The following is a 56,798-nucleotide window of genomic DNA, read 5'->3' as shown; positions in this document are numbered from 1 at the left end:
CGCCGCCACCGAATCCGCCTCCAAAGCCACCACCTCCGTAATAGCCGCCGTAACGGCCGCGCCGGTAGGTACGGCTGTCGCTGGGCGTGCCGAGTACCGATGAGCCAAACAACTGCAGCATCACGAAAAGGAGAAAGATGGCGACCAGTAGTGCGAGCTGTCGGTCGCGATTGGTTTCCGTGGGTTCAGCGACGTATTCGTTTTTTATCGCGGCGATTATGGACTCGACACCAGCCAGCACGCCGCCGTCAAAGTCGCCATTGCGAAAGTGGGGCAGGATCTTGGTGTGCACGATATTGGAGGACAGGGCGTCGGTAAGCGGGCCCTCCAGTCCATAGCCGACTTCAATGCGCACCTGCCGCTCGGCGGGTGCGACGATCAATAACACGCCGTTGTCTTTGCCTTTTTGCCCGATTTTCCAATGTCGCCCCAGTTGGTAACCATATTCCTCGATGGTATAGCCCTGGAGATCCGGCAAGGTGACAACCACTATCTGGTTGCTGGTCTCTTTTTCGTGTTGCTGCAACAGGGCTGTCAGCTGGTAGCGGGTGCTCTGGCTAAGCAGGTTGGCGTTGTCGACAACACGGCCGGACAGTGGCGGGAACTTGATGTCCGCCACAGCCACTGCCGCGCCAATCAGCGCGACAAAGGAAACCAGCAGTGTAGTGGCCCATCGGGTCAGCATGAAATGCTCCGGCTAGGCGTTTACTGGAAGTCGACTTCCGGTGCTTTTTCTGCGCCTTCCGTGGTTGCCTCGAAGGTTTCGCGGATGGGCAGGTCGCTATACAGGATGCTGTGCCAGATGCGGCCTGGGAAGGTGCGGATTTCGCGGTTGTAGCGCTCGACCGCAGCGATATAATCCCGCCGGGCCACACTGATGCGGTTTTCGGTTCCCTCCAGCTGTGACTGAAGGGCGAGGAAATTCTGGTTGGCTTTCAGGTCGGGGTAGCGCTCTACCACTACCATCAGGCGTGACAGGGCGCTGCTCAGCTGGGCCTGGGCAGCTTCAAATTGCTGTAGTTTGGCTGGATCGTTGATGACATCGGCATCCACCTGCATCGAATTCACTTTGGCACGGGCCTCGGTGACCGCCTGAAGGGTCTCCTGTTCATGGGCGGCATACGCTTTGACCGTTTTTACCAGGTTGGGGATCAGGTCTGCGCGACGCTGATACTGGTTTTGAACCTGGGCCCAGGCCGCCTTGACGTTTTCGTCGTAGGTCGGGATGTTGTTGATGCCACAGCCGGTCAGACCCAGTGCGATAAGCGCCAGCAGTGATGTTTGCCAGATTCGGCGCAAGGTGGAATTCTGTTTGCCCGCGAGTGCAGAGTTCATACCGATCATCCATGTTGGTTCCGAACGAGACAATAATAGTCGTCAATAATCGGCTTCCGTGGAAAAGCCTCCGCAGGCCGGCATACTGAGAGTAGTAATGGCACTTAAAGCAACGATCTTCAAAGCCCGGATCCAGATTGCCGATATGGATCGGGAATACTACGGTGAACACCACCTGACCCTGGCGCGACACCCATCGGAAACGGATGAGCGCATGATGATCCGGCTGCTCGCTTTCGCCCACAATGCGCACGAGCAGCTCGAGTTCACCCGGGGTCTGTCCAGTGACGATGAGGCGGATCTGTGGCGTCACAGCCTGAGCGGGGAGATCGAGCAGTGGATTGAGGTGGGGGTGCCGGCCGATGACCGGGTGCGCAAGGCCTGTAACCGGGCTCGAGCTGTTCGCGTATATGCTTACGGGCAGCGCACCGCGCCTGTGTGGTGGCAGAAAATGGCTTCTGTATGCGAGCGTTTCGATAACCTGGAAGTGTGTTTTCTGCCAGCAGATGCCTGTGCGGCGCTGGCGCAACTGGCCGACCGCTCAATGGATCTCAGTGTGACAATTCAGGACGGACATATTTGGGTTTCCAGTGACAAGCACAATGTCGAGATTGTGCCGGAGACCTGGAAGTAACATTTGCATCTCAACTGCTCACGCACCGGTGGGTGGAACTTATGGGGAATTTATTCATGCCATCATTTGACATTGTATCTGAAGTAGACAAACACCAGCTGACCAACGCAGTGGATCAGGTCAACCGGACCATCACCAACCGCTTCGATTTCAAAGGGGTCGATGCGGAAGTTGAAATGGCGGAGTTCGCGCTGACCCTGCGCGCTGAGTCAGATATGCAGGTTGCACAGATGGAAGATATGCTGCGTGCGGCCCTGATCAAATGCAGTATCGACCCGCTGGCGATGGAAGTGGGAGACCCCGTACAGTCCGGTAAACAGGTCAAGGTGGCGGTCACCCTGAAAAATGGTCTCGACAAGGATTTGGCGAAGAAGATCGTCAAGATCATCAAAGACGAAAAGCTGAAGGTGCAAGCCGCGATTCAGGGGGATCAGGTGCGGGTTACCGGTAAGAAGCGCGACGATCTGCAACAGGTGATTGCCATGTTGCGGGGCAAAGAGCTGGAACAGCCTTTGCAATTTAATAACTTTCGCGATTAAGGCAGTTTCCAGACAGGCGCCAGGAAGTGATTACGCAGTTGAAAATTCGATGTTTGTTCACGGCGCTAATTGCTTGCCTGGCGTTGTCCTCCGTTGCCGCCATTGATTCAGCCGAGGTTGTACCGGCAGAGCTTTTGCAGGCGTGGTGGGTGGATGGGAGCGAAGGGCTGGATATTTCCGGTCTCAGCCTCTGCCGCGGAGAGCTGGTTGCGGTAGCCGACAAGGCCTCAGACCGCTTTTTCTCGCTGAATCCGCGTTTAGGCGAGCCCAGCGTGGCACTGGTGGCGCGGCCTGGGTTCGCGCCGCCGGGACTTCCTGCCGATCAACCTGTCTCTCTGAAAGCGCGAGCCCTGCATGTTGCCAGCGTTGACCTGAGTATGGACTTCGAGGGTGTGACATGTGACGACGACCAATTTTTCTTGCTGAGCGAAAGGCACAATCGCCTGGCGTCTCTCGAAGCGGGTGGGGGTGTTGCACAATGGACGCAACAAAAGTGGTTGGAGTCGGCGCAGGCTGCGGGTTACCTGCATCATTTCAATGGCGCCAGCGAGGGCGTGGCGAAAGTAGGTGACGATTTCTGGATTGCACTTGAGCGCAACCCGCGGGGCCTGCTCAGGCTGAAGCCGGGAGACCTTGAGGGGCAGGATTTTTTTCAGATTCCACCGGTTGCCGGGCTCAATTTTCGCGGCTACTCCGAAGATATCGCGGGTTTGGCATATTTCGCCGGTAGCCTGTATACCCTGGAGCGCAACGCCTACGCCGTGTGTCAGCGGTCACTTTCAGATTTGACGGCGAACTGGTGTGTCACTTACCGGCATATCGAGAGAAATCCTGAGTACCGCTACCGTACAGATCAGTACGGCAAAGGGGAGGGCCTGGCTGTCGACGAGCGGGGCATTTATGTGGTTCTGGATAACAATGGCGATGCCCGAGTAAAAGATAAATCGGACACCCGGGGGTTGCTACTGCTGCTTTCCCATCCAGGCGCATCCGAGAAGCGACAGCTGCCGTGACATCTGACCGGCTAAAAATTTTGCTGGAGGAAGTTCGCGGCTGCCGGTTGTGCGAGGCTAGCCTGCCGCGCGGGCCGCGGCCGGTGTTGGCTGCTGCAAGATCAGCCAGGTTGCTGATTGTTGGCCAGGCGCCGGGAACCCGTGTGCATGAGACCGGAATTCCCTGGAACGATCCTTCCGGTGATCGTCTGCGCAGCTGGCTGCAAGTTGATCGCGAGGTTTTTTACGATCAGTCTCGAATTGCCATTGTCCCGATGGGGTTTTGTTATCCGGGGCGCGGCAAGGGTGGTGACTTGCCTCCGCGTCCCGAGTGTGCCCCTGCATGGCATGCGCGTTTGCTGGCTGAGTTGCCGAATATTCAGCTGACTTTGCTCATTGGTCAGTACGCCCAGCGATATTACCTGCCGCACTGGTATGGCAGTATCAGCGAAAATGTCCGCCACTATGCCGACGCCTTGCCGTCAGGTTTTTTCCCCTTGCCCCATCCCAGCCCGCGAAATACCCTGTGGCTCAAGCAGCGCCCCTGGTTTGAGGAAACCGTGGTGCCGGCGCTGCGATCCCGGGTAAAAAAGATTTTATAGGTCAGTAATGCAGATTCCGGCAAATGTGAAGATTCACCCCTCGTGGTATGCAGTGTTGCAGCCAGAATTCAGTAAACCTTATATGGCGGAGTTGAGGGATTTTCTCCAGCAGGAAAAGCAGGCAGGTAAAACGATTTTTCCCCCGGGTGGGCAGATCTTCAATGCGTTTAACTCCACTCCGTTTGACCAGGTAAAGGTCGTGATACTCGGGCAGGATCCGTATCACGGTGCCGGCCAGGCGCACGGACTGTGTTTTTCGGTCATGCCGGGGGTGCGCATACCGCCGTCGCTGCAGAATATCTACAAGGAACTTGCTACTGACCTTGGTATTGAGCCGCCGCAGCACGGCTGCCTGCAGCCCTGGGCAGAGCAGGGGGTTTTGTTGCTGAATGCCACGCTGACAGTGGAAGAGAGTCGCGCGGGCGCGCATCAGGGGCGAGGCTGGGAGCAGTTTACCGATGCCGCCGTTCACGCCCTGGCCGAACAGCGCGATGGCCTGGTCTTCATCCTGTGGGGGAGTCACGCGCAGAAAAAGGGCGGGTTTATCGATCGCAACCGGCATTTGGTTTTGAGCGCGCCGCATCCCTCTCCGCTGTCCGCGCATCGGGGCTTTTTTGGCACCCGGCCGTTTTCCCAGGCCAACCAATGGTTACAGGAGCATGGTATGGCGCCGGTCAATTGGGCATTGCCGGCGGCCAGTGCATTGCGACGGGTTTCGGTGGAAATCTGACCTCAGGCGAGCGGGTCAGCATCCGCGTCATACGGCAGGTCTGCAAGCGTCAGCGGTCTGCCGTCCTGAAGCTGGATCACTGCATTTTCGGCGACTTTGGACTTCGTCAGTACCGCCAGTAATTCGATTCCGCTTTCCGCTGCGCAGGCGTACACGAGGTTGCCAATACTGGAACCGCCGTCAGCGCTGAAGATTTCTGCCCCGGGCTCTGGGATGTCCTGCCCCTCGGCTTTTGCCAGGAACATGCGGCGCTTGGCTGCGCCGAGGTACTGCATCCTTGCCACAACCTCCTGGCCCGTGTAACAGCCCTTCTTAAAGCTGACGCCGCCGAGAAGATGCAGGTTGAGCATTTGTGGAACAAACATTTCACTGGTCGAAGCGTGGAGTTCCGGCACACCTGCGGCAATCAGCTGCTGTTGCCATTTGCGGTAACTGGCGGGTTTTGCAGGCGTATTGGCCAGCTTTTGCCACAGATCCGCGGCCTGTTCCTCTGCGACAAGTAACGCGACGGTGCGCTCGTGCAGCATACAGGCCAGGGCCCGGGTGCCGTTGTGGTCGAAGGGAATCAACTGACCGGGAATCAGGTCGTTCTGGCTGTTGTGGGAAAGGCTCAGCAAGTGGCTGGCACGCGCTCCGGCATCGTGCCCGCATAGGCCCAGCCAGCGGAATTCTCCCTCAAGGGACTTGAGTTCGGTCTTGAAAAATACCGCGTACTTTTTCAATGCGGTCAATGCCAATGGGGCCAGATCCCGAGGCAGCAGTAGCAGGAATTCGCTTTGGTTAATTTTCAGCGCGTGAAATGCGCTGATCATGCGCCCCTTTGGGTTGCAGTGACTGCCAAGAGTGAGGTGCTCGTCGGGCAGGTTGATCAAATCACAGGTGAGCTGTCCCTGCAGGAATTTCTGGCTGTCCGGGCCGGTGACGGAAATCGCCCCCAGTGGGCTCAGGTCGATCAACTGGAGTTCAGGATGCGCACTGCTGTCTGGAAAATCGGCTGCACCCGCGTACCATTGGGCGCCTTGGCTGCTCAGGTACTCCTGCCACTGCTGTTGATCCATGTTGTACTCGCTGTATTGGATTTGCGGAAATTGGGTTGCAGTATCTGGGGGTTTGTCGCTGAATTTCAACCGGGGCGTGTTTGTGCCGGGTACGTTATACTGCGCAAATTCTAACTTGGTAACGTATGCGTTTGAGAGGGTAGTATGGATCGCAATCGCCTGTTTTGGGCTAGCCGACGGGGAATGCTGGAACTTGATCTGGTGTTGCTGCCGTTTCTGGATAACGTTTACGAAACCCTGGATCCTGAGGATCAGCAGCGCTATATCCGGCTTCTGGACGAGCAGGATCAGGATCTGTTTTCCTGGTTCCTGCGCCGTGAGGATCCGGAGGATCCGGATCTGAAACATATTGTGCAGATCATTCGTGACAATACCGGTTTGCAGGACTGAATCGCCTGCTTCTTCCCTATACCGGGCCGGGCTCGCCGCTGCCAACCCTGAGCGCAGCGCGAGACTGACCTGTGAGCTTCGGCCCTCGCGCTTCTTGCGGGGGCTTCTCGTTCTGGCGACATGCCAGTCACTTCTGTTGTTGTGGGGTTCCCCTCTTTACTGGATGTTCGCGGGCCTGGGCTCTTTGCTGGTGCTGGCTGTTGCGTATTTTGACGCCGGGCGCCTGCGGTATTCGTGCGGCCGCCTCTCAACCAGTGAGCGGCGCTGGTACTGGCATGCGGCGGGCGGGGTGCAGCGGGCGTTCTGTTTACGTGGGGAGCTGGTCGTGTGGCGCTGGCTTGTCGTGATCAATGGGTGCTATGTCGATGGCGGCCGGCTCAGGCTGGTGTTGGCACGAGACGCCATGTTGCCCGACGACTGGCGCCGCTTGCAGGTGGCGTTGCGCTATTCACGCACCACCTGAAGCGGTCATCCCTGTGCTGCTGTTATTCCGGGTTCAGCTGGCAGGGCCAATGAAATGGCGCTGGTCGGCGAAGTTTGCAGGCACCAGAATAGTGTCCATGGCCAATTCCCGCAGGCCCGGGTAGTCGAGCGAGTAATGCAGGCCCCGGCTTTCGCGCCGGTCCAGTGCGGACTGAATGATCAGATCCGACACCACCGCCAGGTTCCGCAGTTCAATCAGGTCGCTGGTGATGCGATAGTTGGCATAGAACTCGAGGATTTCCTTCTGCAGCAATTTCACCCGGTGCTCGGCCCGCAGCAGACGCTTGCGCGTGCGCACAATGCCCACGAAGTCCCACATAAAGCGCCGCAGCTCGTCCCAGTTGTGGGAAATCACGACATCTTCATCCGAGTCCGTCACCCGGGAGGCATCCCACGCGAGCGCGGGGCGGGGTGGGGAAACCTTGTCGATGGTGCTTTCGATATGCATGGCCGCGGAGCGCGCGTAGACCACGCACTCCAGCAGTGAATTGCTGGCCAGCCGGTTGGCTCCGTGGAGACCGGTAAACGTGGTTTCCCCTATGGCATACAGCTGATCCAGGTCGGTGCGACCGTGTTGGTCCACCATCACGCCGCCGCAGGTGTAATGCGCAGCCGGAACGACCGGGATCGGTTCCTTGGTGATATCGATCCCGTACTCAAGGCAATTGCTGTAGACCGTGGGAAAATGTTCCCGCACAAACTTCGGGTCTTTGTGGGATATGTCGAGGTAGACGCAGTCGGCGCCGAGGCGCTTCATTTCGTGGTCGATTGCGCGGGCGACAATATCCCGCGGAGCCAGCTCGCCGCGTTTGTCGAAGCGCTGCATAAAACGCTCGCCGTTCGGGAGCTTGAGCTGTGCGCCCTCGCCCCGCAGCGCCTCAGTGATCAGCATGGACTTGGCTTTGGGGTGGTACAGGCAAGTTGGGTGGAACTGGTTGAATTCCATATTCGCCACACGGCAGCCCGCCCGCCACGCCATGGCAATGCCATCACCACTGGCGCCATCCGGGTTGCTGGTATAAAGGTACGCTTTGCTGGCACCGCCTGTGGCCAGTACCACCGCCCGGCCCTGGAAGACCTCCACCTCTTCCGAGGCCTTGTTGTACACATAGCAGCCGGCACAGCGGAAACGGCCGGTAGTGGAGTCCGGCTGGCGGATCAGATCCAGGGCGATGTGATGTTCGAAGCAATCGATGTTGGGGGTGTTGCGAACCCGCTCAATCAGTGTGCTGTGCACGGCGCGGCCGGTAGCGTCGGCGCTGTGAATGATGCGCCGGTGACCGTGCCCACCTTCCTTTGTGAGATGGTATTCACCATCCTCTTCGCGGGTGAAGTCGACCCCCTGGTCGATCAGCCACTGAATGGCCTCGCGGCTGTTTTCCACCGTGAAGCGCACGGCATCCGGGTGGCAGAGGCCGGCTCCTGCATCTAATGTATCCGCTACATGGGCGTCTACTGAGTCAGATTCGTCCAGTACTGCGGCGATACCGCCCTGGGCAAACCAGGTGGAGCCGTCCCGCAGGCGCTGCTTGGAAAGCAGGGCGACACGATAGCTGCCTGCCAGGTGCAGGGCCAGGGTCAGCCCGGCTGCGCCGCTGCCGACCACCAGTACGTCGTAACTGTTCAACTGTGCGTTTGCTTGTTCGCTCATGGAGTTTTATTAGTCTTTAGGGGCGCGTAGTATACGACATCTTGAAAATTACTGATTTGTCAGGAACTTATGACCGATCAACAGTGTCTTGTACACAACAGAATAAACTCGCGCTCTCCGGCCACATCGCTGCGCCGTGAGGGGCAGGTTGGGAGTAGGGGATGACAGCGCAACAGGCGTCACCAAGTGACAGCCAGCTGGTAGAGCGGGTTCAAAAAGGGGACAAGCGCGCCTTTGACCTGCTGGTATTGAAGTACCAGCACAAGATCATGGCGGTAGTGAGTCGCTACATCAACGATCATTCCGAAGTAAATGACGTAACCCAGGAGGCTTTTATCAAGGCCTATCGGGCGCTCAAGAACTTTCGCGGTGAGAGCGCTTTCTACACCTGGATGTACCGCATTGCCATCAATACGGCCAAGAACCATCTCGTCTCCCGCAGTCGCCGCCCGCCTTCATCGGATGTTGATCTGGAAGATGCAGAGTACTACTCCGGCGCGGATGCCCTGAGAGATATCGATACCCCGGAAAACCAGCTGTTCCGCGACCAGTTGGCGGCCACCGTAAACCGGGCCATACGCGATCTGCCGGAAGATCTGCGCTCGGCAGTCACGCTGCGCGAGATGGAAGGTTTGAGCTACGAGGAAATCGCCGAGGTCATGGGCTGTCCTGTGGGAACCGTGAGATCGAGGATCTTCCGGGCCCGCGAGGCAATTGACCGTGCGGTGCAGCTGGTGATGGCCGGGGAGCCCGAGCCGGTAGACGGGCGCGGTTGAGCGTCTAATCTTTATGCAGCTTTGTTTCAATATAACCAAAGCCGGGTAGGCGAGATGTCTCTCATAGGTAAATGTTGAGTGAAATCACACAATTTTTGCCTGCCAGATAAAACTTTTGGCCACACGCCCGGTCTCAAGTACCAACAAGCAGGGTGCGATACAGCACCTATGGGATTGCACTGAAAGAGGGTTGACCCGTATGTCACACGGGAATCATCAGCAGCGTCTGAACGAGTCACTGTCTGCCTTGATGGACGGTGAGGCCAGTGAACTCGAAATCCAGCGTCTGCTCAAAGAAAGTTCGGCCGGTAGCGGCTCGGATGACCTCGGGCTGCGCTGGTCGCGTTATCAGCTCGCTGCGAGCGTGATGCGGGGCGAGCAGGTGGCGCCGGTTGACCTCGGGTTGGCCGCCAGGATCTCTGCCGCCATCGACGATGAGCCGCTGCACAATGTGCAGCCCGATGTGGCCGCCAATGATGTTGGTGCCCGCAGCCGCTGGTGGCGTCCGCTTTCCCGTGGTGCCGTGGCGGCAACGGTCGCTTTTGCGGCGGTTCTGGGTGTGCAGCAGATGCAGCAGCCGGCAACGACTGGCATCGGTGTCGAGTTGGCCGCTGAAGTTGAGCGGCCTGCCCAGCAGCCGGTGCAATCTGTGCCCAGGCCGAGTGGCTTTTATGTTCCTGCCCTGAATACCCGCTCTGTTTCCACCATGCCGCTGGTTACGCCAGAGCAGCGTGGTGTGGGCCAGCAGAGTGTCCCGGTGCAGTTGGTGCCTTCTGCAGATTTGATGCGGCATCTAAATCGGGTAATGGTCGAGCATTCGGAGCAGGCGGCCCAGATGGGTAGTCAGGGCATGGTGCCGTTTGCCCGTGCGACGTATGGTGAGCAGCCGCCTGAATAGCGGCCTGCTTGTCGGACTGCGGTATATTCTGTGGCCGGGTAAAGACCCGGTCGCCGGCAGAAAACCGGTGCATGTACGATATCCCGATAACCATTAATAGAGTTGTCATGCTGAAGCGAATCGAATTCATTCCGAACAAAGCCAACAGCTTGCTGTTGGCTTTGTTGTTAGTGGCGCCCGCCCTTAATGCCCAGCAGAGCGGGTCTGAAGGCGAGCGGCAGGGCGCCGGATCACTGGCCACGCAGTCTGGCTCGCCGGCTGGCGGAGAACTCCTACGGCCGCCGCTGCTGATCGCTGCGCAGGCCGAGGGCAGTGGTGAGCCCCAGGCTGAAGACCGGGCTCCGGCCTACTGGCTAAACAAAATGGCTGAAGCCGTAACCAGCCTTGAATATCGGGGGCTGGTCACGTTTGAGCATGTCGGAATGCTTGAAACGCTGGAAGTCGTGCGCGGAATTCGCGGTGGTGAACTGGTGGAGCGTGTGCGGTATCTCAGTGGAACCTCCCGGGAGCTGGTAAGTCGCGGTCACGATGCGCACTGCCGTCGCGAGGGTAGCCCTTTATCCCGTGCGGGCATCTGGAGTCGCAGCGGGCAAGAAAATGTACAGGCGCTCTACCATGTTTTACTGCGCGGCGATGAGCGGGTGGCTGATCGCGACGCGGTGGTGCTGGAGCTGCGGCCAAAGGATGTGCATCGCCTGGGTATGGTCGTCAGCGTTGACAGGCAAACCGGGTTGCCGCTCAAGTCGCTGCTCGTTAACGCCAATGGCCAGATCTTGGAGCGCTACCAGTTTGTACAGCTCGACCTGTCACCGGTCAGCGACAAGGATTTGGCGGCACATACGGATTCTGCGCGTGAAACCGATACCATGGCTGCCTGCGGCAGCATTGTGAGCCGTTGGCAGGTGCGCTGGATTCCTCCTGGGTTCAAGGCGGTGGCTGCCCGGGAAGTCGAGAATGGCGAAATGCTCGTTTACAGTGATGGGCTCAGCGTGTTCACGGTATTCATCCAGATGCTCGGCCCGGAAATGAATTTTAATGGGCGCGCGGTGCGGGGGGCGACAGTCGCATACATGGATCACGTGCTGGAGGGCGAGCAGCGCTATACCATTACTGTAGTGGGCGAAATCCCGGTGCAGACTGCGCAGCTGGTGGCCCGTGCGATTGCAGCCAAAAATTGATGGATATTGACGGCAGGGAAACCTGGCGAAGTTTGTTCAAATGCTCTCATGGGCAAACAGGTGGACTAACGAAATGATCGAAGAGCGGGGCAGAATTGTAGCCCTCGGCGGCGATGGGATTTGGGTTGAAACTGTGCAGCGCAGCAGCTGTCACGGCTGTGCGGCCAAGTCCGGTTGCGGAACTGGGCTGCTCAGCGATTTCTGGTCCAGCGCGTCGCGCGTTTACGTGCCTGTGCCGCAGCGGCAGCTGTCCAGTTTGGGGTTGCACGATGCAGTGGTCATCGGGATATCTGAAAATACGCTCGCGACCAGTGCCCTTGTTGTCTACCTTTTGCCTCTGGTTGGCCTGCTGGTCGGTGCGCAGGCCGGTAATGTGCTGGGTGCTGAACCCCTGGCGATTGCCGGGGCATTGTTCGGTTTGGTGGCTGGTGGAATCGGCGTACGCTGGTTTGGCCACCGCAATCGCAGCAATCCTTCAATGACCCCACAGTTCCTGCGGGCGGAGATAACCCAGCCCTGTGCTACGCCCGTCGACTGGAGCGAGCTTCCAAAGCCCTGACTGTTATTGGCTCTGGCTTACCTTTCTGTGAGTGGCACCTGCTTCGCCCGGAAGCAACCTTCTGGCCGAACCATGCAGATTCCGGGTGCCCCTCCTTGTCTTTTCCTACACTGAAAGCTGAGCTGTCCGGGCTCACAACCCTTCTATACGATCCTCAAGATTTCTCCCCGGAGGGGGGCTATGGTCGAAGTGCACAGCTACCCAGAGAGTTGGCCGCTGAAGACATCTTTCGTGATTTCCCGAGGTGCCCGCACTCAGGCGGATGTGGTGGTGGTGGAGTATTCCTCTGGCGGCATTACCGGGATCGGCGAGTGCACCCCCTACGCACGTTATGGCGAGAGCGTTGAGTCGGTTATGAGCGAGATCCGCGCGCTCGTGCCGGCACTGGAGCAGGGGCTTACACGGGCCGGGCTCCAGACTGCAGCGCCGGCCGGCGCTGCACGAAATGCGATTGACTGCGCGATGGCGGATTGGAACTCGAAGCAAAATGGTGCGGGTCCGCCGTTTTCTATGTCCCTGCCGACCGTGCAAACACTGGTAATCGGCTCGCCGGAAGCCATGGCAGAGGCGGCTGTGGTGGCGGTGGGGCGTGGGGTGACGGTGTTGAAGCTGAAACTCGACAGGGAGCTGGTGTTGCAGCGTGTGGAAGCGGTGCGGGCCGCAGCGCCCTCTGCGGAGCTGGTCATTGATGCGAATGAGGCCTGGCGCGGAGAGGGGTTGCCGAAGCTCTGTGATGCCCTGGCTGAACGCGGCGTGGCAATGCTGGAGCAGCCCTTGCCGGCGGCAGAGGATGAACTGCTGTCACGCTTTGCGCATCCGCTGCCTATCTGCGCCGACGAAAGCTGTCACACCCGCAAAGACTTGCCGCGATTGCGGGGGCGGTACGACATGTTGAACATCAAGCTGGATAAAACCGGTGGTCTCACTGAAGCCCTGGCGCTCGCCGAAGAAGGGCGACGCATGGGGTTTGAGCTTATGCTGGGGTGCATGCTGTGCACTTCGCGCGCGGTGCGCGCGGCCTGGCCGCTGGGCGATTGGGCGCGTTTCGTGGATCTGGATGGGCCTACCTGGCTGGCCCGCGACGTGGAGCCATTGAGGTTTGACGGCGGGCGTGTCTATTGGACTTGAATGTTTGGGGCGGTCGCCCAATTCATACCTCCGGTCTGATTGGTTGCTACTCGCTGTAGCACAACAGGCGGGTCATGACGTCGAGATAGGCTTCACTGGCGGCATCGGCCGAAATGGGGGGGTACTCGAGGGTGATGCAGTGGTGCTGCTGTTCTGCGCACCAGGTGCCAAATGATCCGGGGGTCTGGTAGCCCACATCGCTGACGAGGGGGAGTTCGATATTTTCCGCCAGCCAGTGTCCCAGGGGGCTCTGCTGCGGGTCTTCCACGCAGGCCAGCGGTTCGTGAATCGACACAATCCATGCTGGCGACAGTTCCTGAATCAGCCTGCAGAGTGCCTGGGTTTCGGGTTCTGAGCCAGGGTTGTCGCCGGTGGAAAGGTATACGTCGCGGGCTTCGGCCGCGCTGTTCCAGCGATATTCCGTGCCGCCCGGGCGCCAGTTTGAGGTGGCGAAGTTGCGGTTGAGGTCAACACCGTTGGCATTCGCGCGGATGCCCAGCTGGCAGCCGTCCGGGTTGACCGCCAGGATCACATGGTGGCGGAGCTGCCCGTTGGCGAGTGAGCGCAGGGCGCACGACAGCGCCACGACGGCGGCTACCTCGTCGCCATGGGTACCGGCCATTATGATACCGGAACTGTGTTCCACGATTTCCGCAGGGAAGTAAAACAGTGGCGCGCCCAGTACTGATTGGCCGTACGGGTAGCGCTGGTGGTGAAACTGTCCGCGTTGCTGTCGGGGGCGCAATTCTGGCATGGGCGTCTTAACACTGTTTTACACTGGATGATGCGAACTTTCTCCAAGAAAGCCCAACTAATAAGGTGCTAAACGCAGGAAAGTGTCTCCATCACTTCGCTGCTCAGCAATGAGGCTCCCCGGAATATTAGTGAATACCGGCGGCGGCAACATTGTTCGAAGGATAATTTGTCTGTTAACGCAATTCTGAAAATTAGAAGGGCTTATTAGGGGTAACAAAATATGGTTACACGCTGTACGCAGTTTCTCATTGCGCTTTGTTTCCTGGTTTCCACGGCTGTCGATGCGCGCGGGTTTCCCGAGCTCACGGGGCTGATCGAGCAGAACTCCCCGGCGGTAGTGAAAATCAACACTCTTGAGCGCGCCCGTACTTCCAGTAACCGGGTGCCGCCGCAATACCAGCAGGACATTCCGGATATCTTCCGCCACCTGCTGGAGCCCCCACAGCGGCAACAGCGTCCGGTAGCCAGCATGGGATCCGGTTTCATCATTTCCGAAGATGGATATGTGGTCACCAATAATCACGTCGTCGATGGCGCGGATCAGGTTCAGGTGACCCTGACGGATCGGCGTGAATTTGATGCCAAGGTTATCGGCACCGACCAGCGGTCAGATCTGGCGCTGCTGAAGATTGACGCCAGGGATTTGCCAACCGTGCGCTGGGGCGATTCGGAGAGGATCAAGGTTGGTGAATGGGTAGTGGCCATCGGCTCTCCATTCGGGCTCGATTACTCCGCCAGCGCGGGCATCGTGAGTGCGATGGGGCGCAGCATCCCCAACGAGAGTCGCGAAAACTATGTGCCGTTCATTCAGACGGACGTGGCCATCAACCCGGGTAATTCCGGCGGGCCTCTGTTCAACCTCGAAGGTGAGGTGATTGGCATCAATTCCCAGATCTATACCCGTAGCGGTGGGTCAATCGGCCTGTCATTCGCGATTCCCGCCAGTTTGGCTCAGGACGTCGTCGCGCAGCTGCGGGAGAAGGGGCGGGTTGACCGCGGTTGGCTTGGCGTGGGTATCCAGGATGTAGATCGCAAGCTGGCCACAGCTATGGGCCTGGGTAAGCCCACCGGTGCGCTGGTGGGGCAGCTGGAGGCCGGTTCCCCTGCGGACAAGGCTGGCATTCTGGTTGGTGACGTGATCACCCGCTTTGATGGTCACAAGATCCATATGTCCGGTGACCTGCCGCACGTGGTTGGCCAGACTCGCCCGGGCTCCGATGTGCCCGTGGTACTAATGCGGGAAGGCAAAGAGCGCAAGCTCAGTGTGCGGGTTGGTGCGCTGCCTGGTGAGGGCGAGGAGCAGCAGGCCAGTGTCCCGGCCACAACCGACGTCGGCGGGCGCCTTGGGCTTGTGGTTGACGATATCCCCGAGGGGCTCAAGCAGCGCCTGGGGGTAGAGAGTGGTGTGGTGGTCAAGCAGGTAGTACCCGGCAAAGCTGGCGCCAATGCGGGCCTGCGTAGTGGCGACATTATTGCCCAGCTTGGTTTTGAAGCGGTGGAAACCGTCAGCGACTACGAAAAAATCGTGAAAAAGCTGCCCTCAGGAGAATTGCTGCCTATTCGCTTTTTCCGGGGAGGCCAGCCGACTTTCCGCACCATCCAGATTGAAGAGGAGTGATCCTCTGGCAAAGTGAGTAAACGCGGGGCTTCGCGGGCTGGTTGCAGCCCCGAAGCCCTTTGCTTATCGGCACTCCCGACGCACTGGATGCACTTTTCGCGCAACCTGTTAGACTTGCGCCCACAGTGCGGCCTGGTCCGCTTATTAACTCACTGATTTTTAAAAGGTTTTACCCTCGCAGTGGCCACTGATCTCTCCCATATCCGCAATTTCTCCATCATCGCCCACATCGATCACGGGAAATCCACCCTCGCCGACCGGTTCATTCAGGTCTGTGGCGGACTTTCCGACCGTGAAATGGCCGCCCAGGTGCTCGATAGTATGGATATCGAGCGAGAGCGGGGTATTACCATCAAGGCCCAGAGCGTAACGCTCGACTACACCTCGCGGGATGGTAAAACCTACCAGCTGAACTTTATTGATACCCCCGGCCACGTGGATTTCTCCTATGAGGTATCCCGATCCCTGGCGGCCTGTGAAGGTGCGCTGCTGGTGGTGGACGCCGCCCAGGGTGTGGAAGCGCAGTCTGTGGCTAACTGCTACACGGCAATCGAGCAGGGGCTCGAAGTCATTCCTGTCCTGAACAAGATGGACCTGCCACAGGCCGAGCCGGAAAAAGTGGCTCAGGAAATCGAAGACATCATCGGGATCGATGCGACGGAAGCAACGCGCTGCAGTGCCAAATCGGGCCTCGGTGTGGAAGATGTCCTGGAAGATATCGTGCGCCTGGTGCCACCGCCGGAAGGTGATGTGGATGCGCCGCTGCAGGCGCTGATCATCGACTCCTGGTTCGACAGCTATCTGGGCGTTGTGTCTCTGGTGCGCGTGGTTCAGGGCACCCTGAGAACCAAGGACAAGATCGTTACCAAGTCTATTGGCCGGCCGCATGTGGTTGACAGCGTGGGTGTGTTTACCCCGAAACGCAAGGAAACCGGGGTGCTCAAAGCCGGTGAAGTGGGCTTCGTTGTGGCTGGTATCAAAGACATCCACGGCGCGCCCGTGGGCGATACCCTCACCCATGCCAAGGGTGCGGAAGAGGTGCAGATGCTGCCGGGATTCCAGCGCGTCAAGCCGCAGGTATATGCAGGCCTGTTCCCGGTCAGTTCCGATGACTACGAGACCTTCCGCGATGCGCTGGACAAGCTTTCCCTGAACGATGCCTCCCTGTTTTACGAGCCGGAGACTTCCGATGCGCTGGGCTTCGGCTTCCGCTGTGGTTTCCTCGGCATGCTGCATATGGAAATCATCCAGGAGCGCCTGGAGCGGGAGTACGATCTCGACCTGATTACCACGGCACCGACGGTAATCTACGAGGTGCTGTTGACCAACGGTGAACTGGTCAATATGGATAACCCGTCGCGCATGCCTGACCTGGGCATGATCCAGGAGATGCGCGAGCCGATCGTGGAGGCAAACATCCTGGTGCCGCAGGAGTATCTGGGCAACGTCATCACCTTGTGTGTTGAAAAGCGTGGTATCCAGAAAGATATGCAGTACGTGGGTGGCCAGGTATCACTGCGCTACGAGCTACCGATGAGTGAAGTGGTCATGGATTTCTTTGATCGCCTTAAGTCTGTCAGCCGCGGTTTTGCGTCGCTGGATTACAATTTTGTGCGTTTTGAACCGGCAAAACTGGTTCGTCTTGATATCCTGATCAACGGCGAGCGGGTGGACGCACTTGCGGTTATTTTGCATCGTGACAACGCTCAGACTCGCGGTCGCGCACTTGCCGAAAAAATGAAAGAGCTGATCCCGCGACAAATGTTTGACGTGGCGATCCAGGCAGCGATTGGTGGGCAGGTGATTGCGCGTACCACCGTCAAGGCGCTGCGCAAGAATGTCACTGCCAAGTGCTATGGTGGCGACGTGACGCGAAAGAAAAAGCTGCTCGAAAAGCAGAAAGCCGGTAAGCGACGCATGAAACAGTTGGGACGGGTAGAAGTGCCCCAGGACGCATTCCTCGCTGTACTGAAAGTGGATAGCTGACGGAAGCGCTGCGCCGGGTGAGGCTTGATGCACATCCGGCGCGACAGCCAGAATGTTAATAACAGCGGATAATTTAAGAACAAGAGACGTGTGAATGGATATCAACTTTCCCCTGATTTTGCTGCTTCTTGTGGCGGTCACCGGCGCAATCTGGTTGTTTGATGCGTTGTTTCTCGCTCGGGGGCGCCGGGCTGCTGCCGCCAAAGCCGCTGGAGAAGGTGTGCACGGCTCTGAAGCAGTGCGGGAACCGGTACTGGTTGAGTATGCGAAGTCCTTTTTCCCGGTGCTGGCGATTGTCTTTGTTCTGCGCTCATTCCTGGTCGAGCCGTTCCAGATCCCTTCGGCCTCAATGGATCCGACCCTCATCGAGGGGGATTTCATTCTGGTGAACAAGTTCGCCTACGGCCTTCGTCTCCCGGTGTCCCGTACCAAAGTGATGAATCTGGGAGAGCCGAAGCGCGGGGACGTCATGGTGTTTTTCCCTCCGCACATGAACGACACCTACTATATCAAGCGGGTGATCGGCCTTCCGGGGGATGAAATCCGGGTGGTCAATAACGTGCTGTATATCAACGGCAAGGTGGCGCCGCAGGAGCTGATTCAGGCCCTGCCGCCAGGCAACCCACAGAAGGAATTCCTGTGGGAGGAGATCGATGGCAAGCGCCACCTGATGGCGAAGCGCGTGACACCGAGTCGCTACGGCAATACCCGCACCATTGTGGTACCGGAAGGTCACTATTTCATGATGGGAGACAATCGAGACAACAGTCTGGATAGCCGCGAATGGGGTTTTGTGCCGGAGAAGGACATTGTCGGCAAGGCCTTTGCAATCTGGATGCATTGGGACAAACTATTGAGCCTGCCAAGCTTTGAGCGGGTAGGTGGTATCGAGTAAGGCTCGAGTTACTGAAACCGTAATAGAACACAACGATAAATCGGTGAAACAACATGACAGAGCAACGACGTTTTTCCCCGCGCCAGAATCTGATTCGTCAGCGTGGCATGAGTTACTGGGGGTGGCTGTTTGTTTTGGCGGTATTTGGCTTTGGCCTGACCATCGTCTCCAAATTGGGCCCTGGCTATATTGACGCATACTACGTTGAAGAAGGGCTGCAGACATTGTCAAAGATCGACAATGTTCGCGACCTCACCAATGCCGAGATCAAGCGTGAGTTGGGCCGTTACTTTACGATTAACAATGTGCGCGGGGAGCCTCTCAAAGCGGTGAAGGTGATCCGCGGTGCCGACAGTACTCTGGTCAGTATCAATTACGAGCTGCGTCAGCCTCTGTTCAAGAACGTGGACGTAGTGATGAAGTTCGACAAACAGCTGAATACAGTGAAGCCGGAACTCTGCTGCGAGCCTCTGGTTGACCTGGAACAGTTCCGAAGAGATGACATATAGACGGTGACAGACCTTCTGCTACAAAGGCTCAGCAAGCGGCTGGGCCATCAGTTTACGCGTGAGGACTTATTGAAGCTCGCGCTTACCCACCGTTCCCATGGCAGCCGCAATAACGAACGGCTTGAGTTTTTGGGGGACTCCATTCTCGGGTTCTCCATCAGTGCCGCCCTGTTTGAAAAGTTCCCGGAAGGCCGTGAGGGGCAGATGAGTCGTTTGCGGGCGCAGCTCGTGAGTGGTGAGACACTGGCCAAGCTGGCCAAGGAACTGGAGATCGGCGAGTGCCTGTTTCTGGGTGAGGGCGAGATGAAAAGCGGCGGTCACCGTCGCGCTTCAATCCTTGCCGATGCCGTCGAGGCCATCATCGGTGCCATTTATCTTGATGCCGGTTTCGAGGCTGCCCGCCAAAGAGTATTGGCCTGGTTTGCTCCGAGACTGGAAAACCTTTCACTGGAAACTGCCAAGGATCCGAAGACTCGCCTGCAGGAATGGTTGCAGGCGCGCCAGAAGCCGCTGCCGGAATATTCTGTATTGGAAGTCGGCGGTGAAGAACACTCCCAGGAATTTGTGGTGGAGTGTCGGGTCGCGGGTCTCAAGGAGCCAGTGAAAGGCATGGGTAGTAACCGGCGCGCGGCCGAGAAGGCGGCCGCGACGGCGGCATACGCCCGACTGTCCGGGCAGGACTGATCCTATAATCGGCCCCAGGTCACCAATTAATCGCGTTAACATTCATTGCGCCCTGAAGCGCGGAGATTTCTCTTGAGCGAACAACCTTCCCGTTGTGGGTACGTGGCCATTGTCGGTCGTCCGAACGTGGGTAAATCCACGTTGTTGAATCATATTCTCGGGCAGAAGATCTGCATCACGTCCCGCAAGCCCCAGACTACCCGGCACAATATGCTGGGGATCAAAACCGAAGGTCCGAACCAGATTATTTTCGTGGATACCCCGGGTCTGCACGCGGATCAGGAAAAGGCGATCAATCGTTATATGAATCGCGCCGCGGTAAGTTCCACCAGGGATGTGGACGTGGTGGTGTTCGTGGTCGAACGGGCGCGCTGGACAGAAGGTGACGAGCTGGTCGCGCAGAAGCTTCGCGGTTTGAAGTGCCCCCTGATTGTCGCGGTGAACAAAGTTGACCAGCTGGAGGACAAGGGCGACCTTTTGCCCCAGTTGCAGGCGCTTTCCGAGCGATTCCCACAAGCGGAAATCGTGCCTCTATCCGCGTTGCGCAACACGAATCTTGAGTCTCTCGAGAGCGTGATCATTGGTCACCTGCCCGAGAGTATTCATTTCTTTGAAGAAGACCAGATTACGGATCGCAGTTCCCGTTTTCTGGCCGCGGAAATTGTCCGTGAAAAAGTCATGCGTCAATTGGGGGCTGAAATCCCTTATGCAGTCACCGTTGAGGTTGAAGAGTTTGCTCAGGAAGGCAAGGTTCTGCATATCAGCGCGGCTATTTTGGTGGAGCGCGACGGCCAGAAGAGGATACTGATCGGCACCAAGGGTGAGCGGATCAAGCAGATAGGGCAGCAGGCGCGCCTGGATATGGAGCGGCTGTTTGACAGCAAAGTGATGCTGAACCTGTGGGTGAAGGTGAAGTCCGGCTGGTCCGACGACGAGCGAGCGCTGCGCAGTCTCGGCTACATCGACAAGCAATAGAGTGTAGGGGTGCGCCGTGCAGCAACTGCCGCCTCAACCTGCCTATATCCTCCACTCCCGCCCCTTTCGCGATACGAGTCTCATACTGGAACTGCTGACGCCGGATTACGGCCGCATTGCCTGTATTGCCAAAGGGGCGCGCCGTGACAAGCAGCGCCGGCAGCAGGCGCTGCAGCCATTTTCGCCGCTGCTGGTCACTCTGCTTGGGCGCCACGATCTCAAGACACTCGGGCCGGTTGAGGCGGCGGGGCAGTCTATTTGGCTGAAGGGGCGGGCAGTGTATGCCGGGCTCTATGTGAATGAGCTGCTTGTGCGTTTGTTGCCGGAGGGCGATGCCGTAGAGTCAGTGTTTGCGGCCTACCAGTCTTTGCTGCCGCAGCTGGCCGGGTTGGACCCGGATTCCAACAGGGCGTTGGAAGAGCCGCTGAGGCGATTCGAACTGTTGCTTTTGCAGGCGCTTGGGAGCTTGCCACCGCTGGACATGTGCCCGGTCCTGGGGCAGGCGATCGAGCCTGAATTGACGTACAGACTGACCATCGAGGATGGATTTGTACCGGTAGTGCTGCCTGTCGGTCGCCCACCGGGTGCCGCGGAGTTTCCTGGTGCTGGACTGCTGGCTCTGGCCGCAGCACAGGATGGTGGACCGATGGGCGACCAGTCGCTGCATTCCGCTAAGCGCCTCACGCGTCTGTTGCTTACGCCACTTCTGGGCGCGAGACCATTAAAAAGCCGGGAACTGTTTCGTCAGGTTTATCTGGCGGACTAACCGGTGTTTCCAGTCAGTCTGACGGTTCAGTGAGTTCGTTTCCATGACCGAACAATGCTTCCAGATCCTGTTCTGCGGCCCAGTCACGCAAGTTTTCAATCTCTTTTAGCACCTGCTCTAACAGCGCAGGATCCAAGTCTACGGTGTCGTTGTCCAGTTGCGGGCGAAGGTGTTCTTGCAGTTTGCTCGTCGCCGCGCGCAGGCGTGGAACTCCGCAGTAACAGCAGCCTCCATGCACGCGATGAACTATCTCAAACAGACCCTGATAATCTTTCTCCCGGGTCAGTTGGTTGATCTGCAGTGTGTCCTCGTGGAGGCTGCGCAGTAGCATCTGCAAAAGGTCACGGGCCAGTTTGGGATCCTGGTTGCATAGGCTGAGGCTCTCGCTGATATCGACCAGGCGGGGCTCCAGCGGTGACGGTTCGGCACTTCCCTGCTGGACATTGATCTCCATCCAGCGCTTGATGGTGTGTGCCAGCTGGACTTCTCCGATCGGCTTGCTGAGGTAATCATCCAGGCCTGCACTCAAAAGGCGTGACTTTTCTTCAGTGCCAACATGGGCCGTCAGGGCGATCACCGGCGTGCGGCGACCGGTTTCCTCTGCACGTATCAGGTTGGTGGTTTCGATACCGTCCATTCCCGGCATCTGGATATCCATAAAAATCATGTCAAAGTGCTGATTGCGCCACAGTTTCAGCGCTTCCTCGCCACTGGCGGCCGTCTGGGTTTCGACATTCTGGGCCCGCAGAAGCTCGTTCATGAGCAGCCGGTTGGCCTCGTAATCGTCGACAACCAGCACCCTTGGGCGGGCCGGCCAGGGCAGGCTGGGGATGCCGCCAGTCACCGGCCTCGTGTGAGACTGGTTTGGTATCGCACGTTTTAGCGCCCGCAGCAGTCCATCGCGGCTGACTGGCTTGCCCACAAATGCAAGCACGCGGGTTCGCAGGGTGTCATAGCAGCGACGCAAATCCATGGGGGAGCCCTGGATGATGACCCGGCACTGGCAAGTGTCCACAAGCTTCTGTACCGAAGACACGAATGCATCAAAGTCATCTTTCCAGAGGCCGGAGTCGATGATCACCGCGTCCGGTAGGCCATCGTGACGCCACATTTGTTCGAGTGCGGGCAGCAGGGTTGCACTGTCACAGTGCTCCAGCGGCTCTACTCGCCATTGTTGCAGCATCTGATGAATCTGCTGGCGGGTGAGCGGGTTGGGGTCAGCAAGCATAATCCGGCAGCGGGGGAACTGTTCCCGTGTAACGGCGCTGCGATTGCGGTCAATGACCAGTGGGATCTGGAACCAGTAGGTCAGGCCGCCCTCTTCGTTTTCAATTATGCCTATATCCCCCCGCATGGACTGGATCAAACGCAAAGCGATATTGAGCCCCATGCCGTTATTGCTGACCTGGGGTTGATGGATATCACGGTGTTTCAGCAGTTGCCTGAGTTCCCGGCGCGTCTTCTCCTCGGCAAGGTTGCCGATATCGGTGACGCAGATACGCGCCACCAGCTCTGCATCTTTGCCACTCTGAACGGTGATTCTTACCGGGATACTGCCCTTTTCTGAACAGCGGATAGCGGTACTGACGAGATTGGTCAGAATCTGCTTGATGCGCAGTGGGTCGCCGATCTGGGATGGCGGCAACTGGGGATCGATAAACGGCACCAGATCCAGCTGGTGTTCGTATGCGTATGGCGCCAGGATCTGTAGTGTCTCTTCCAGCACCTGGCCGAGGTTCATCGGGGTATGATCTAGAACCAGGTTGCCGGACTCGATGCGGGAGAAGTCGAGAATATCATTGATAGTGGTGAGCAGGCTCTCAGATGAACGCTGGATGGTCTGCAGGTAATCCCGCTGTAGCTCGTCCATCTCCGTTTTCAGCAAGAGATTGGTGAAACCGATAATGCCATTGAGCGGGGTGCGGATTTCATGGCTGGTATTGGCCAGAAACGTAGATTTGACCTGGCTGGTCTCAATGGCTTTTTTCTTGGCCAGCTCCAATTCAATGTTTTGTTCTTCCATCGCATCGAGCGACTGGCGCAGGTCGTCCATCGATTGCTGCAGGCTTTCCTGGTATTCCCGCTCGTTGTCGGTGAGGCGGGCAGCCATTTCGTTGATCTGTGTGCTCAGTTGATGGAGTTCCAGATTGCGGAGTTCAGTGGTTCGGGCAGAAAAGTCTCCACGGCCAATGGCGTCAAGGGTCTCGCGGAAGCGAGCCAGGCTCTGTGCGGCCTTCTCCGACAGGAAGACTGCCCATACCAGGGCTGCGAGCGCGCAGGCGATCATGCCGAGCAAGCCAATGAGTACGATTTGATAGGTACCAACGAGAAAGTAGGGCCGATGCAGCTCTATCGCCAGCCAGCAGTGAATGGTGCTTCCTTTGAGGGGGTGAACCACCTGCAGGCTGTGAATGTCTTCGTATATATGGGCCGGTTTGCCCACGAGCTGCTCCGCAGAAAACTGGGTTCTGGGTGTCGGTCCGACACTGGAAATGAGGCTGAGCTCGGCATCGCCGGCGTCATTGAGGTCACGTCGATACAGTTGGACGGAACGAATCATGTCTCGTTCGAGCATCAGGGCCATCAAGCTTTTGTTCAGCCACTCAATCCGCTCTTCGAACGGATGGCCATCACTCAGGTAAATGAGCTCCACCAGTTGCTCTGCACTTGCGCGCCCGTGGCTGAGCAGCAGGTCGCGGCGATCATGCATCTGCTGGAGGGCAAAGAGCACGCTGAGCACCAGGGCCAGTATGAGCGCGGGGGCTAGGGCGTAGATAAACAGGATCGCCCGCAGCGAGCGCAGGCGCGGCTGGCGGGCTGCCCTGGCGTGGTCGACAGTACTGCGGGCGGTCGATTCGGCTCGGGTGTGCATCGCATCAGATCCTGATGGTGTTGCTCCGGTCGATAGGGGCTGTTGGTAGTCGGCCATGTCTAGCGCACTGCATTGAGTTATTTTTGTCCGATTCTACCCCTGCAATCGGCGGATGACACCCGCAAAATGGTGTATTGACCGCGATAAATCCTGCGGGAGGGAGTGGTGGAGTTCGCAGGGATGCCTGTGCGGGGGTAGAATGTGCGCCCGCGTCCCCGTATGAAACTGAAGTAGCTATGGAATACCCGACGATTGCTGATTGTGTAGGCAATACCCCACTGGTGCGGCTGCAGCGTATGGCCAGCCACACGTCCAGTACGGTACTGCTGAAACTAGAGGGGAATAATCCCGCGGGGTCGGTCAAAGACCGGCCGGCCCTGTCGATGATCAGCCATGCTGAAGCCCGCGGGCAAATACGCCCGGGCGATACGTTGATCGAGGCTACCAGTGGCAATACGGGGATCGCCCTGGCGATGGCTGCAGCGATCAAAGGTTATCGAATGATCCTGATTATGCCGGAAACCGCCACTGACGAGCGCAAGGCTGCCATGACAGCCTACGGTGCCGAACTGATACTGGTTTCCGGTGAGCAGGGTATGGAAGGTGCGCGGGATCTGGCACTGGAAATGCAATCCCAGGGGCGGGGGCTGGTATTGGATCAATTTTCCAATGCCGACAACCCCTCTGCTCATATCGAGACCACCGGCCCAGAGATCTGGCGTCAAACCGGTGGTGAGATTACACACTTCGTGTCTTCCATGGGAACCACCGGCACCATTATGGGCTGTAGCCGCTTTCTCAAAAGCCAGAACCCGGCGATCCAGATTGTCGGATTGCAGCCGACTGAGGGCTCTGCGATCCCGGGAATCCGGCGTTGGCCCCAGGCTTACCTGCCGAAGATTTTTGTCCCGGAAAATGTCGACCGGGTTATGGATATCAGTCAGGACGAGGCCGAGCAGATGACGCGCAGGCTGGCCCGCGAAGAAGGGATTTTCTGCGGGGTGTCCTCTGGCGGCGCGGTCGCCGGTGCGCTGCGGATTGCCGCAGAGGTGGAGAACGCCACGATCGTTGCGATTATCTGCGATCGCGGTGATCGTTACTTGTCATCAGGCCTGTTCGACGTGGAAGCCCGCTAGCAAGTGGGCTTGTGAAGAATGAATAAATAGAACCCTCGCCGCGAGTAATACATTGGTACAGGTAAGAAAGAATTATCCCCGACTGAAAGATGGCAGCCTTGACCGGGAGGCGTGGCTACGCCATATCCAGGCCATGGCGAAACTGGATGGCGGGGCACTGGTTACACTGCGTCACGCGGTGGAGCTCAGTGAAGACGCCGAGCAGAAAGCCATTGAGGCGGAGAATATCTGGGTAGAGGGAACCAGCAGTTTCCTCACTGGCCTGGAAATGGTGGAAATCCTCGCAGATCTGCAGATAGACGGAGAGGCGCTGTGCGCGGCGATGCTCTACCGCGCTGTGCGCGAGAAGCGCTTGCCGCTCAAGACGGTCGAACAGGAAATGGGTGAAACCGTCGCCAAGCTGATTCGCGGGGTTCTGCGCATGGCGGCGATCCGAAACCGCACGGCAGATACCGGTGAGGAGGGCCAGAGTGGTGCGGTAGAAGAGCACTCGGAAAACATTCGCCGCATGCTGGTGGCGCTGGTGGACGATGTCCGGGTGGCGCTGATCAAGCTGGCAGAGCGCACCTGTGCGATACGCGCGGCCAAGAAAGCGGATGAAGCGAAGCGCCGCAGGGTCGCCCGGGAGGTTGCTGATGTGTATGCGCCCCTCGCGCACCGTCTGGGCATCGGGCATATCAAGTGGGAACTTGAGGATCTCTCTTTCCGCTATCTGGAGCCCGACGACTACATGCAGATCGCCCGGCTTCTCGATGAAAAGCGTCTGGCCCGCCAGGAGTACATCGACGATGTCCTGAGCCTGCTGCGCAGTGAGCTGGCGAAAGCTGAAATTGAAGGCGAGGTGTACGGACGGGCCAAGCACATCTACAGTATTTGGCGAAAAATGCGCCGCAAGAATATTGGCTTTTCACAGGTTTATGATATTCGTGCGGTTCGTATCCTGGTGCCTACGGTGCGGGACTGTTACGCCGTATTGGGCATAGTGCACAACCTGTGGCGCAATATCCCGAACGAGTTTGACGATTACATCGCATCCCCCAAGGAAAACGGTTATCGCTCGCTGCACACGGCGGTCATTGGGCCAGAGCGGAAAGTGCTGGAAGTCCAGATCCGGACCTTTGCCATGCATGAGGAAGCCGAGTACGGCGTATGTGCACACTGGCGCTACAAAGGAACCGATAAGAAGTCCGGGCAGCTGGATGGGCAGGACGGATACGAACAGAAGATCTCCTGGCTGCGTCAGGTGCTCGACTGGCACGAAGAAGTGGGCGGTAATCCCCTTGAGGATGATCTGCAGGCGAGTCACGTTGACACCCGTATTTATGTCTTCACTCCGGATGGGCACGTGGTTGACCTTCCACGTGGTGCGACGCCGCTGGATTTTGCCTACAAGATCCACACTGAAATCGGCCACCGCTGCCGTGGGGCGAAGGTTGATGGGCGAATCGTGCCGCTCAACCACGAGCTGCAGACGGCCAATCAGGTGGAAATTCTCACCGGGAAGCGGGAGGCTCCGAGCCGGGACTGGATTTCAAAAAGCCTCGGCTATATCACCACCTCGCGAGCGCGGGCGAAGGTCATTCACTGGTTCAAGCAGCAAGCCAGGGATCAGAACATCGCCGACGGACGCAGTATCCTGGATGGTGAGTTCAAACAGCTGGCACTGATTGATTTTGACTTCGAAAAGCTCGCCAGCAAGTTGAACATGCATTCTCTGGACGACCTGTATGCCGCGGTGGGCGCGGGAGATATCGGTGTCGGGCAGGTACTTAATGCTGCCCAGCGTATGGTCAAGGTGGCCCACAGCGAACCGGTATTGCCACTGGCCGCGCCGGTAGCCCGCGAAGGGCATGCCGATGTTTACATCGACGGGGTAGGCAACCTGCTGACGAACATTGCCCGCTGCTGTAATCCCTTACCTGGCGATGACATCATGGGGTACATCACCCTTGGTCGCGGTGTCTCAATTCACCGTAAAGACTGCGCCAATATGTTGCGAATGCAGGCCGAGGAACCAGAGCGGATTCTTCAGGTGGAATGGTCGCAAAAACCAACCGAGGTGTACTCGGTGGAAATCATGGTTGAGGCCTATGACCGCCACGGCCTGTTGCGTGACGTGACCACCATGCTGGATAGTCAGCGGATTAATATCACGGCGATGCAGACGCACTCGAACAAGCACAAGCACACCGTGGATATGGTGATCACGGCAGAAATTCACAATTTTGAAGAATTGAGCCAGGTACTGCACCGAATCAACCAGTTGCCGAACGTGGCTTCCGCGAGACGCCGGATACTGCACTGACCATTGGCGGGGTCTCGCGCAGCGGGTTGCGCTCGCAGTAATAGGGGAGAAGTTGGATGCAAGAAAAGTCGCTGTTTTCGGTAGAGGATCTGCAGTTTCTCATGGGGCAACTGCGCAATCCGGATGGTGGCTGCCCGTGGGATCTCAAGCAGACATTTGCCACCATCGTTCCCTCGACGATCGAGGAGGCTTACGAGGTTGCCGAGGCCATTGAGCGGGAAGATTTCGGCCATCTGAAGGAAGAGCTTGGAGACCTGCTGTTTCAGGTGATCTTCTATGCCCAGCTCGGGCGTGAAGAAGGTCATTTCGACTTCTCGGAGATTGTCGATACCCTGGTGCGCAAGCTGGTTCGCCGTCACCCGCATGTGTTCCCTAGCGGCGAACTGTATGGCGACAACGCCAACACCGGCATTGATGAAGAGCAGATCAAGCAGAACTGGGAAGCGATCAAAGCGTCAGAGCGGGAAGCCAAGGGAGAGTCCGGGGTGCTGGGCGGGGTTGCTGCCGGCTTGCCGGCGCTGACGCGAGCCGCAAAACTGCAGAAGCGCGCGGCCCAGGTCGGGTTTGACTGGCCGCAAATTGATGGTGTTTTGGCCAAGGTGGAAGAGGAGATTGGAGAGCTGCGCGAAGCGATCCAGTCTGGAGACCTCGATCATGCGCAGGAGGAGCTCGGGGATCTTTTGTTTGCCTGCGTCAACGTTTCCAGGCACCTGAAGCAGGATCCCGAGGCCGCGTTGCGACACTGTAATCGAAAGTTTGAACGCCGCTTCGGGCAGGTCGAAGAAAGCCTCCGTGTGGAGGGCAAGCAGCCAGCGGATGTAACGCTTGAGGAACTCGATCGCCTGTGGGATATGGCTAAAAATCAGGAGCGTCGCTGAAGCGCGCCCTTGTGCCAGGATTCTGCCATCCCCCGGGCAATTTTGGCCAGACCGCCTGCAGGCTTGTCCTGCGTGGGGCCAAAGTGTAAGGTAGCGCTCTTTTTAACGGCGAGCCCCGGCCCCAATAGGGATTGTGGTGGTGGCGCGTCAGCATGATCTGGAGACTTTCTGTTTATGCGAATAATTCTTCTGGGCGCACCGGGCGCCGGCAAGGGTACCCAGGCCCAATTCATCACAGAGAAATTCGGAATTCCCCAGATCTCTACTGGCGATATGCTGCGTGCAGCAGTCAAGGCTGGTACGCCGCTGGGATTGCAGGCGAAAGGTGTCATGGAGGCCGGGCAGCTGGTTTCTGACGACCTGATCATCGCTCTGGTAAAAGAGCGTATCGCTGAGCCAGACTGCGCCAACGGTTTCCTGTTTGACGGTTTCCCGCGCACCATCCCGCAAGCACAGGCCATGCTGGATGCCGATGTGGCAATTGACCATGTTCTGGAAATTGCCGTTGATGATGAAGAAATCGTCAAGCGCCTTTCCGGCCGTCGCGTACACGAAGGTTCCGGTCGGGTTTACCACCTGGTTTATAATCCGCCCAAAGCCGAAGGTGTAGATGATGTCACCGGTGAGCCGCTGGTACAGCGCACCGACGACAGCGAAGACACTGTCCGCAACCGCCTGTCGATCTACCACGAGCAGACTGAGCCCCTGGTAGGCTTCTATCGCGAGCTCGAGCAGCGCGCGCCGGAAAGTGCACCCAAATACAGCCGGGTAGAAGGTGTGGGTTCCATGGCGGATATTCGCGAAAAAGTGCTGGAAGCCCTGAGCTGATCTCGGGTCTCCATTGCTGATTGGCGTTCCCGTTTTTTTGCGGCGGAAGCGATCAATCAAACGGAAAGGCTCCTTCGGGAGCCTTTTCTGTGTCATCCCGCCAACTTTCCGGTGATTTTTGTCGGTCAGTCGGTAGCTCGATCCCGGTGGCATAGCCCTGTTCCACCCTGAATCTGGAGAATGCACAACGATGTCCCACGCAATTGTATTGATGAACCTGGGTACACCCTCGGAGCCGACCCCAGCAGGGGTGCGTGCATTCCTGCGGGAGTTTTTGTCCGATCCGCGAGTGGTGGAAATTCCTGCGCCGATTTGGCAGCTGATTCTGAACCTGTTTGTGTTGCCGGGCCGCCCCAAAAAGGTTGCACCCGCCTACGCGGAAATCTGGGGCCAGGGGCTGGATGGTGAACCTGTAACTGGATCCCCCATTGCGTATTACACCCGCCGCCAGGCGGAGGGATTGCAGAAGTGGTTGTCGGACGAACTTGGAGAGAAAGCCTCCGATCTGAAGGTCGCTTTTGCAATGACCTACGGTGACCCGGGGCTGGCTGAGACGGTAACAATCCTGCGCCAGCAAGGGGTTGAGTCCTTCACGGTATTGCCGCTTTACCCTCAGTATTCAGGGACGACCACTGGCGCGATTTACAGTCAGGTGGCGAAGATCATGCGAGATGAGCGCAATGTGCCGGATATCCGGGTGGTGCATGAATACTGGCGGCACCCGCAATACATTGCAGCGCTGGCCAACTCTGTGCGCGAGCACTGGCAGAAACATGGGGCGGCGGAAAAGCTCCTGATTTCTTTTCACGGAATCCCTAAGGCGAATACGCGCAAGGGCGACCCCTATTATGAGCAGTGTTGTGGAACGGCAGAACTGCTCGCGCAGGCGCTCGAGCTGCCGCGAGACAAATGGGAAATCACCTTTCAGTCCCGCTTCGGCAAGGCGGAGTGGTTGCAACCCTATACGGATAAAACCCTGATTGAGTGGGGGCAGAACGGCGTTGCCAGCGTGGATGTGATTTGCCCGGCATTTGCTTCTGACTGCCTGGAAACCCTTGAAGAAATAGCGGTTGAGAATCGCGCTAACTTTATTGATGCGGGCGGTTCTGAATACCGTTATATCCCCGCGTTGAACGCCAGGGATGACCATATTGCTGCACTCGCTGCTATTGTTTTGGGGCAGTTGCCGGCAGCTGTTGTTCAGAGTTAATTGCTTTTTGCTCCTCAAAAACTTCAGTTGCTTGTGAAAAATCAGTAACGAAAACCTTAAAAACCGATTTTTAGATAAAAATCGGTTTTTTTTATCCCTATTTTCTTGCAAACGCCTATTTTTTAATTAACTTTGATACAGCCGTGTCATTTTTAATGGCTGGGCTTTTCCCGATGCTTCTCTTTGACGGTTTGAATCTCGCATTTTGCATCGATCAATGAGTTTTTCTCTGATTGTCGCAATTTTACCGGTAGATCCGGCAGAGAGTGATCGGGGGTGAAAGTGAGGTAGTCGTGTGGCCAGGGAGAATGGCAGGTGTGCCTTACCTTTTCAGGCAGCGCCGGTCGCGACCGCAATAAGCCCGAGGCGCACGTTTCAGTGTTCAGAATCACTTCTTACATAGAAAAGAGGAGACAAGGGATGGCACGAGTAGCAAAGAAAAAGGCCACGGCGAAACGAGCGGTAAAAAAGGCGCCGAAACGCGCGCCCAAAGCGGCAGCAAAGAAGCCTGATGCGGCCAGTGGCACTTCTCCCATAGTGGCCAAGGCGCAAAAGGCGGTTGATAGCGCAGCAAAGTCGATGGACACCCAGCTGGATCGGGTCGGTAAGGCGCGGGCCCGGGTACAGAAATCGGCCACGCCAACTGCCAAGAAAGCGCTCGCCAGTGCGAATACAAAGCTGCGTGAGGAGCGAGCCAAGGTCGCCAAGGCCAAACTTGAATTGGCCAAGGCGAGTGCAATGGAGGCTGTGCGCGAGGCGGAAGAGGCGGCCAAGAAGAAGCTTGCCGATCTTGCCGATAATCTTTCGAGCAAGGCCGATAAAGAACTCAGTAAAGCGCTGAAAGCCTTTGAAAGTAAATGGAAAAAGGCGCGAGCCAAGGTTGATGCGAAAAAACTGAAGGCGGCGGAGAAGAAGGCTGGCGCCAAGGTCAAGGCCGCAGCCAAAAAAGCGGCAGCAAAGGCAAAGGCGATAGAGAAAAAGGCCGCGGCTAAAGCCAAGGCCGAAGCGAAAAAGGCCTCCAAGCAGGCGGCGAAGAAAAAAGCTGTCAAGAAATCGGCGGCCAAGAAGTCTCCAGGGCGCCCAAAGAAGGCCGCGGCTGATAAAGCTGCAACTACAGCGCCGAAGAAGTCTGCCCGTCGGGGACGTCCCCCCAAGTCGACAGCCAAGAAGGCCACGACCCCGAAACCTGCGGCCAAGAAAGCCGGAGCCAAGAAAGGGGCGGGCCGTCGCGGTCGTCCGCCCAAGCAGGCTTCCTGAGGAGAGAGGGCGCTCGTCCAGGCCCTTATTTGAGCGCAAACCCGGCATCCGCCGGGTTTTTGCGTTTTGGCACTCTGTGGTCTCGCTGTGGCCTGTAGTTGCGTTTGTCGTGAAGCGTGCCACAATTCGCACCACCAATCTTTCCTGTTACCCGCAGCTATGGGGCCTGTCTGTTGAAAATTCTTGCCATCGATACGACTTCCGGGGCCTGTTCCGCAGCCCTGTATGACCAGGGAGCAGTCTGCGAGCGGTTTTTCCGGGCCGAGCGGGATCACACCCGGCGACTGCTGCCGATGGTGGATGAAGTACTGGCCGAAGCCGGTATCGCGTTGAGCCAGGTCGATGCCCTCGCAGTCAGCCGTGGCCCGGGTTCATTTACCGGGTTGCGTATCGCCATCAGTTTTGCCCAGGGGCTGGCATTTGCCAGCGACAAGCCTGTAATACCGGTTTCCAGCCTGGCCGCGCTGGCTGCAGGTGCGGTGCGTGAACATGAACACTGGAAAAATGCGCCCGTGCTGGCGGCTCTGGATGCACGAATGCAGGAGGTTTACTGGGGCGTCTATCGATCTGACGTTCCCCACGACAGCCTGTTGCCCGAGGCGGTATCGAGCCCGGAAGCAGTTGTGGAACAGCTGCAGGCGGCTGGTCTGGTTGGTTCTGGTGCGCCGCTATACGCGGCTGGCCCCGGGTTGCATTATCCCGCCCTGGGTGCGCTGGAGAATGTGGAAACGGTGCTTGCCAGTGATATCCAGGCGCGCGATATCGCCGAGCTTGCTGCGGGCCTGTGGGCCCGGAATGAAGCGGTGTCGGCAGATCAGCTCGAGCCCATTTATCTGCGCAATGAAGTCACCTGGAAGAAGCGCGAAAGAATCCGCGCTCGCTGACGCGTCGACCGAGCCGTAGGGAGGCGTCGTTCGGTGCTACCGGAATCCGGCGACACACAATAAAAAGTAATGGAAACCGCTTTGTGGAAATTTTTCAGATCATTTTCCTGGCCCTCATTCAGGGCGTCACAGAGTTCTTACCCATCTCCAGCTCTGCCCACCTGATATTGCCAAGCCAGGTTCTGGGATGGCCGGATCAGGGGCTGGCATTTGATGTGGCCGTGCATTTCGGATCACTGGCTGCGGTGCTGATTTATTTTCGCAAAGATGTCTGGTCCCTCATCTGTGATGGCCTGGGTGGGTTCCGCAATGGGCAGTTCAGTGACGACGGGCGGTTGGCCTGGTTAATTGTGCTGGCCACCATCCCGGCTGGATTGGCAGGATTGATCTTCAAGGACTTTATCGAGCTGCATTTGCGGTCGGCGGCGGTCATTGCAACCACTACCATCTTGTTCGGCATTTTATTGTGGTGGGTGGATGTGCGGGGTAAGCGCAGCGAAGAACTGTCTGCGCTCAATTGGAAAAAGGCGCTGCTGATTGGCTGCGCTCAGGCTCTGGCGCTGATCCCTGGTACCTCCCGTTCAGGCATTACCATGACGGCGGGGCTGATGCTGGGAATGAAGCGCGAAGCGGCGGCCCGGTTTTCTTTTTTGATGTCGATCCCCGTCATTGCACTCAGCGCTCTGTTACTGACCATGGAGTTGTTTGATACGGAGTCGGTGCCTTGGGGCGATATCCTGATGGGCGCTGTGCTGTCAGGAATCAGTGCTTACCTCTGCATTCACTTTTTCCTGCAGTTTATCAGCCGCATCGGTATGGCGCCGTTTGCAATCTATCGCCTGCTGCTGGGCGCGGCGCTGATCTGGATGATCTGGTCTACCTGATTTTTTTGCTTGCAAGCCAAGAGAGGTTTTCGAATGGCAACGGTCGCATTTATTGGTCTTGGTGTAATGGGGTTTCCCATGGCTGGTTATCTGGCCAAAGCCGGGCATGATGTACGCATATTCAACCGGACTTCCGCCCGCGCCGCGGCGTGGCTGGAAAAGTACCAGGGCGAAGCCTGCGCGTCCCCGCGAGAAGCGGCAAAAGGGGCTGAAATCGTATTTGCCTGTGTCGGTAATGACGATGACCTGCGCCAGATTAGCATCGGGGAGCAGGGCGCTTTTGCGGGCATGAGCCCTGGCAGCCTGTTTGTCGATCACACCACCGCATCCGCCAACGTCGCACGCGAACTGGCGGCCACTGCGGCTGAGAGGGGGCTGGCGTTTCTCGACGCGCCGGTTTCCGGTGGGCAGGCCGGCGCTGAAAACGGTGCACTGACCGTCATGGTCGGCGGCGAACAGGCGGACTTCGATCTTGCGCGCCCTTTTATCGATTGCTATGCGCGGGCGGTAAACCTGCTGGGCCCGGTGGGCAGCGGACAGCTGTGTAAAATGGTCAACCAGATCTGCATCGCCGGAGTGGTTCAGGGATTGGCGGAAGGCCTGCACTTTGCCAAGGCCGCGGGGCTTGACGGTGAGCAGGTCATCGATGTTATTTCCAAGGGCGCTGCGCAAAGCTGGCAGATGGAAAACCGTTACCGCACCATGCTGGCGGGAGAGTTTGAGCATGGCTTTGCCGTCGACTGGATGCGCAAGGACCTGGGCATAGTGCTGGATGAAGCAAAAAACAACGGCGCGTTGCTGCCGGTTACCGCACTGGTGGATCAGTTCTACAGTGAAGTCCAGGCGCTCGGCGGCGGCCGCTGGGATACATCCAGCCTGTTTGCTCGCCTGACCAACGTGCGGGACTTTGAGCCGTCCAAGCAGTAAGCGCCCGCCGAGTTTGGCCTTACTATCCTCTCTCATCGAGTAAATTCCGTGAAAGTGCTTCTGCTTTCTGCCTACGACGCCGACAGCCACAAGCGCTGGCGGCGCGGCCTTGTGGCCGCCATTCCTGAGTGGCAATGGACTGTTCTGACCCTGCCGCCGCGCTATTTCAGCTGGCGGGTGCGCGGCAACAGCCTTACCTGGGCGCGCGGGGAGGCCCGGGATACCCTGCGGCAGCCATGGGATTTGCTGGTGGCTACCTCCATGACCGACCTCTCCGCACTGCGCGGGCTGGTACCAGAGCTGGCTCAGGTGCCGACGGTTGTCTATTTCCATGAGAACCAGTTCGACTACCCGCGCAGCGATACGGCGGTGGAGTCCATTGAGCCGCAGTTGCTGAACATCTATACCGCCCTCAGTGGCGACATGCTGCTGTTCAACTCTGAATACAATCGCACGACTTTGCTGGAAGGGGCGGAGGAGTTACTGCGACGTTTCCCGGATCATGTGCCCAAGGGTATCTGTCGGGAACTCGCGGATAAGTCCCACGTACTCCCGGTGCCGCTGGAAAGCTCGGTATTCCTGCCGGGCACCGGTAAAGCGGAGCGCCCCACATTTATCTGGAACCATCGCTGGGAGTACGACAAGGGGCCGGACATCCTGCTGGCGGCCCTGCGGCGATTTGGCCGTGAAGGCATACCGTTCACCATGCACATGGTAGGGCAGCAGTTCCGAAGGCAACCGGCAGAATTTGCGCACCTTAAAAAACTGCTGTCCAAGCAGGGCGCGCTTGGCGCCTGGGGATACCAGGAAAGCCTGGCTGAGTACCGCCAGCTTCTGGTGGAGAGCCATGGGGTGATTTCCACGGCGCGGCATGACTTCCAGGGGTTGGCGGTACTGGAAGCTGTGGCGGCCGGGTGTGAGCCGCTGGTGCCGGACAGCCTGGCCTATCCGGAATGGTTTGGGCGGGGCGGCTGGCGCTTTTCGGACGATATCGAGTCGTGTGCGGCGAATTTGAGCGCGGCGATGCTGCGCTGCGCCCGGCGAGTAGCCAGTGGCGCGCCCGCCAGGCTTCCGGATGTCGCGTCGCTGAGCTGGTCGCGCCTGGGTGATGAGTATCTCTCGCTGCTCGCTCGGTGTGCCGGCCGTTGAGCATACAACCGGCGGTCTGAAACGGGTATCATGCACCCCTGATTTTGACGCCGTGCCGCGCAGCCGAGGGTTTGTGCGGAAGAAGGCGAACAGGGCGAATGAAAAGTCGAATACGGGAATAGCAAGGATTTATGAGCAAGCAGCGTGTACTTACCGGCATCACTACGACGGGCACTCCCCACCTGGGCAATTATGTGGGCGCCATCCGCCCGGCGATTGCGGCCAGTCAGGAAGAAAACAATCAGTCGTTCTACTTCCTCGCGGATTACCACGCGCTGATCAAGTGCCATGATCCTGAGCTGGTGCACCAGTCTGCGCTGGAGATCGCCGCTACCTGGCTGGCCCTGGGGCTCAACACCGACAATGTGGTGTTTTACCGTCAGTCCGATATTCACGAAATCCCTGAACTGACCTGGCTGCTGACCTGCATGACCGCCAAAGGCCTGATGAACCGGGCCCATGCCTACAAGGCCGCGGTGGATGCGAACCGGGCGGACGGCGAAGACTCGGACTTCGGCGTTACCATGGGGCTCTATAGCTACCCGATCCTGATGGCTGCGGACATCCTGATGTTCAACGCCAACAAGGTGCCGGTAGGCAAGGACCAGGTTCAGCATATTGAAATGGCCCGGGATATTGCCCAGCGTTTCAATCACCATTACGGCGAGCATTTTGCGTTGCCGGAAGCGGTGGTGGACGAGAACGTTTCCGTTCTGCAGGGACTCGACGGCCGTAAAATGAGCAAGAGCTACGGCAATACCATTCCGCTGTTCCTGCCCGAGAAACAGCTGAAGAAACACATCAACAAGATCAAGACCAATCTGTTGGAGCCGGGTGAACCCAAAGACCCCGATTCGTCAACGGTATTCCAGATCTGGCAGGCATTCGCTACACCCGAGCAGACTGCGGAAATGCGCAAGGCGTTCGAGGACGGTATCGCCTGGGGTGAGGCCAAGAAGCAGCTGTTTGAACTGATCAACGGTCAGGTTGGTGAGGCTCGTGAGCGCTACAACGAATTGCTGGCCAATCCGGCGCAGATTGAAGTCGAGCTGGAAAAAGGGGCGGAGAAGGCTCGTGCCTATTCTGCGCCATTCCTGGCCGATCTGCGCGCTGCCGTAGGTATTCGTAAAATCGGTTAATCCGGTATTGGCCGGGCTTTGGGAGTAAGCGGGTGAAACTACCTTACCTGTATCTTGGGATTGCAATCGTGGCCGAAGTGGCGGCCACCAGCGCGCTCAAAGCCTCGGCCCAATTTACCAAGTTGTGGCCGTCAATCGTGGTCATAGTTGGTTACGGCATTGCGTTCTACATGCTCACCCTGGTGCTCGAGCATATCCCGGTTGGGGTGTCTTACGCGATCTGGTCCGGCCTTGGCATCGTGCTGGTGGCCATCGTCGGTGCCTTGGTATATCGGCAGGTGCCGGATCCGGCCGCAATGATCGGTATGGGATTGATTATTGCCGGCGTCGTAGTCATCAACGTGTTTTCCAAGACCGTTTCCACCTGATACCCCATTACAGTCAAGAGTCATCGATTGCCGCCGGCCCTTGCTTGTCTCCCCCAGCTGCGCGCTCACGCTGCACTTTCCAGCGCGGGGCCGGGCTGTCACCCTCCACCACCGGCCAGCCCTCTCTCTGGCGATTGCGGTCACCGTCGGTCTCTTCTGTCTGGTCGTGAAACAGGTGCACGCAGGTTTCATAGGGCATGTCGATATGCGCAGAGTCGAGCGCCTGCTTGACCGCCTTGATTACCCGGGCATGGATATGTGAGACATCGGTCTGGCGGCTGTGGGTCCACCAGCGCGCGCGGATGGTCACCCAGCTGGCGGCGAGATCCCACGGCAGTGCTTCCGGTTTTGGCTGCTTCAACACCCCGTCGATCTCAAGCAGGGCCCGCTGAATAACCTCGCAGGCTTTACCGATATCATCGCCATAGCCAATGCCGATGTCGTACTCGCTGCGGCGTTTCTCAAATGCGGTTTTGACCAGAACCGCGTTGGTGTAAATGTCGCTGTTGGGGATGACCGCCCGCTGGCCGTCATAGGTATCAATAAGCGTTGCGCGGGTTTCTATTCGGGCTACCGTGCCTTCAAAGCCACTGACTTCTATCTGGTCGCCGATCGCGAAGGGCTGGCGAATCAGAATCAGCAGGCCCGCGAGCCAGTTTTGCAAAATGTCCTTGAATGCAAAGCCTATGGCGACAGAGCTTACCCCAAGCCCGGCAATCAGATCGCCCGGCTTCAGGCTGGGCATAACGATAGTGGCCGCCAGTAATAACCCGACAAATACCACTGACCATTTGACGAGACTGCCGAGCACTTCCCCGAGATTGTCGCGGCTGCGTCGGGTGAGGTGACGCTGAACCAGTTTCCGGCACAGGGTGCCCAAGAGGTAGAAGACCAGCAATACCACCAGGGCCACGCAGAAGTTGGGTAAAAGGTGGATGGCGCCGTCGACCCAGCTGTCGACTTGCTCGAGGGCGGAATCCAGGTCGGCATCTACGGCCTGGCGCAGCAGGTGGGGATGGGGCATGGTCAGCCCGGATCGCTCAGGCGGATATCGAGTGAGAAGGCAGCGCGTTCACCATTTTCTGCTGCGTGGTCTTTGAGGAATATTTCAATTCGGTAGGTGCCGTCCCGCGGCAGGGTGCCCTTGAACCGGGAACTCTGGCCGCTGGCGCTATGCATCGCCCTTGGTGCTGCCGGAGCAGTGATACGGAAGGCGCTCGCGATGTTGTTACTGTGCAGGTCGAGTGCCAGTGACTGGCCGGTTTTTGCCTCGACCAAGTACTCGATGGTCTGGTAGCCGCGTATGGAAGCGGCCACCTGCGTCGCCTGCATACCGCCGGAAGAGCCCGTCCCAGAGAACAGTATGCGTTCACTGCGTTGCTCGTTTCTGGGGCCGGCAAGCGCGGCAACCAGTGTCAGCAAAAGCAGCGGTAATATAAACCAGATCGTTTTCGCCAAGAGAACTCCTGCAACAGGTGATAGCGGGCGCGTTCGCCGCAGCCCCAGTTCGAGCGCGGAAAAAGACTCTGGTTTCAGTGTAGACGATTATGGCGCCAGCGAAGTGGGCGAGACTGCCGGGGCTGGCGCCGCTGGCGTGCCGGCAGAACGGCCGGTATCGGGTAGCGGGTTTTCCCGCAGGAACTGGCCATGTTGCAGGTAGTGGATCACCTGTTTGATTACCTGGCGGTTCTTCATCATGAACACATGGGTAACAGGCATCTCAATATGATCGTTCATGCCCTCCAGCCTGGTGCTTGCAACGGACACCTTGCCATCGTCCGACTGCGGCAGCATCTGCGACAGGAACAGGTTGATACTGCGGGTGCCTGCGATGATGCCAAGATCGAAATCCGCGGGGCCCAACTGATTGGGCACGCTCAGTTTTCCAGTACCCAGTTGCAGCCCTGCATCGCCAAACATGAACTGGAAACCGGGGAAGCGCCCCAGTTTGTCGACCACTTCGCTCCCTTTATTGGGCGGCCCCAGCATGACCACGTGGCCCAGATTGTCGATCGCGACCCGGCTGAGGTACTGGCGGACGAGAATGCCTCCCATGGAGTGGGTAACAAAATGCACGCGGGAGAGATCTTCGCCGGTGGCCGCCGCTTGAGCCTGGCAGGTGTCGAGGGCCGGCGCAATCGCGGGGCCCGCGAGTTGTTCTATGGAGAATTCCGTGGAGGGATAGTTTACGTTAACCGTATTGAAGCCCGCGTCCGCAATGGATGACTCGAGCTTTTTCATCGACGTATCTGATTTGGCCAGCCCATGTAGCAGGATCACGCACTCTGATGCCAGCGCGGTGGTCGGCAGGGCAAATCCGACGGTGGCCAGAAACAAACGCAGTGATCGGAATAGGGGGGTCATGGACTAGGTTCCTTGTCTTTTATTTTGAATTCAATGTTTGCACCAGGCGCTCGGGCTCTCCCGGCGAAACGACCACCGTTGAGACTCCGCGGCGAATCACTACCGTGCGGGATGCGTCTGTGACGAACGCGCGGTAGCGGCCAAGGGGTTTGTTGCGGAACAGCCCGATATATCCAAACAGGCCACCATTGCCGAAAAGCCGGATTGAGCCAGCCATCGCATCCGGTATGAATTCGGCAGACTGGATGTCCTTCAGCGGAATACTGCTGTGCCAACCCGGACGCAGAATCAGCAATCGATCCTGTTCTACTCGATAGCCCCGAATCGCGAATAGCGCCGCAGTGAACAACACAATGAGCGGTAACAGGATACCAATGCGATACATCAGCGGCGGGTTTTCCTGGGCATTCAGTTGCATGGTGATGGAAACACCGATCAGGAAAAGGCAGGTGATGCCGGTCAGCCATTTCAGTTGGCGACTCCAGGGGGCAGAGAACTCAAGCGGCATAGAGTGATCCGTAGATTATTTACGTAAATGCTGGCCAGTCAGTGGCTTGCGGCCGAGTATTGCGAAATTCCCCCGGCACCGCAAACCATTACCACTGGCGGCGCGACAGCAGGTGCTTTGAAACATCCTTCGCGGCATGCGCAATAATATCTTCCGGTGGGATACCCTGGCTGATCTGCCGCGCGCCATCGGTTATCACGAGGGCTGAGGCGGTCGCCATCGCGAGGCGCTTGCCCTTGTTATTGGTGATTTCGCACGACGCGACTTTCAATCGCCGGCCGCGATGACGTACCCGCGCAATCAGGGTGATATCGCCGTCATTCAACGCGGCGGGTCGGGTGTAGCGGATATGAATGTCCATAGTGGCGAAAATGTCGCCCGCTGGCAGTGTGGAATATACCGATGCGCCCATTGTGAAATCGGCGGCCCAGGCGAGAAGACCGCCATAAATGGCGATATTTCCGTTTGAAAACCAGGGGGACGACGGAATGGTTGCACGGCAATAGCCATCTTCCACTTCCCGCGGCCGATAGCCGGTAAAGTGCCACACCGGGTGTGTTCTACCTTCCTCAATCGTGGCTCTCTGGCACTCAATGGGAACCTGATCCCCGAAATGTTTCAGTTGTGCCAGATTGAACTCCGGTGGCGCTCGCAGAAACGGATCCGGCGAGTTTTCCGGCCCCAGATCCGGTGGCTCGAAGGGCTGATCCGGATCGACGGGGAAATCACTGATGATGCAGCGGGAGCTGCCAAATGCCAGTGTCCGGCCGTGTTGATCCATGATGTCGACGGATGACAGTCCGACCTGGCTGCCGGAGTGTACAATTTTTGCCCGTCCCACCATGTTTTGCGTGTCCCTGCTCATTGGGCGCACGTAGTACAGGTTGAGCTCGGACGTAGAGAGGATCTTGCCCGCTGGCAAGGTGGTCCAGATCGCGGCCGCGAGTGGGGAATCGGCAAACAGCGCGTAGAGCCCACCCCAGTAGATGCCGGTTGAATCTTCCAGCCATGGCGTTACTGGCATGGCGAAGGTCGCCCGCCCAAGGCCGGATTCCGTTGGTTGCATCCCGGTAAGCCGCCAAATCGGCGGGCCCGGCAGCTGTCCGTAAGTGAACTTTCTGAAGGTCTCGAGGCCGGGGGTTTGCAGCGCCCGCAGATCGCCAATTGCACCGCGATGAGGCTCATCCGTAACGTCGCGAAATTTGCCCATAGCGTTTTACCTCCGCGCCTGCCGGGATACTAATGTCGGTGCCCGGCGGTTGCCAGATTACCCTTCATTTTGGCTCCCGGGCGCGGCTGCAGATTGCTATACTCCGCGCGCCTCAAGCTGTACCACGAAATTGGAGAGATTCATGTCAGATTCACTGTGCGATATTGGTTTTATTGGCGCGGGAGTCATGGGGAAAAACCTCATTCTCAACCTGGCGGACAACGGTTACCGCGTTTGCGCCTTTGACCTTGACCACAGTCGTCTCGAGGCGCTGCTTGAGCAGGACGCGCTGGAACGGGGCGATCAGCCCCCGCGCGTAGAAGTGTGCAATTCCTATACAGAATTGCTCTCGCGGGTTAAGGCGCCACACCTGGTGATCCTGTCTGTTCCTGCCGGTGCGCCGGTAGACGACGTGTGCAACAAACTGTTGGACGCCGGGTTGCAGGCTGACGATATCGTGATCGATACCGGCAACAGCTTATGGACTGATTCCGTAGAGCGCTGCAAGCGCTACGAGGGCAAATTGATTTTCTTCACCACGGCCGTTTCCGGTGGTGAAGTCGGCGCGCGCTTCGGGCCGTCACTGATGCCGAGCGGCGACCGCTACGCCTGGGCGCGTATCGAACCGGTGTGGCATGCCATTGCCGCTAAAGTGGATCCGGCGAGCGGCCAGCCTATCGAGCGTTTCGAGCCGGGCAACCCGGTCACAGAGGGAGAACCCTGCGCGGCCTACATTGGCCCCATCGGTTCTGGCCATTTTGTGAAAATGGTGCATAACGGCATTGAATACGCCGACATGCAGATGATCTGTGAAGCCTATGATGTGATGCGCAGTGCGCTGGAAATGAACCCGAAAGAAATTGCGGATGTATTTCGCGAGTGGAACAAGGGCGTGCTGAACAGCTATCTGATCGATATCAGCGCCGAGGTTCTGTCCACCGACGATTCCGAGACCGGGCAGCCGCTGGTGGATGTGATCCTGGACCGGGCCGGGCAGAAGGGTACCGGTCTGTGGACCGCGGTAAGCAGTCTCGAGGTAGGCTGCCCGGCCCCGAGCATTGCCGAAGCGGTGTTCGCCCGGTCGCTCTCGACCCGCAAGGTTCTGCGCACCCGCGCAGCGAAGAAACTGGAAGGGCCTGCGGTGCAGCCGGTACCGGAGGACCAGCGCGAGGCGGTAATTGCGCAACTGCACGATGCGCTCTACTGCGCCAAAATCTGTGTGTACGCGCAGGGCTTTGACCTGATGAAGCTGGCCGCACGGGAGCAGGGCTGGGAGCTGAATTTCGCTGAAATCGCGCGCATCTGGCGTGCCGGCTGCATTATCCGCGCGGTTTTCCTGCAATCCATCAGTGATGCCTACGAGCGTGATACCAAGCTTTCCAACCTGCTGCTGGATGATTTCTTCATCGAGCAGATTGCCAGCCACCAGGGCAACTGGCGCCGTGCGGTGGCGGACGCGACCCTCGGTGGTATCCCGGTGCCGGCGTTGTCTTCAGCTCTGAGCTACTACGATGCGTTCCGTCGCGAATCACTGCCGGCGAACCTGCTGCAGGCGCAGCGTGATTTCTTTGGTGCACACACCTTCTCCCGGGTCGATCGACCCGAGCAGCAGAAGTTTCATGTGCGCTGGAGCGAACCGGGACGTCCGGTGACAAAAATCTGATTGAATTGGTAGTGCGTTACTTACAAAAACGGCCGCAATTATGCGGCCGTTTTTTTGTGCCTGCTTGCAAGCTCAGCCTCCATTTGTCCCTGGTCAGCGAGCCAACTTCCGGGAACTAAGGCCGATCGTCGCCGCGCGGGATCAGAATACCTCTTCGACCTCGGCCGCCAACTGGTCGGCTTCGGCGCGGGACGCGCGGGCCACGATTTCTTCGACACTGGCGGTATCCGTGTTAAGGCCGCCAAACGCTGTGAGCAGATCCTTCAGCAGCGCGGAAATTTCCAGGGTCATTACGGAAAATTCGATATCGAAGCGCTGCGCTGCGTTGTCGGCATCGACGTTGTCGGCTTTCTCGGTGACCGCATCGCTGAACTTGAGGCGTTTGATTGCCAACTGGTCGTCGACCATCAGTTCCACGCCGTCCCGCCAGATGAGTCCGAGCTTGTGCACCTGCATACCGGCCACCAGGTGATTGTGAATTTCCTCTGCGCACAGATCCTGGTTCTTGCAGCGGATCACACTGCCGGATTCCTGCGGGTCGCGCAGTTCGCACTCTTGCCCAAACTCGAAGTTGGCCGGTGCTTCCGGGGCGGTCAGCCAGTGGGTCATGGACTGCTGGGGGATATTTTTGGCCGTGAGCGGTATTACGGACAGGCTGCTGATCGCCTCGCGCAAGTTTTCCAGCAGCTCCTCCGCGCCCTTGGCGGACGACGCGTTGACGACTATCCAGCCATCTTTGGGATCGATATAGGCAAACTGCAGGCGCGAACGTGCGAAGGCCTTGGGGCGCATTTCCAGCAGCACTTCGTCTTTGAGGTTCTGGCGCTCCTTGCGGCCGACACTGCGCGCCTCTTTATCGGCGATGGCCTGGGCCATCTCTTCAACGCGCTCGTTGATGACGGCGGCCGGAATGACCTTTTCCTGCTTCTTGGCGCACACCATCAGGTAGCCATTGGCTGCGTGCACCAGCTCGCTGCCGTGGCGGCCCAGTGGTGGCACCCAGCCATAGCGGGACATATCCTGGCTGCCGCAGGGCGTAAACGCGGCTGGCTCCAAAAGTTCGTTCAGTTTTTCAGCAGACAGGCTGAATTCGCGAGTGAGGCGGTATACGCGCAGGTTCTTAAACCACATACATCGGGCCGTTGGTCTGGTTACTTAAAGCAGCCGGATATTATGCGGATTCGGAAGGGAGGGGGCCAGTAAAAAACAGGCCCTTTCCATTTTGGGTGGTTGTTTTTGTATTGCTCGAGGTTTGATCAGGTAACGGTTGGTACGCTGACCCTAGATCCACTTTCTAGAGAGGAATGTTTCCCTGTGACTGTTGTGTATATAGGGTATATGGCAAAGCGATAGAATCGGTCGCCGCCGATAGCAAACTGTCAAGTAAAGTAAGCCCGAGTAGGTCATCGAAATAAATGGAGCTGCCGTTCGAATTCAGCTTGCACATATTGTAGGCAATGCCACTGTAAACCCGCGGCATGGTTTCACAGCTGCTATTGCGTTTTTTCAGGCGGGTTGCGATCTCTTCGTCGGAACTGCTCAATGTGGTAAAAGTGCCGCATCCACTCATGAAAACGGCCAGTGTAAGAACGAACACCGATTTTATCGTATGGCGCATTTTATTTCCTCTCGGTTGTTGAGCTGGCTATATAAGTGCTTGGATGTTTCTTGCGGGAAAAAAGACTGGTTATCCCATGCGGGTAACTAAAAAGGTATTTTGGGCGATGGATATTAAGCTCCTCCTCCGAACCATATCCCCAGAGCACGCCGGCGCTGTCCATACCATTTCTGTGTGCAGCAGTGATATCAAAATGGCGATCACCAATCATTAGAGTTCTCGAACTGATGCGCTCTTCCACTAATAATTTTTTCAATTGTTGCCACTTCGCGATGCCAACATCTCCGCCACTAACAAACTCGAAGTAGTGTTGGAGATCGAATCGTTCAATAATTTTGCAGGCAAAATCTGCCCGTTTTGAGGTGCAGACGGCCAGACGGATGTCGTTACTTCGGCTCAGGGTTTCCAGCATCTCAGCAATTCCAGGGTAGAGCGCATTTTCCGTATAGCCGATTTCGCCATATCGTTCGCGATAACTGGAGAGCATTGAGTTAACTAGGGATGCACTCCCGCTGCCAATCAGGTGGGCAACGGTTTGCTCCAGTGGCGGGCCGATATGGGGTGTGAGGGCACCGGATTCCCGTGGAGCGAAATCGTGGGCCACCAGTGCGTAGTTCATGGAGTTTACAAACCCCTCTGCGGGGTCGCTCAGGGTTCCGTCGAGGTCAAATAACAGCCATTCATAATTGGGCATCGGATTGCTCCGCGGTAGAAGTTGTCACGCAAAGTTCGGCAAATTGCCCTCTGGTCAGGGAAACCAGATCGCCGGGTGCCAGTTCGATCTCAAGTCCCCTGCGCCCGGCGCTGACAAAGATGGTTTCCAGTGCTTTTGCAGAATTGTGGAGATAGGTGGGCAGGCGTTTTTTCTGGCCCAGTGGGCTCACGCCACCGAGGACGTAGCCGGATGAGCGCATGACATCGTCTTTATCCGCCATGGCCGCCTTCTTGGCGCCGGCGGCTTTGGCAATCAGTTTCATATTGAGCTGCAACCCCACCGGTAACACCGCCACAGCAAGCGATTTCCCGTCCAGTGTCACGACCAGGGTTTTGAATACCCTGTGAGGTTCCAGGCCCAGTTTTTCTGCTGCCTCCAAACCATAGGATTCGGCTGTAGCATCGTGGCTGTACTCGTGGATGGTGTATTTGATTTTCGCCTTCTCGGCGAAGTTGATTGCCGGAGTCATGATGCATTCCTTGCAGGCGTTTGAGGTTGGAAAATAATATCGGGCTTTTCAAATAATTTGGCGAGTCGGCTTATTGTCCCAATGGTGCAGACATCGTACTGCGGTTGTTCCATGTGTTTTGAAACATTGTTGGCACTGTTTCCCGCAGATAGTCCCAGAAAACCCCTGTACCCTCAACCGCTGTATATCCCGGTTGCGCGCCTCATGTTTGATTTTGCAAATTGAAGTTGCGCGGGAAATACGCCTATATTGGCCGGAGATGCGCTAGCTGTTGCCGCGCAACTGTGTAGGACTACACCTCAGGAAAACGCCATGCGAATGCTCCTAGTGCCCATTCTATTTTCCTTGCCTTTTGCCGGGCCGAGTGTTTATGCAGCTGATCCACTGCCTCAGTGGCAGGAATCCCAGTTGGAGAGAAAAGTATCGCTGCGCGGCAGTGCCGTTGGTAAATCATCGTTTTGGGTGACGGGTACGGAAAATGCGGTGTTCAGAAGCATCGATGGCGGCGACACATGGCAGGATGTGTCAGTTACCGGGCAACCGGTGACCGATTTTCGGGATATTGAAGTGTTCGATGACCATACGGCGATTGTCATGGGGGTAGGCACCGGTTCGGAATCACGTCTCTACCTCACCGAGGATGGCGGTGGGCACTGGGAGCTTTTATACAGCAACCCCGATTCCACGGGCTTTTTTGACTCTATTGCGTTCTGGAGTCGCAATGATGGACTGTTACTGGGGGATCCAGTTGACGGTTATTACGTGGTAATGCGGACCCGCGATGGCGGCCGCAGCTGGAAGCGTGTGGATCGGGATCACCTGCCGTCACTATCCGAAAATGAGGCCGCGTTTGCTGCCAGTGGCAATACGCTGATTGCCGGAGCAGCGGGCGAAGCCTGGTTCACCACCGGTGGCTTTGCCGCTTCCGTGTACTCAACAAGCGATTTTGGGCAGAGCTGGGAACGTATTCCGGTACCGATCCATAGCGAAACTGCGACTTCCGGTGGCTACGCGCTCGGGCGAAACCGGCAGGGGCAGGTCTTTGTCATGGGCGGGGATTTCCAGAATCGCCCGGGCAAATATCCGAATGTGGCAGCTTTCGGTGACCAGGGGTGGCAATCCCTGGACACCGGCCAACGCGGATTGCGCACGGCCATGGCATGCGCTGAACGCCTGTGTGTGATTTCCGGAAAAACGGGAAGTGATGTGTCTTTCGATCACGGCACAACCTGGCGAGCGATGCCCGGAAACGGTTACTACACGTTGGCTGTTGGCAAAACGGTGGGGGGGAAGGAGGTCATACTTGCCGCCGGGCACGATGGCCGGGTGGCAACGCTGTCTGTAAAGAAATCCGGGGGCTAAATAAACAGGCCCTGCCGGATGGCAGGGCCTGGCGTAGCGGCGTGTACCGCTGGCCGTTTCTTTTGCCCTTTAGTTGGCCGCAGGAATCGCTGCGACAACTTTCAGGAAGTATTCCCAGAAGTTGCCCACGCTCTCAATGTGTACTCGCTCTTCCGGCGAATGCGCGCGGCGGATAGTAGGCCCGAAAGAGACCATGTCCCAGTTGGGATAGGGCTTGGCCAGCAGGCCGCACTCGAGTCCCGCGTGAATCACCTTGACCTCCGGCTCCTTGCCTTCCATTTCCTTGTAAACGTCCTTCATCAGTGCCAGCAGGGGAGACTGCATATTAGGCGTCCAGCCCGGGTAGGCATTGTCGAGGGAGGCATCGGCACCGGCGAGTTTGAACGCGGCGGCAACATTGAGGCCGTGCTGATCGCGGGCGCTGTCGGAAAGGCTGCGCACCAGACACTGGAAACGTACCCGACTCTCCCCATCTACGGTTTCGGTAACCACCCGCGCCAGGTTATTGGAAGTATCGGCGATACCTTCCAGGGCTGTGCTCATGCGCTCTACGCCGTTGGGGCAGCAGCGGATCAGCTGGATCAGTTTCTGCTGGCTGGCAACATCCATAACGCTGCCGGGCAGTTCGGTGGGTTCCAGCGCAATATCGAGCCGCTCCTCGTTATTGAGTTCGGCTTTGATGGTCGCGGACGCCTGTTGCACGATCTCGGCCAGGCGCTCGCTCTGGTCGGCTGCGACGGTGATCACGCTGAATGACTCGCGCGGGATGGCATTGCGCAGGCTGCCGCCATCGAGGGTGGCGATGCGCACGCTTTCGAGTTCGCCCTGTGCTGCATCGATAATGCGGTTGGCGATCTTGTTGGCGTTGCCACGTCCCTTGTCGATATCCAGCCCTGAGTGACCGCCGCGCAGACCGCGCACGCTGAGCTTGAAGGCCTGGTGGCCGGAGGGGACCGCTTCAGCGGTGTATGCCAGCGCGGCATTTACGTCCACGCCACCGGCACAGCCCACATACAGTTCACCCTCGTCTTCGGTGTCCAGGTTCAGTAGCAGATCCGCTTCAAAGTATCCCGGTTGCAGGTTTTTCGCTCCGGTCATACCCGCTTCTTCGTCGATGGTCAGCAGGGCTTCCAGTGCCGGGTGGGGGATGTCGGTGGATTCGAGCAAAGCCAGAATTGCGGCCACACCGATACCATTGTCGGCACCCAGTGTGGTGCCTTCCGCGGTTACCCACTCACCGTCGATGTAGGGTTTGATGGAGTCGGTCAGAAAGTCGTGGTCGGTGTCGGCATTTTTCTGCGGCACCATGTCCACGTGGCTTTGCATGGCGAGCTTCTTGCGGTTTTCCATGCCCGGGGTCGCCGGTTTCTTGATGATGACGTTGCCGATTTCGTCCAGCTGCACATCGAGCCCGCGATTCTTGGCAAAGTCGACGATATACGCCACGACCTTGTCTTCATGCTTGGAGGGGCGGGGGATCTCGCACAGTTTGGCGAAATGTTTCCACAGCGGAACGGGATTCAGTTCAGCGATATTCGACATGGGATTTCCTTATAACAGGGCCGCGGGTTCCGGGGCCGGTGGTGTCCGCCGGGGCTTTTGGCCCCGGGGCTGGAAAGTTTAGTTCGATGCGTGGGCTTATCGGTATTGCTCGGCCGCTGCCGGTGCGGTTTCCTCGGCGCCGGCCTGTACCAGTTCCAGCGCGATGCGTCGTTTTTCGGTATCGACCGCAGCCAGCTTGACCTCAACAGTTTGATCCAGCTGGAAGCGTTCCTCGCCACGGGTAATGGTGAGGCGTTTGCCATCGAACTCGAACGGGTTTTTCTTGCCGTTGAAGCGCACGAAGCCATTGATGCCGTTGTCATCCATGCGCACACCGATGCCAGCACCGTTCACCAGGGTGATGGTGCCGCTAAACACCTGACCGACCTGGCCTTCCAGGTACTGGCAGCACAGCCACTGTTGCAGGGCGCGATCCGCCTGGCGGCCGGTGGTTACGCGCTGTTGCAGGGCGTCGGCATTGTCCAGTTGGGGCAGGGCGGCGCCTGCCAGGGCCGCTCGCAATACGCGGTGGTTGTGCAGGTCATTGAATTTGCGGATGGGCGACGTCACGGTTGCGTAATGCGCAAGGCCAAGCCCCAGGTGCGGCGCGGCATTGTGGCTGAGTTCGCCCGGGCGCAGCATGCGCTTAAGAACCGAGAGTACATTTTGCATCTCTGGCTCGCTGTGGGATTCCAGGGTTTTTACCAGCTTTAGGTAGTTGTCGAGCTGGTGCAGATCCTGCTCGGCATACTCTGGCAGCGTCTCCTGCAGCAGCGCGCGTATTTCGGCCATGCGCTCGTCGCGGAAGCCGAGATGAATGGAGAAACACCCGGCGCCGAGCTCGGCGAGCTTGTTGCCTGCGCAGATATTGGTTGCCAGCATGGCTTCTTCCACCATGCGCTGGGCGGCATTGCGCTCCTGCTTGTCGATACGCTCGACCTTGCGCTGCTCGTTCAGGATCAGCTCGTAGTCCGGACGATCCTCCATTATCAGGGAGTGGCCAGCGCGGTAGGCAGCGCGGGCCTTGCTCAGGTCATCCAGCAGGCGCAGGCTCTCGTGCTGGCCTTCCGGCACCGCAGTGCTGTCACCATCAACATAGCGCGCAACCTGTTCGTAGCTGAGCTTGTGCTGGGAACGGATGGCTGCAAACTCGTATTCAAAACCGTTCAGCGCGCCGTCGTCGCCAACCTCGATATGCATCACCAGTGCGGGACGCAATTCGCCCGCCAGCAGGGAAAAGCCGTTTTCGCACAGGTTATTGGGCAGCATTGGCAGGGTTTCGCCGGTCAGGTAAACACTGTTGGCGCGAGTGCGTGCTTCCTTGTCCAGGGCGCTGTCAGGCTCGATCACACTGGAGGGATCGGCGACTGCGATGTGCAGCTTCCAGCCGCTGTCGGTTTTGGTCACCGCCAGTGCATCGTCCATATCCCTGGTGGTTTCCGCATCGATCGTCACGAAGCCGAGATCCGAAAGATCCTTGCGCTCCGCGCAGACGCTCTCCAGTTGCGCTGGGAGGTTAGCGGCCTGTTCGATTGCCGCCTGGCTGAACCGGGCGGGGAGGCGGTATTGGGCCACGGTGAAGGCATGCTCGATGCCCGCCATGTCCGGTTTGCCAATCACGCCTTCGACCTTGGCCTGGGCCTTGCCATCCTTGAACGGGTGGCGAGCGATGGTGCAGGCGATGAACTCGCCGGGCTGGGCTTTGCCGCGGGCTTTTGGGGGCAGGAAAATCCAGCGCGACAGGCCGTGCTCGCGCGGCTGGACAAAGTGGCCCTGTCCTCGCTGAATGTATTCGCCCACCAGGTACTTGAGGTCGGATTCCACCAGTGCGTCCAGCTCGGCGGAGAGCTTACCCTGCTCCTCTTCCGTCAGGCTGACACGAACCCGGTCACCAGGGAACACCCGATCCATTTCCGCCGGCGCCAGAAAGGCTTCACGTCCGTCGTCCAGCACCACAAATCCGAATTTGCCGTTACTGCCGCGCACCCGCCCTTCGGCGAATTCCTTGGTGGAGCGGATGTCGGTTTTCAGCTGTGTGAGCTGTTTGAGGGCGTCGGCATTGAGCATGAATAAATCTCTGTGGGTCTGTTTGGGCGCGGATTCTACCAGACCGACATTAACTGGCCATATTTAGGTTGGTTCGTACCCGGGCTATTTCCGGGAAGAAAACGGCGATAGGTGACTGCTTGGTGGGATGTGTTCAATTATGATATTTCATCCTAAAATTAATTAAAATGTGGGATGGGAATGGCACTGGGTGGTCTGTTTGCGCAAAGATCGCAATGTCTTTATTGGGGCAGTGGATATATTCTTAGGGGCCTAGAATAAATCGCGGTCGCGGGCAAAACCGACAAAATTGGTGGAAGCTGACGCAACTGCAAAACCGGCCTCCGAAGAGGAACGTTTATGAGTGTTTTTTCCCATCCTGCCTACGATAATCACGAAGAAGTGGCTTTCTATCATGACGCCAAAAGCGGCCTGAAAGCGATTATCGCCGTACACAACACCAACCTGGGCCCGTCACTGGGCGGCTGCCGCATGTGGCCTTACGCCGATGACAGCGAAGCCCTGAATGACGTATTGCGCCTGTCCCGCGGTATGACCTACAAGTCGGCCATGGCCGGGCTGAAGCTGGGCGGTGGCAAGTCCGTGATTATCGGCGATCCGCGCAAGGAGAAGACACCGGAACTGCTGCGCGCCATGGGTGACTTCCTGAACACCCTTGGCGGCCGTTACATCACGGCGGAAGACTCTGGCACCAGCGTGGCGGACATGAAAATTATCGGCGAACGCACCGAGTTTGTTTCCGGCGTGACTGCGGGTCAGGAACACGGTGGCGACCCGTCCCCGTCAACGGCGTACGGCGTGTTCGTCGGCCTCAAGGCGGCGGTAGCGCATCGCTGGGGCCGTACTGACCTGAATGGTCTCAAGGTATCTATCCAGGGTGTTGGCAATGTGGGTTTCCGTCTTGCCAAACTGTTAAAGGATGCCGGTGCCGAGCTGTTTGTCACAGATATTTTCCAGGACAACATCGACCGTGCCGTCAATGAACTCGGAGCCACTGCGGTGACCGCCGACGAAATTTTTGACCTGGATGTCGACCTGTTTGCCCCCTGTGCCCTGGGCGCAATCCTCAACGACAACACGATTGAGCGCTTGAAGGTTGGTGCCATTGCCGGCGCCGCCAACAATCAGCTGGCTGAAGAGCGTCACGCCGCTGCGCTGCGCGAAAAAGGCATTCTTTACGCGCCGGACTACGTCATCAACGCTGGCGGTATTATTGATGTCTACTATCAACAGCTTGGTGACTACAATCCCGAGCAGGTAAAAGCTCATATCGAATCCATTGGCACCACCATGCAGGAAGTTTTCCAGCGTGCCGATGAAACTGGCGAAACCACGGCACATGTGGCCGACCGTATTGCCGAGGAGCGCTTCGGGCACAAAGACACACTCAATGGCGCCGATTCTGCTGCGGCGTAAATTATTTCAAATCCCCGCGACGACGTTATCGTCTCTCTGTGAGGTATTTTTCGGGCGCTACGGCGCCCGTTTTTTTTGCCTAAACTAAATGCGCTCACGGCGGGAGGGCGTGCTCTTTGGCGGCTGCTGTACCCTGTAATTCCCGGCCGATATCGCCTTTAACGACATAAATCGGGATCACGAACCATGCAGATGTGCAGCGCTCCCTGCCGGCTGGCAGCAATGGCCTTATTTCTTTTCGTTGCGCTTGCCGGGTGCCAGCGGGAAGCTTCGCCGCAGGACGAGCCCGAAACCCATCGCGCATTGACCGTGGATAAGAAGGCGGCCGCCAGCAGCAAAGCGGCTGCCCGCGGCAGTGGCGCGGATGTCGAAGTGCCAAAAATCGATATTCCCTTTCACAAGGAAGTACTGGAAAACGGGCTCACCGTGATCGTGCATGAGGATCACAAGGCACCGGTGGTCGCGATCAATATCTGGTACAAGGTCGGTTCAAAGGATGAGAGTCCGGGCAAAACCGGCTTTGCCCACCTGTTCGAACATCTGATGTTCAATGGCTCGGAAAACGCACCGGGTGAATACTTCGAGCCGTTTCAGCGCTCGGGTGCCACGGACATGAACGGCACCACCAACAACGACCGAACCAATTACTTTGAAACCGTGCCGGTTGGTGCGCTGGATATGGCGCTGTGGATGGAGTCTGACCGGATGGGCCATTTCAAGGGCGCCATCAGCCAGGAAAAGCTCGATGAGCAGCGCGGTGTGGTCAAAAATGAAAAACGCCAGGGGGAAAATGCACCCTACGGCCGGGCGTTCGATGTCATTGCCAAGAGCACCTTTCCCTCTGATCACCCGTACTCCTGGACCACCATAGGTTCGATGGAGGATCTGGATAACGCAAGCCTGGATGATGTTAAACAGTGGTTCACCGATTATTACCAACCAGCCAATGCAATGCTCGTTATTGCCGGTGATATCACGGTGGAAAATGCCATGGCCAAGGCGCGCCAGTATTTCGGAGACATCCCCAGTACATCGGTGCCTGCCCAACTTAAAAGCTGGGAATTGCCTGCGCAGGTGAACAAGCGCGAGTTGATGACGGATCAGGTGCCCCAGACTCGCATATACAAGGTCTGGAATGTGCCCGCTATCGGCAGCTATGAGGAGAACGCGCTGGATTTGCTCACCTCGCTGCTGGCGAATCGCAAGAACTCCCTGCTGTATCGCCGCCTGGTAAGGGATGAGCAGGTAGCTACCAGCGTCAGTGCGTTCTATTACGGTCGCCAGTTGGCCGGCCAGCTGCTCATCATGGTGGATGTCAAACCGGGGCAGTCTGTGGATGCGGTGGAAAAGCTGCTCAATGATGAGCTGGCCGAGTTTGCCAAGAACGGGGTTCGGGTAGAAGAGCTAAAACGTATCAAGCAGAGTGAATTTGCCGGACTTGTGAAAGGGCTGGAGAAAATCGGAGGTTTTGGTGGCAAAACCGATATCCTGGCCCGCTCCGAGTTTTATTACGACGATCCCGGGGCGCTGTTGGATAGCCTGAAGGATTACGCCGCGGTGACGGCCGAGGAAGTTCAGAACACCGCACACAAGTGGCTGCGGCCCGAACACTACACACTCATTATTGAACCCAAAGACAAATACGGCGTGACTGGTGAAGATGTGGATCGCACCAAGTTGCCCGCCGTCGATAAGACGGTAGAGCTCGAGCTGCCCGAGCAGCAGGCGTTCACGCTGGATAATGGTCTCAAGGTCGTTTTGGCGGAGCGCCACGATACCCCGGTGGTGTTGATGAACCTGCAGTACCGCAGCGGCGCCTCGGCAGATGGTGACAAACCCGGGTTGGCTTCGGTCGTTGCGCGGATGTTGAGTGAGGGTGCCGGCAGTTTCGACAGCCTGGATTTCAGCGCGCGGCAAGAGGAGCTGGGAGCGAGCGTTGGTGCCAGCAGTGGCCTGGACTACAACTCGTTGAGCTTTAGTGCCCTGAAAACCCAGTTGAAACCGTCACTTGAGCTGTTTCGTGATGTTATCTCGAGCCCGCGTTTTCCCGAGGAGGATCTTGCACGGGTGAAGTCCAACTGGCTGGATGCTATCGCCCAGGAAGAGGCGCAGCCCCAGGGGCTGGCTATGCGCGAATTGCCGCCGCTGCTGTTCGGGAAAGATCACCCCTACGGCGCACCGTTGACCGGATCGGGCACGGTGGAGGCGGTCAAGGCGATTACCCGCGACGACCTGGTGAAGTTCCACCAAACCTGGCTGCGCCCGGACAACGCGCAATTGACCGTCGTTGGGGATGTCAGCAAAGACGAGATTTACCGCCTGCTGAACGAGACACTTGGCAATTGGGAGGCACCCAGGGAGCCGGTGCGGGCACTGGAATTGCCGGAGGTGGCCCGCCCTGAGAAGGCTCGGATATTCCTGCTGGATCGGCCGGGAGCCCAACAGAGTTACATTATGGCGGGCCTGGTGATCCCACCGTGGAAACCGGAAGGGGCCGAAGCTTTCGATGCAATGGCATCGGTTATTGCCGGCAAGTTTACCTCCCGTATCAATATGAATCTGCGCGAGGACAAGCACTGGTCCTACGGCGCCCGCGCTGTCTCGCTCGATACGGAAGCCCAGCGCCCGTATATCGTATTTGCGCCCGTGCAAACCGACAAAACGGCTCCTGCCATGCGCGAATTGCTGAAAGAGTATCGGGAGTTTTTATCCAGCCGCCCGGTCAAGGACAGCGAACTGTCTGACTATATAGATGATGAAGTGCTGAAGCAGAGCGCACGATTCCAGACCAAGGGCCAGCTGCTGTCGAGCATTGCCTGGCAGGTAGAGAAAGGCCTGCCCCCGGAATACATTGCGGAATACCCGCAGCGGGTAGGTGCCCTGAGCAAGGATCAGGTCGAGGCTGCGGCCAGGCAGTACCTCTTCCCGGATCAGTTCACCTGGGTCGTGGTTGGCGACCTCAGCAAGATTCAGAAAGAAATCGAAGCACTGAATATCGGCCCGGTTGAGGTGCTGCCGGGTAAGCAGTGATCCGGCAGGGGGATACCTGGTAGAGGTATCGCTCCGGGCTTGTTACATAAGGTGCGCTGTAAAGCTGCGCCCGACTTTTGCGCTTCCGCCCAATTACGGTAAATTGTCGCCTTCATCGATAACAATAAATCTGGCCGGAAGTGCCAACCGGTAACTATCCCGGGTATCTTCCGGTCATTTCACGGGGCGACAATGACCGCAATTCCTACTTTTTACTCTTTCCATGCGACTTCAGGGCGTTGGACGAATCTCGCAAGTCTTACGTCGCGCCTGTTTGGCCTGATGCTCTTGCTCGGCGTTTCTTCCACTGCTTCAGCAGAAAATCTGGCGGTTCAGGCGGGCTGGCTGTTCGACAGTGAAACCGGACGGCTACTAGAGAAGCGCACCGTGCATGTGGTTGACGGCAAAGTGGAGTCTGTTGAACGGGGGTTTCTGCAGCGGGAAGGGGAGCGGGTAATCGACCTGCGCGCTTATTCTGTGCTGCCCGGCTTGATGGATATGCATACGCATCTCGCCTATGAGTATGGCCCGCGCACCTATACCGAGACTTTTACCTGGAACCCGGCTGATTACACCCTGCGTGCGGTAAACACCGCTGAGCGCACGCTGATGGCCGGGTTTACCACGGTTCGGGATCTGGGGGACAGCGGCAATGTCACAGTGAGCCTGCGCAACGCGATTAACCGTGGTGATATTGTCGGGCCGCGCGTTTTCACTGCGGGAAAATCCATTGCCACTACCGGCGGGCATGCAGATCCCACAAATGGATACCGAATGAGCCTTATGGGTAGTCCCGGGGCCGCCGAAGGCGTTGTGAACGGTGTTGCCAGTGCCCGGCAGGCAGTGCGTCAGCGTTACAAAGATGGCGCCGACCTGATCAAGATTACGGCTACAGGCGGCGTGCTGAGTGTGGCGAAGAGTGGTCAGAACCCGCAGTTTATGGAAGACGAACTCGAAGCGATTGTGGCCACGGCAAAGGATTACGGCTTCACGGTAGCGGTGCACGCCCACGGCAAGGAAGGAATGGAGCGGGCGATCAAGGCCGGCGTCGACTCTGTTGAACATGGCACCTACATGGATGACCAGACCATGGCGTTAATGAAAGAGCACGATACCTGGTATGTGCCCACGCTGATGGCGGGCGAGTGGGTTACCCACAAGTCGCAGGTGGATGGATTCTTTCCGGATATGGTGCGGGTCAAGGCTGCGGCAATTGGGCCGCTAATACAGGACACTTTCGGTCGCGCCTACCGCAAAGGATTGAATATCGCGTTCGGCACCGACTCCGGGGTGAGCCGTCACGGCGATAATGCTCAGGAGTTTGTACTGATGGTGCAGAGCGGGATGACCCCAGGTGACGCTATTCGCTCTGCGACCTGGAATGCGGCGCAATTGCTGAATGCCCAGGATGAGCTGGGTAGTGTCAGTGCGGGAAAATGGGCCGATATGATTGCGGTGGAGGGAAATCCGCTGGAAGACATCGCTACCTTGCAGAATGTTCGTTTCGTAATGAAAAGTGGAAAGGTATACAAACAGCCAGAGTGATGGCTATACCCAGCTCCCCTGGAATTCCCCAGGGGAGCTGGCTAAAGCTTATTTCGCCAGTTCGAACACCAGCTCCAGGTTGACGGAAACGCTGGTTTCACCCGGCGCGATGGGGGTGCTGGCTGCATCTTTGGCCATACCCATTTCTGCGCGCATCATTGGTCGTGGCATGCCGCCGTGGCTGCCTTCTGAAATGCTGACAATCCTAACGACTTTGGTGCCCAGGGAATCCGCATAAGACTCAGCGCGGGCACGGGCCAGCGCCAGGGCCTGTTCCCGAGCTTCGCTCAGCAGCGGTTCCGGCTCGCCG

Annotated in this window: 54 protein-coding genes (2 of these 54 cut by a window edge); 36 read left to right on the top strand and 18 right to left on the bottom strand. The window is 57.9% G+C overall.

The features are described 5' to 3' along the window. Both ACNKU7_RS05190 and ACNKU7_RS05185 read right to left on the bottom strand, forming a co-directional pair. Window positions 1-685, bottom strand: partial view of a TPM domain-containing protein gene (locus ACNKU7_RS05190; RefSeq protein WP_418295902.1) — the 5' portion only. It extends 71 nt beyond the left edge of the window; 685 of the gene's 756 nt are visible here — the first part of the coding sequence; its start codon is at window positions 683-685; its stop codon lies beyond the left edge, outside the window. Window positions 686-705: 20 nt separating this feature from the next. Further along, window positions 706-1,335, bottom strand: coding sequence for a LemA family protein (locus ACNKU7_RS05185; protein ID WP_418295901.1), 630 nt, complete (start codon window positions 1,333-1,335; stop codon window positions 706-708). 97 nt (window positions 1,336-1,432) lie between these two features. Here ACNKU7_RS05185 and ACNKU7_RS05180 point away from each other — a divergent pair, with 97 nt between their 5' ends. From ACNKU7_RS05180 to ung, 5 genes are all read left to right on the top strand, one after another. After that, window positions 1,433-1,969: a YaeQ family protein gene (locus tag ACNKU7_RS05180; protein WP_418295900.1), complete on the top strand. Its 537-nt coding sequence runs from the start codon at window positions 1,433-1,435 to the stop codon at window positions 1,967-1,969. Window positions 1,970-2,025: 56 nt separating this feature from the next. Further along, window positions 2,026-2,508: a YajQ family cyclic di-GMP-binding protein gene (locus tag ACNKU7_RS05175; protein WP_418295899.1), complete on the top strand. Its 483-nt coding sequence runs from the start codon at window positions 2,026-2,028 to the stop codon at window positions 2,506-2,508. Between the two features lie 38 nt (window positions 2,509-2,546). Beyond that, window positions 2,547-3,521, top strand: a complete 975-nt coding sequence (locus tag ACNKU7_RS05170) for a hypothetical protein (protein ID WP_418295898.1) — start codon at window positions 2,547-2,549, stop codon at window positions 3,519-3,521. 83 nt (window positions 3,522-3,604) lie between these two features. Further along, the gene (locus ACNKU7_RS05165) at window positions 3,605-4,102 is read left to right on the top strand and encodes a uracil-DNA glycosylase family protein (protein ID WP_418296134.1); all 498 of its coding nucleotides are present in this window, start codon (window positions 3,605-3,607) and stop codon (window positions 4,100-4,102) included. 7 nt (window positions 4,103-4,109) lie between these two features. Beyond that, a complete protein-coding gene (gene ung / locus ACNKU7_RS05160; RefSeq protein ID WP_418295897.1) occupies window positions 4,110-4,832 on the top strand; it encodes a uracil-DNA glycosylase in 723 nt (240 codons plus the stop codon). Between the two features lie 2 nt (window positions 4,833-4,834). On the opposite strand, the gene ygfZ is transcribed toward ung, so the two are convergent. Further along, on the bottom strand, window positions 4,835-5,890 hold the full coding sequence (gene ygfZ, locus ACNKU7_RS05155; RefSeq protein WP_418295896.1) for a CAF17-like 4Fe-4S cluster assembly/insertion protein YgfZ: 1,056 nt from the start codon (window positions 5,888-5,890) through the stop codon (window positions 4,835-4,837). Window positions 5,891-6,034: 144 nt separating this feature from the next. On the opposite strand from ygfZ, the gene ACNKU7_RS05150 reads away from it, so the two are divergent. Together ACNKU7_RS05150 and ACNKU7_RS05145 are read left to right on the top strand one after the other, a co-directional pair. Further along, window positions 6,035-6,280 carry an FAD assembly factor SdhE gene (locus ACNKU7_RS05150; RefSeq protein ID WP_418295895.1) on the top strand — a complete coding sequence of 82 codons (246 nt, stop codon included), beginning with the start codon at window positions 6,035-6,037 and terminating at the stop codon, window positions 6,278-6,280. After that, on the top strand, window positions 6,255-6,743 hold the full coding sequence (locus tag ACNKU7_RS05145; RefSeq protein ID WP_418295894.1) for a protein YgfX: 489 nt from the start codon (window positions 6,255-6,257) through the stop codon (window positions 6,741-6,743). The genes ACNKU7_RS05150 and ACNKU7_RS05145 overlap by 26 nt, the downstream gene beginning before the upstream one ends. A 33-nt stretch (window positions 6,744-6,776) precedes the next feature. On the opposite strand, the gene nadB is transcribed toward ACNKU7_RS05145, so the two are convergent. Next, on the bottom strand, window positions 6,777-8,414 hold the full coding sequence (gene nadB / locus ACNKU7_RS05140; RefSeq protein ID WP_418295893.1) for an L-aspartate oxidase: 1,638 nt from the start codon (window positions 8,412-8,414) through the stop codon (window positions 6,777-6,779). 161 nt (window positions 8,415-8,575) lie between these two features. Between nadB and rpoE the strand changes: the two genes are divergently transcribed. The 5 genes from rpoE (at window position 8,576) to ycjG (ending at window position 12,953) form a co-directional block, all read left to right on the top strand. Beyond that, the gene (gene rpoE / locus ACNKU7_RS05135) at window positions 8,576-9,190 is read left to right on the top strand and encodes an RNA polymerase sigma factor RpoE (protein ID WP_418295892.1); all 615 of its coding nucleotides are present in this window, start codon (window positions 8,576-8,578) and stop codon (window positions 9,188-9,190) included. Window positions 9,191-9,389: 199 nt separating this feature from the next. Continuing rightward, window positions 9,390-10,088: a sigma-E factor negative regulatory protein gene (locus ACNKU7_RS05130; protein WP_418295891.1), complete on the top strand. Its 699-nt coding sequence runs from the start codon at window positions 9,390-9,392 to the stop codon at window positions 10,086-10,088. 107 nt (window positions 10,089-10,195) lie between these two features. Further along, window positions 10,196-11,266, top strand: coding sequence for a MucB/RseB C-terminal domain-containing protein (locus ACNKU7_RS05125; protein WP_418295890.1), 1,071 nt, complete (start codon window positions 10,196-10,198; stop codon window positions 11,264-11,266). Between the two features lie 73 nt (window positions 11,267-11,339). Continuing rightward, complete coding sequence (locus tag ACNKU7_RS05120; RefSeq protein ID WP_418295889.1) at window positions 11,340-11,825, top strand: SoxR reducing system RseC family protein; 486 nt, start codon at window positions 11,340-11,342, stop codon at window positions 11,823-11,825. Window positions 11,826-12,005: 180 nt separating this feature from the next. Further along, the gene (ycjG, locus tag ACNKU7_RS05115) at window positions 12,006-12,953 is read left to right on the top strand and encodes an L-Ala-D/L-Glu epimerase (protein WP_418295888.1); all 948 of its coding nucleotides are present in this window, start codon (window positions 12,006-12,008) and stop codon (window positions 12,951-12,953) included. 46 nt (window positions 12,954-12,999) lie between these two features. Here the strand turns inward: ycjG and mpaA are convergent, their stop codons facing one another. Next, complete coding sequence (gene mpaA / locus ACNKU7_RS05110; RefSeq protein ID WP_418295887.1) at window positions 13,000-13,707, bottom strand: murein tripeptide amidase MpaA; 708 nt, start codon at window positions 13,705-13,707, stop codon at window positions 13,000-13,002. 222 nt (window positions 13,708-13,929) lie between these two features. On the opposite strand from mpaA, the gene ACNKU7_RS05105 reads away from it, so the two are divergent. From ACNKU7_RS05105 to recO, 7 genes are all read left to right on the top strand, one after another. Next, window positions 13,930-15,327, top strand: a complete 1,398-nt coding sequence (locus tag ACNKU7_RS05105; RefSeq protein WP_418295886.1) for a DegQ family serine endoprotease — start codon at window positions 13,930-13,932, stop codon at window positions 15,325-15,327. Between the two features lie 180 nt (window positions 15,328-15,507). After that, window positions 15,508-17,313, top strand: coding sequence for a translation elongation factor 4 (gene lepA / locus ACNKU7_RS05100; protein WP_418295885.1), 1,806 nt, complete (start codon window positions 15,508-15,510; stop codon window positions 17,311-17,313). A 94-nt stretch (window positions 17,314-17,407) separates the two neighbouring features. Further along, on the top strand, window positions 17,408-18,208 hold the full coding sequence (gene lepB, locus ACNKU7_RS05095; protein ID WP_418295884.1) for a signal peptidase I: 801 nt from the start codon (window positions 17,408-17,410) through the stop codon (window positions 18,206-18,208). Between the two features lie 53 nt (window positions 18,209-18,261). Then, a complete protein-coding gene (locus ACNKU7_RS05090) occupies window positions 18,262-18,717 on the top strand; it encodes a DUF4845 domain-containing protein (protein WP_418295883.1) in 456 nt (151 codons plus the stop codon). Between the two features lie 3 nt (window positions 18,718-18,720). Further along, complete coding sequence (rnc, locus tag ACNKU7_RS05085; protein WP_418295882.1) at window positions 18,721-19,401, top strand: ribonuclease III; 681 nt, start codon at window positions 18,721-18,723, stop codon at window positions 19,399-19,401. A 72-nt stretch (window positions 19,402-19,473) separates the two neighbouring features. Continuing rightward, window positions 19,474-20,376, top strand: a complete 903-nt coding sequence (era, locus tag ACNKU7_RS05080) for a GTPase Era (protein WP_418295881.1) — start codon at window positions 19,474-19,476, stop codon at window positions 20,374-20,376. Between the two features lie 16 nt (window positions 20,377-20,392). Further along, window positions 20,393-21,142 carry a DNA repair protein RecO gene (recO, locus tag ACNKU7_RS05075; protein ID WP_418295880.1) on the top strand — a complete coding sequence of 250 codons (750 nt, stop codon included), beginning with the start codon at window positions 20,393-20,395 and terminating at the stop codon, window positions 21,140-21,142. A gap of 13 nt (window positions 21,143-21,155) precedes the next feature. Here recO and ACNKU7_RS05070 read toward each other — a convergent pair whose 3' ends face one another. Beyond that, window positions 21,156-24,014: a response regulator gene (locus ACNKU7_RS05070; RefSeq protein ID WP_418295879.1), complete on the bottom strand. Its 2,859-nt coding sequence runs from the start codon at window positions 24,012-24,014 to the stop codon at window positions 21,156-21,158. A 236-nt stretch (window positions 24,015-24,250) separates the two neighbouring features. Between ACNKU7_RS05070 and cysM the strand changes: the two genes are divergently transcribed. The 12 genes from cysM (at window position 24,251) to ACNKU7_RS05010 (ending at window position 36,979) form a co-directional block, all read left to right on the top strand. Then, window positions 24,251-25,150: a cysteine synthase CysM gene (gene cysM, locus ACNKU7_RS05065; protein WP_418295878.1), complete on the top strand. Its 900-nt coding sequence runs from the start codon at window positions 24,251-24,253 to the stop codon at window positions 25,148-25,150. 52 nt (window positions 25,151-25,202) lie between these two features. Then, window positions 25,203-27,455, top strand: coding sequence for a GTP diphosphokinase (relA, locus tag ACNKU7_RS05060; RefSeq protein WP_418295877.1), 2,253 nt, complete (start codon window positions 25,203-25,205; stop codon window positions 27,453-27,455). Between the two features lie 56 nt (window positions 27,456-27,511). Then, window positions 27,512-28,333, top strand: coding sequence for a nucleoside triphosphate pyrophosphohydrolase (mazG, locus tag ACNKU7_RS05055; RefSeq protein WP_418295876.1), 822 nt, complete (start codon window positions 27,512-27,514; stop codon window positions 28,331-28,333). A 174-nt stretch (window positions 28,334-28,507) separates the two neighbouring features. Further along, complete coding sequence (adk, locus tag ACNKU7_RS05050; protein ID WP_418295875.1) at window positions 28,508-29,161, top strand: adenylate kinase; 654 nt, start codon at window positions 28,508-28,510, stop codon at window positions 29,159-29,161. Window positions 29,162-29,351: 190 nt separating this feature from the next. After that, a complete protein-coding gene (gene hemH / locus ACNKU7_RS05045) occupies window positions 29,352-30,371 on the top strand; it encodes a ferrochelatase (protein WP_418295874.1) in 1,020 nt (339 codons plus the stop codon). A gap of 315 nt (window positions 30,372-30,686) precedes the next feature. Then, entirely contained in the window at window positions 30,687-31,628 is a 942-nt protein-coding gene (locus ACNKU7_RS05040; protein WP_418295873.1) for a hypothetical protein, read from the top strand. Window positions 31,629-31,801: 173 nt separating this feature from the next. Beyond that, window positions 31,802-32,512 carry a tRNA (adenosine(37)-N6)-threonylcarbamoyltransferase complex dimerization subunit type 1 TsaB gene (gene tsaB, locus ACNKU7_RS05035; RefSeq protein WP_418295872.1) on the top strand — a complete coding sequence of 237 codons (711 nt, stop codon included), beginning with the start codon at window positions 31,802-31,804 and terminating at the stop codon, window positions 32,510-32,512. An 83-nt stretch (window positions 32,513-32,595) separates the two neighbouring features. Beyond that, window positions 32,596-33,396 (top strand): undecaprenyl-diphosphate phosphatase, encoded by an 801-nt coding sequence (locus ACNKU7_RS05030; RefSeq protein ID WP_418295871.1) that lies wholly within the window; start codon window positions 32,596-32,598, stop codon window positions 33,394-33,396. A gap of 33 nt (window positions 33,397-33,429) precedes the next feature. Beyond that, on the top strand, window positions 33,430-34,323 hold the full coding sequence (locus ACNKU7_RS05025) for an NAD(P)-dependent oxidoreductase (protein WP_418295870.1): 894 nt from the start codon (window positions 33,430-33,432) through the stop codon (window positions 34,321-34,323). Window positions 34,324-34,371: 48 nt separating this feature from the next. After that, window positions 34,372-35,472 carry a tRNA-queuosine alpha-mannosyltransferase domain-containing protein gene (locus ACNKU7_RS05020; RefSeq protein ID WP_418295869.1) on the top strand — a complete coding sequence of 367 codons (1,101 nt, stop codon included), beginning with the start codon at window positions 34,372-34,374 and terminating at the stop codon, window positions 35,470-35,472. A 131-nt stretch (window positions 35,473-35,603) separates the two neighbouring features. After that, on the top strand, window positions 35,604-36,611 hold the full coding sequence (locus ACNKU7_RS05015) for a tryptophan--tRNA ligase (RefSeq protein ID WP_418295868.1): 1,008 nt from the start codon (window positions 35,604-35,606) through the stop codon (window positions 36,609-36,611). Between the two features lie 32 nt (window positions 36,612-36,643). After that, window positions 36,644-36,979 carry a DMT family transporter gene (locus ACNKU7_RS05010; RefSeq protein ID WP_418295867.1) on the top strand — a complete coding sequence of 112 codons (336 nt, stop codon included), beginning with the start codon at window positions 36,644-36,646 and terminating at the stop codon, window positions 36,977-36,979. Window positions 36,980-36,992: 13 nt separating this feature from the next. Here the strand turns inward: ACNKU7_RS05010 and ACNKU7_RS05005 are convergent, their stop codons facing one another. The 5 genes from ACNKU7_RS05005 to ACNKU7_RS04985 all read right to left on the bottom strand — a co-directional run bounded on the left by ACNKU7_RS05005 (window position 36,993) and on the right by ACNKU7_RS04985 (window position 41,061). After that, entirely contained in the window at window positions 36,993-38,003 is a 1,011-nt protein-coding gene (locus ACNKU7_RS05005) for a mechanosensitive ion channel family protein (protein ID WP_418295866.1), read from the bottom strand. Window positions 38,004-38,005: 2 nt separating this feature from the next. Continuing rightward, window positions 38,006-38,437, bottom strand: coding sequence for a hypothetical protein (locus tag ACNKU7_RS05000; RefSeq protein ID WP_418295865.1), 432 nt, complete (start codon window positions 38,435-38,437; stop codon window positions 38,006-38,008). 87 nt (window positions 38,438-38,524) lie between these two features. Continuing rightward, the gene (locus ACNKU7_RS04995) at window positions 38,525-39,343 is read right to left on the bottom strand and encodes an esterase/lipase family protein (protein WP_418295864.1); all 819 of its coding nucleotides are present in this window, start codon (window positions 39,341-39,343) and stop codon (window positions 38,525-38,527) included. Between the two features lie 19 nt (window positions 39,344-39,362). After that, the gene (locus tag ACNKU7_RS04990; RefSeq protein ID WP_418295863.1) at window positions 39,363-39,851 is read right to left on the bottom strand and encodes a PH domain-containing protein; all 489 of its coding nucleotides are present in this window, start codon (window positions 39,849-39,851) and stop codon (window positions 39,363-39,365) included. 88 nt (window positions 39,852-39,939) lie between these two features. Beyond that, window positions 39,940-41,061 carry a hotdog fold thioesterase gene (locus ACNKU7_RS04985; protein ID WP_418295862.1) on the bottom strand — a complete coding sequence of 374 codons (1,122 nt, stop codon included), beginning with the start codon at window positions 41,059-41,061 and terminating at the stop codon, window positions 39,940-39,942. Window positions 41,062-41,203: 142 nt separating this feature from the next. Here ACNKU7_RS04985 and gndA point away from each other — a divergent pair, with 142 nt between their 5' ends. Beyond that, window positions 41,204-42,724 (top strand): NADP-dependent phosphogluconate dehydrogenase, encoded by a 1,521-nt coding sequence (gene gndA, locus ACNKU7_RS04980; protein WP_418295861.1) that lies wholly within the window; start codon window positions 41,204-41,206, stop codon window positions 42,722-42,724. 141 nt (window positions 42,725-42,865) lie between these two features. Here gndA and rdgC read toward each other — a convergent pair whose 3' ends face one another. From rdgC to ybaK, 4 genes are all read right to left on the bottom strand, one after another. Then, complete coding sequence (rdgC, locus tag ACNKU7_RS04975) at window positions 42,866-43,855, bottom strand: recombination-associated protein RdgC (RefSeq protein ID WP_418295860.1); 990 nt, start codon at window positions 43,853-43,855, stop codon at window positions 42,866-42,868. A 163-nt stretch (window positions 43,856-44,018) separates the two neighbouring features. Then, window positions 44,019-44,204, bottom strand: coding sequence for a YceK/YidQ family lipoprotein (locus ACNKU7_RS04970; RefSeq protein ID WP_418296133.1), 186 nt, complete (start codon window positions 44,202-44,204; stop codon window positions 44,019-44,021). Between the two features lie 139 nt (window positions 44,205-44,343). Beyond that, a complete protein-coding gene (locus tag ACNKU7_RS04965) occupies window positions 44,344-45,036 on the bottom strand; it encodes an HAD family hydrolase (protein WP_418295859.1) in 693 nt (230 codons plus the stop codon). After that, entirely contained in the window at window positions 45,023-45,526 is a 504-nt protein-coding gene (ybaK, locus tag ACNKU7_RS04960; protein WP_418295858.1) for a Cys-tRNA(Pro) deacylase, read from the bottom strand. The genes ACNKU7_RS04965 and ybaK overlap by 14 nt, the downstream gene beginning before the upstream one ends. Before the next feature lie 408 nt (window positions 45,527-45,934). Between ybaK and ACNKU7_RS04955 the strand changes: the two genes are divergently transcribed. Next, the gene (locus ACNKU7_RS04955) at window positions 45,935-46,888 is read left to right on the top strand and encodes a WD40/YVTN/BNR-like repeat-containing protein (RefSeq protein WP_418295857.1); all 954 of its coding nucleotides are present in this window, start codon (window positions 45,935-45,937) and stop codon (window positions 46,886-46,888) included. Window positions 46,889-46,957: 69 nt separating this feature from the next. Here ACNKU7_RS04955 and ACNKU7_RS04950 read toward each other — a convergent pair whose 3' ends face one another. Beyond that, window positions 46,958-48,430: an aminoacyl-histidine dipeptidase gene (locus ACNKU7_RS04950; RefSeq protein ID WP_418295856.1), complete on the bottom strand. Its 1,473-nt coding sequence runs from the start codon at window positions 48,428-48,430 to the stop codon at window positions 46,958-46,960. Window positions 48,431-48,526: 96 nt separating this feature from the next. Next, entirely contained in the window at window positions 48,527-50,497 is a 1,971-nt protein-coding gene (locus tag ACNKU7_RS04945; RefSeq protein WP_418295855.1) for a VacB/RNase II family 3'-5' exoribonuclease, read from the bottom strand. Window positions 50,498-50,836: 339 nt separating this feature from the next. On the opposite strand from ACNKU7_RS04945, the gene ACNKU7_RS04940 reads away from it, so the two are divergent. The 3 genes from ACNKU7_RS04940 to ACNKU7_RS04930 all read left to right on the top strand — a co-directional run bounded on the left by ACNKU7_RS04940 (window position 50,837) and on the right by ACNKU7_RS04930 (window position 56,488). Then, the gene (locus tag ACNKU7_RS04940) at window positions 50,837-51,913 is read left to right on the top strand and encodes a Glu/Leu/Phe/Val dehydrogenase dimerization domain-containing protein (RefSeq protein WP_418295854.1); all 1,077 of its coding nucleotides are present in this window, start codon (window positions 50,837-50,839) and stop codon (window positions 51,911-51,913) included. A 222-nt stretch (window positions 51,914-52,135) separates the two neighbouring features. Continuing rightward, window positions 52,136-54,943, top strand: coding sequence for a M16 family metallopeptidase (locus ACNKU7_RS04935; RefSeq protein WP_418295853.1), 2,808 nt, complete (start codon window positions 52,136-52,138; stop codon window positions 54,941-54,943). 192 nt (window positions 54,944-55,135) lie between these two features. After that, entirely contained in the window at window positions 55,136-56,488 is a 1,353-nt protein-coding gene (locus tag ACNKU7_RS04930; RefSeq protein WP_418295852.1) for a metal-dependent hydrolase family protein, read from the top strand. A 48-nt stretch (window positions 56,489-56,536) separates the two neighbouring features. Here ACNKU7_RS04930 and ACNKU7_RS04925 read toward each other — a convergent pair whose 3' ends face one another. Next, a protein-coding gene (locus tag ACNKU7_RS04925; RefSeq protein ID WP_418295851.1) for an SIMPL domain-containing protein crosses the window boundary here: on the bottom strand, window positions 56,537-56,798 show its final stretch. It continues 461 nt past the right edge of the window; 262 of the gene's 723 nt are visible here — the last part of the coding sequence; the start codon falls outside the window, past its right edge; the stop codon is at window positions 56,537-56,539.

The organism is Microbulbifer weihaiensis, assembly GCF_048323715.1.
Lineage (GTDB): Bacteria > Pseudomonadota > Gammaproteobacteria > Pseudomonadales > Cellvibrionaceae > Microbulbifer.
This window is presented reverse-complemented; position numbering and strand designations above follow the sequence as displayed.

Excerpts from the sequence above, each read along its gene's own strand:
- ACNKU7_RS05185 (WP_418295901.1), bottom strand. The coding sequence starts at position 1,335 with ATGAACTCTGCACTCGCGGGCAAACAGAATTCCACCTTGCGCCGAATC.
- ACNKU7_RS05180 (WP_418295900.1), top strand. The coding sequence starts at position 1,433 with ATGGCACTTAAAGCAACGATCTTCAAAGCCCGGATCCAGATTGCCGAT.
- ACNKU7_RS05175 (WP_418295899.1), top strand. The coding sequence starts at position 2,026 with ATGCCATCATTTGACATTGTATCTGAAGTAGACAAACACCAGCTGACC.
- ung (WP_418295897.1), top strand. The coding sequence starts at position 4,110 with ATGCAGATTCCGGCAAATGTGAAGATTCACCCCTCGTGGTATGCAGTG.
- ygfZ (WP_418295896.1), bottom strand. The coding sequence starts at position 5,890 with ATGGATCAACAGCAGTGGCAGGAGTACCTGAGCAGCCAAGGCGCCCAA.
- ACNKU7_RS05150 (WP_418295895.1), top strand. The coding sequence starts at position 6,035 with ATGGATCGCAATCGCCTGTTTTGGGCTAGCCGACGGGGAATGCTGGAA.
- nadB (WP_418295893.1), bottom strand. The coding sequence starts at position 8,414 with ATGAGCGAACAAGCAAACGCACAGTTGAACAGTTACGACGTACTGGTG.
- rpoE (WP_418295892.1), top strand. The coding sequence starts at position 8,576 with ATGACAGCGCAACAGGCGTCACCAAGTGACAGCCAGCTGGTAGAGCGG.
- ACNKU7_RS05130 (WP_418295891.1), top strand. The coding sequence starts at position 9,390 with ATGTCACACGGGAATCATCAGCAGCGTCTGAACGAGTCACTGTCTGCC.
- ACNKU7_RS05125 (WP_418295890.1), top strand. The coding sequence starts at position 10,196 with ATGCTGAAGCGAATCGAATTCATTCCGAACAAAGCCAACAGCTTGCTG.
- ACNKU7_RS05120 (WP_418295889.1), top strand. The coding sequence starts at position 11,340 with ATGATCGAAGAGCGGGGCAGAATTGTAGCCCTCGGCGGCGATGGGATT.
- ycjG (WP_418295888.1), top strand. The coding sequence starts at position 12,006 with ATGGTCGAAGTGCACAGCTACCCAGAGAGTTGGCCGCTGAAGACATCT.
- mpaA (WP_418295887.1), bottom strand. The coding sequence starts at position 13,707 with ATGCCAGAATTGCGCCCCCGACAGCAACGCGGACAGTTTCACCACCAG.
- ACNKU7_RS05105 (WP_418295886.1), top strand. The coding sequence starts at position 13,930 with ATGGTTACACGCTGTACGCAGTTTCTCATTGCGCTTTGTTTCCTGGTT.
- lepB (WP_418295884.1), top strand. The coding sequence starts at position 17,408 with ATGGATATCAACTTTCCCCTGATTTTGCTGCTTCTTGTGGCGGTCACC.
- ACNKU7_RS05090 (WP_418295883.1), top strand. The coding sequence starts at position 18,262 with ATGACAGAGCAACGACGTTTTTCCCCGCGCCAGAATCTGATTCGTCAG.
- ACNKU7_RS05070 (WP_418295879.1), bottom strand. The coding sequence starts at position 24,014 with ATGCACACCCGAGCCGAATCGACCGCCCGCAGTACTGTCGACCACGCC.
- cysM (WP_418295878.1), top strand. The coding sequence starts at position 24,251 with ATGGAATACCCGACGATTGCTGATTGTGTAGGCAATACCCCACTGGTG.
- mazG (WP_418295876.1), top strand. The coding sequence starts at position 27,512 with ATGCAAGAAAAGTCGCTGTTTTCGGTAGAGGATCTGCAGTTTCTCATG.
- adk (WP_418295875.1), top strand. The coding sequence starts at position 28,508 with ATGCGAATAATTCTTCTGGGCGCACCGGGCGCCGGCAAGGGTACCCAG.
- hemH (WP_418295874.1), top strand. The coding sequence starts at position 29,352 with ATGTCCCACGCAATTGTATTGATGAACCTGGGTACACCCTCGGAGCCG.
- ACNKU7_RS05025 (WP_418295870.1), top strand. The coding sequence starts at position 33,430 with ATGGCAACGGTCGCATTTATTGGTCTTGGTGTAATGGGGTTTCCCATG.
- ACNKU7_RS05015 (WP_418295868.1), top strand. The coding sequence starts at position 35,604 with ATGAGCAAGCAGCGTGTACTTACCGGCATCACTACGACGGGCACTCCC.
- ACNKU7_RS05005 (WP_418295866.1), bottom strand. The coding sequence starts at position 38,003 with ATGCCCCATCCCCACCTGCTGCGCCAGGCCGTAGATGCCGACCTGGAT.
- ACNKU7_RS04995 (WP_418295864.1), bottom strand. The coding sequence starts at position 39,343 with ATGACCCCCCTATTCCGATCACTGCGTTTGTTTCTGGCCACCGTCGGA.
- ACNKU7_RS04990 (WP_418295863.1), bottom strand. The coding sequence starts at position 39,851 with ATGCCGCTTGAGTTCTCTGCCCCCTGGAGTCGCCAACTGAAATGGCTG.
- ACNKU7_RS04985 (WP_418295862.1), bottom strand. The coding sequence starts at position 41,061 with ATGGGCAAATTTCGCGACGTTACGGATGAGCCTCATCGCGGTGCAATT.
- gndA (WP_418295861.1), top strand. The coding sequence starts at position 41,204 with ATGTCAGATTCACTGTGCGATATTGGTTTTATTGGCGCGGGAGTCATG.
- rdgC (WP_418295860.1), bottom strand. The coding sequence starts at position 43,855 with ATGTGGTTTAAGAACCTGCGCGTATACCGCCTCACTCGCGAATTCAGC.
- ACNKU7_RS04970 (WP_418296133.1), bottom strand. The coding sequence starts at position 44,204 with ATGCCGCGGGTTTACAGTGGCATTGCCTACAATATGTGCAAGCTGAAT.
- ACNKU7_RS04965 (WP_418295859.1), bottom strand. The coding sequence starts at position 45,036 with ATGCCCAATTATGAATGGCTGTTATTTGACCTCGACGGAACCCTGAGC.
- ybaK (WP_418295858.1), bottom strand. The coding sequence starts at position 45,526 with ATGACTCCGGCAATCAACTTCGCCGAGAAGGCGAAAATCAAATACACC.
- ACNKU7_RS04950 (WP_418295856.1), bottom strand. The coding sequence starts at position 48,430 with ATGTCGAATATCGCTGAACTGAATCCCGTTCCGCTGTGGAAACATTTC.
- ACNKU7_RS04945 (WP_418295855.1), bottom strand. The coding sequence starts at position 50,497 with ATGCTCAATGCCGACGCCCTCAAACAGCTCACACAGCTGAAAACCGAC.
- ACNKU7_RS04940 (WP_418295854.1), top strand. The coding sequence starts at position 50,837 with ATGAGTGTTTTTTCCCATCCTGCCTACGATAATCACGAAGAAGTGGCT.
- ACNKU7_RS04935 (WP_418295853.1), top strand. The coding sequence starts at position 52,136 with ATGGCCTTATTTCTTTTCGTTGCGCTTGCCGGGTGCCAGCGGGAAGCT.
- ACNKU7_RS04930 (WP_418295852.1), top strand. The coding sequence starts at position 55,136 with ATGACCGCAATTCCTACTTTTTACTCTTTCCATGCGACTTCAGGGCGT.